General features: G+C 71.9%; 44 protein-coding genes and 1 tRNA gene (2 of these 45 running past the window's edge). 14 read left to right on the top strand and 31 right to left on the bottom strand.

Annotated elements, in window-relative coordinates; all coding sequences use genetic code 11:
• From WME95_RS17765 to WME95_RS17750, 4 genes are all read right to left on the bottom strand, one after another.
• Nucleotides 1-896, bottom strand: partial view of a radical SAM protein gene (locus WME95_RS17765; RefSeq protein WP_437909545.1) — the 5' portion only. Its footprint begins 292 nt before the window's first position; 896 of the gene's 1,188 nt are visible here — the first part of the coding sequence; it begins with the start codon at nt 894-896; its stop codon lies beyond the left edge, outside the window.
• Nucleotides 893-4,267, bottom strand: a complete 3,375-nt coding sequence (locus tag WME95_RS17760; RefSeq protein WP_437909544.1) for an AMP-binding protein — start codon at nt 4,265-4,267, stop codon at nt 893-895. Before WME95_RS17760 ends, WME95_RS17765 begins: the two co-directional genes overlap by 4 nt.
• 46 nt (nt 4,268-4,313) lie before the next feature.
• The gene (locus WME95_RS17755; protein WP_437909543.1) at nt 4,314-4,583 is read right to left on the bottom strand and encodes a hypothetical protein; all 270 of its coding nucleotides are present in this window, start codon (nt 4,581-4,583) and stop codon (nt 4,314-4,316) included.
• A gap of 1,953 nt (nt 4,584-6,536) precedes the next feature.
• Nucleotides 6,537-6,612, bottom strand: a tRNA-Lys gene (locus WME95_RS17750).
• Between the two features lie 229 nt (nt 6,613-6,841).
• On the opposite strand from WME95_RS17750, the gene WME95_RS17745 reads away from it, so the two are divergent.
• Together WME95_RS17745 and WME95_RS17740 are read left to right on the top strand one after the other, a co-directional pair.
• Nucleotides 6,842-7,597 (top strand): S1 RNA-binding domain-containing protein, encoded by a 756-nt coding sequence (locus WME95_RS17745; protein WP_437300168.1) that lies wholly within the window; start codon nt 6,842-6,844, stop codon nt 7,595-7,597.
• Between the two features lie 590 nt (nt 7,598-8,187).
• Nucleotides 8,188-9,786, top strand: coding sequence for a L,D-transpeptidase (locus WME95_RS17740; protein WP_437909542.1), 1,599 nt, complete (start codon nt 8,188-8,190; stop codon nt 9,784-9,786).
• 260 nt (nt 9,787-10,046) lie between these two features.
• Here the strand turns inward: WME95_RS17740 and WME95_RS17735 are convergent, their stop codons facing one another.
• A complete protein-coding gene (locus tag WME95_RS17735) occupies nt 10,047-10,496 on the bottom strand; it encodes an acyltransferase (RefSeq protein WP_437553094.1) in 450 nt (149 codons plus the stop codon).
• Nucleotides 10,497-10,961: 465 nt separating this feature from the next.
• On the opposite strand from WME95_RS17735, the gene WME95_RS17730 reads away from it, so the two are divergent.
• Nucleotides 10,962-11,756 (top strand): hypothetical protein, encoded by a 795-nt coding sequence (locus tag WME95_RS17730; RefSeq protein WP_437909541.1) that lies wholly within the window; start codon nt 10,962-10,964, stop codon nt 11,754-11,756.
• Between the two features lie 157 nt (nt 11,757-11,913).
• On the opposite strand, the gene WME95_RS17725 is transcribed toward WME95_RS17730, so the two are convergent.
• The gene (locus tag WME95_RS17725; RefSeq protein ID WP_437909540.1) at nt 11,914-12,306 is read right to left on the bottom strand and encodes a response regulator; all 393 of its coding nucleotides are present in this window, start codon (nt 12,304-12,306) and stop codon (nt 11,914-11,916) included.
• Between the two features lie 208 nt (nt 12,307-12,514).
• Nucleotides 12,515-12,949 carry a DUF309 domain-containing protein gene (locus tag WME95_RS17720; protein ID WP_437909539.1) on the bottom strand — a complete coding sequence of 145 codons (435 nt, stop codon included), beginning with the start codon at nt 12,947-12,949 and terminating at the stop codon, nt 12,515-12,517.
• Between the two features lie 82 nt (nt 12,950-13,031).
• Between WME95_RS17720 and WME95_RS17715 the strand changes: the two genes are divergently transcribed.
• Nucleotides 13,032-13,202 carry a hypothetical protein gene (locus WME95_RS17715; RefSeq protein ID WP_437553086.1) on the top strand — a complete coding sequence of 57 codons (171 nt, stop codon included), beginning with the start codon at nt 13,032-13,034 and terminating at the stop codon, nt 13,200-13,202.
• A gap of 47 nt (nt 13,203-13,249) precedes the next feature.
• Here the strand turns inward: WME95_RS17715 and hflX are convergent, their stop codons facing one another.
• The 6 genes from hflX to glgA form a co-directional block, all read right to left on the bottom strand.
• On the bottom strand, nt 13,250-14,680 hold the full coding sequence (hflX, locus tag WME95_RS17710; RefSeq protein WP_437909538.1) for a GTPase HflX: 1,431 nt from the start codon (nt 14,678-14,680) through the stop codon (nt 13,250-13,252).
• Between the two features lie 242 nt (nt 14,681-14,922).
• The gene (locus WME95_RS17705; RefSeq protein ID WP_437909537.1) at nt 14,923-16,842 is read right to left on the bottom strand and encodes a GAF domain-containing protein; all 1,920 of its coding nucleotides are present in this window, start codon (nt 16,840-16,842) and stop codon (nt 14,923-14,925) included.
• Nucleotides 16,843-17,118: 276 nt separating this feature from the next.
• Nucleotides 17,119-18,534 (bottom strand): WD40/YVTN/BNR-like repeat-containing protein, encoded by a 1,416-nt coding sequence (locus WME95_RS17700; RefSeq protein ID WP_437909536.1) that lies wholly within the window; start codon nt 18,532-18,534, stop codon nt 17,119-17,121.
• A gap of 35 nt (nt 18,535-18,569) precedes the next feature.
• A complete protein-coding gene (locus tag WME95_RS17695) occupies nt 18,570-19,031 on the bottom strand; it encodes a FixH family protein (RefSeq protein ID WP_437909535.1) in 462 nt (153 codons plus the stop codon).
• Nucleotides 19,024-20,028, bottom strand: coding sequence for a hypothetical protein (locus WME95_RS17690; protein WP_437909534.1), 1,005 nt, complete (start codon nt 20,026-20,028; stop codon nt 19,024-19,026). Before WME95_RS17690 ends, WME95_RS17695 begins: the two co-directional genes overlap by 8 nt.
• 168 nt (nt 20,029-20,196) lie before the next feature.
• Nucleotides 20,197-21,651 carry a glycogen synthase GlgA gene (gene glgA / locus WME95_RS17685; protein ID WP_437553074.1) on the bottom strand — a complete coding sequence of 485 codons (1,455 nt, stop codon included), beginning with the start codon at nt 21,649-21,651 and terminating at the stop codon, nt 20,197-20,199.
• A gap of 228 nt (nt 21,652-21,879) precedes the next feature.
• Between glgA and WME95_RS17680 the strand changes: the two genes are divergently transcribed.
• The 5 genes from WME95_RS17680 to WME95_RS17660 all read left to right on the top strand — a co-directional run bounded on the left by WME95_RS17680 (nt 21,880) and on the right by WME95_RS17660 (nt 29,421).
• Entirely contained in the window at nt 21,880-23,076 is a 1,197-nt protein-coding gene (locus WME95_RS17680) for a vWA domain-containing protein (RefSeq protein ID WP_437909533.1), read from the top strand.
• Nucleotides 23,077-23,163: 87 nt separating this feature from the next.
• The gene (locus WME95_RS17675; protein ID WP_437909532.1) at nt 23,164-24,216 is read left to right on the top strand and encodes an RluA family pseudouridine synthase; all 1,053 of its coding nucleotides are present in this window, start codon (nt 23,164-23,166) and stop codon (nt 24,214-24,216) included.
• A gap of 202 nt (nt 24,217-24,418) precedes the next feature.
• On the top strand, nt 24,419-25,357 hold the full coding sequence (locus tag WME95_RS17670; RefSeq protein WP_437909531.1) for a hypothetical protein: 939 nt from the start codon (nt 24,419-24,421) through the stop codon (nt 25,355-25,357).
• A 111-nt stretch (nt 25,358-25,468) separates the two neighbouring features.
• A complete protein-coding gene (locus WME95_RS17665; protein ID WP_437909530.1) occupies nt 25,469-27,418 on the top strand; it encodes a molybdopterin-dependent oxidoreductase in 1,950 nt (649 codons plus the stop codon).
• 77 nt (nt 27,419-27,495) lie between these two features.
• A complete protein-coding gene (locus WME95_RS17660) occupies nt 27,496-29,421 on the top strand; it encodes a hypothetical protein (protein WP_437909529.1) in 1,926 nt (641 codons plus the stop codon).
• 102 nt (nt 29,422-29,523) lie between these two features.
• Here WME95_RS17660 and WME95_RS17655 read toward each other — a convergent pair whose 3' ends face one another.
• Nucleotides 29,524-31,122 carry a hypothetical protein gene (locus WME95_RS17655; protein ID WP_437909528.1) on the bottom strand — a complete coding sequence of 533 codons (1,599 nt, stop codon included), beginning with the start codon at nt 31,120-31,122 and terminating at the stop codon, nt 29,524-29,526.
• A gap of 204 nt (nt 31,123-31,326) precedes the next feature.
• Between WME95_RS17655 and WME95_RS17650 the strand changes: the two genes are divergently transcribed.
• Complete coding sequence (locus WME95_RS17650) at nt 31,327-31,833, top strand: DUF4112 domain-containing protein (RefSeq protein ID WP_437909527.1); 507 nt, start codon at nt 31,327-31,329, stop codon at nt 31,831-31,833.
• Between the two features lie 238 nt (nt 31,834-32,071).
• Here WME95_RS17650 and WME95_RS17645 read toward each other — a convergent pair whose 3' ends face one another.
• The 9 genes from WME95_RS17645 to WME95_RS17605 all read right to left on the bottom strand — a co-directional run bounded on the left by WME95_RS17645 (nt 32,072) and on the right by WME95_RS17605 (nt 43,944).
• Complete coding sequence (locus WME95_RS17645) at nt 32,072-32,776, bottom strand: Bax inhibitor-1/YccA family protein (protein ID WP_437553059.1); 705 nt, start codon at nt 32,774-32,776, stop codon at nt 32,072-32,074.
• Between the two features lie 276 nt (nt 32,777-33,052).
• The gene (locus WME95_RS17640; protein WP_437909526.1) at nt 33,053-33,397 is read right to left on the bottom strand and encodes a hypothetical protein; all 345 of its coding nucleotides are present in this window, start codon (nt 33,395-33,397) and stop codon (nt 33,053-33,055) included.
• Nucleotides 33,398-33,611: 214 nt separating this feature from the next.
• Nucleotides 33,612-35,045, bottom strand: a complete 1,434-nt coding sequence (locus WME95_RS17635; RefSeq protein ID WP_437909525.1) for a ParA family protein — start codon at nt 35,043-35,045, stop codon at nt 33,612-33,614.
• Nucleotides 35,046-35,234: 189 nt separating this feature from the next.
• Nucleotides 35,235-36,803, bottom strand: a complete 1,569-nt coding sequence (purH, locus tag WME95_RS17630; protein WP_437909524.1) for a bifunctional phosphoribosylaminoimidazolecarboxamide formyltransferase/IMP cyclohydrolase — start codon at nt 36,801-36,803, stop codon at nt 35,235-35,237.
• A gap of 59 nt (nt 36,804-36,862) precedes the next feature.
• The gene (gene lon, locus WME95_RS17625; protein WP_437553053.1) at nt 36,863-39,355 is read right to left on the bottom strand and encodes an endopeptidase La; all 2,493 of its coding nucleotides are present in this window, start codon (nt 39,353-39,355) and stop codon (nt 36,863-36,865) included.
• 209 nt (nt 39,356-39,564) lie between these two features.
• Nucleotides 39,565-40,821: an ATP-dependent Clp protease ATP-binding subunit ClpX gene (clpX, locus tag WME95_RS17620; protein WP_012235779.1), complete on the bottom strand. Its 1,257-nt coding sequence runs from the start codon at nt 40,819-40,821 to the stop codon at nt 39,565-39,567.
• A 482-nt stretch (nt 40,822-41,303) separates the two neighbouring features.
• Nucleotides 41,304-41,948, bottom strand: a complete 645-nt coding sequence (locus WME95_RS17615) for an ATP-dependent Clp protease proteolytic subunit (protein ID WP_012235778.1) — start codon at nt 41,946-41,948, stop codon at nt 41,304-41,306.
• A 297-nt stretch (nt 41,949-42,245) separates the two neighbouring features.
• On the bottom strand, nt 42,246-43,514 hold the full coding sequence (gene tig, locus WME95_RS17610; RefSeq protein ID WP_437553051.1) for a trigger factor: 1,269 nt from the start codon (nt 43,512-43,514) through the stop codon (nt 42,246-42,248).
• Nucleotides 43,515-43,779: 265 nt separating this feature from the next.
• Entirely contained in the window at nt 43,780-43,944 is a 165-nt protein-coding gene (locus WME95_RS17605; RefSeq protein WP_437909523.1) for a transcriptional regulator, read from the bottom strand.
• A 682-nt stretch (nt 43,945-44,626) separates the two neighbouring features.
• Between WME95_RS17605 and WME95_RS17600 the strand changes: the two genes are divergently transcribed.
• Entirely contained in the window at nt 44,627-45,562 is a 936-nt protein-coding gene (locus tag WME95_RS17600; RefSeq protein WP_437909522.1) for a ParA family protein, read from the top strand.
• Nucleotides 45,559-46,464, top strand: coding sequence for a ParB/RepB/Spo0J family partition protein (locus WME95_RS17595; protein WP_437553047.1), 906 nt, complete (start codon nt 45,559-45,561; stop codon nt 46,462-46,464). Before WME95_RS17600 ends, WME95_RS17595 begins: the two co-directional genes overlap by 4 nt.
• Nucleotides 46,465-46,479: 15 nt before the next feature.
• Here the strand turns inward: WME95_RS17595 and WME95_RS17590 are convergent, their stop codons facing one another.
• The 4 genes from WME95_RS17590 to WME95_RS17575 are packed head-to-tail and all read right to left on the bottom strand — an operon-like array spanning nt 46,480 to nt 51,561.
• Nucleotides 46,480-47,547, bottom strand: coding sequence for a tetratricopeptide repeat protein (locus WME95_RS17590; RefSeq protein WP_437909521.1), 1,068 nt, complete (start codon nt 47,545-47,547; stop codon nt 46,480-46,482).
• Entirely contained in the window at nt 47,544-50,405 is a 2,862-nt protein-coding gene (gene glnD / locus WME95_RS17585) for a [protein-PII] uridylyltransferase (protein ID WP_437909520.1), read from the bottom strand. The genes WME95_RS17590 and glnD overlap by 4 nt, the downstream gene beginning before the upstream one ends.
• A 19-nt stretch (nt 50,406-50,424) precedes the next feature.
• Entirely contained in the window at nt 50,425-51,258 is an 834-nt protein-coding gene (locus WME95_RS17580) for a CheR family methyltransferase (protein ID WP_437872506.1), read from the bottom strand.
• Nucleotides 51,259-51,273: 15 nt separating this feature from the next.
• Complete coding sequence (locus WME95_RS17575; protein ID WP_044965043.1) at nt 51,274-51,561, bottom strand: hypothetical protein; 288 nt, start codon at nt 51,559-51,561, stop codon at nt 51,274-51,276.
• A gap of 186 nt (nt 51,562-51,747) precedes the next feature.
• Here WME95_RS17575 and WME95_RS17570 point away from each other — a divergent pair, with 186 nt between their 5' ends.
• Complete coding sequence (locus tag WME95_RS17570) at nt 51,748-52,593, top strand: ABC transporter ATP-binding protein (protein WP_437910995.1); 846 nt, start codon at nt 51,748-51,750, stop codon at nt 52,591-52,593.
• Nucleotides 52,594-52,657: 64 nt separating this feature from the next.
• On the opposite strand, the gene WME95_RS17565 is transcribed toward WME95_RS17570, so the two are convergent.
• Nucleotides 52,658-54,232 (bottom strand): ATP-binding protein, encoded by a 1,575-nt coding sequence (locus WME95_RS17565; protein ID WP_437909519.1) that lies wholly within the window; start codon nt 54,230-54,232, stop codon nt 52,658-52,660.
• Nucleotides 54,233-54,321: 89 nt separating this feature from the next.
• Between WME95_RS17565 and crcB the strand changes: the two genes are divergently transcribed.
• Nucleotides 54,322-54,705, top strand: a complete 384-nt coding sequence (gene crcB / locus WME95_RS17560) for a fluoride efflux transporter CrcB (RefSeq protein WP_437909518.1) — start codon at nt 54,322-54,324, stop codon at nt 54,703-54,705.
• 69 nt (nt 54,706-54,774) lie between these two features.
• On the opposite strand, the gene WME95_RS17555 is transcribed toward crcB, so the two are convergent.
• From WME95_RS17555 to tsf, 3 genes are all read right to left on the bottom strand, one after another.
• Entirely contained in the window at nt 54,775-55,779 is a 1,005-nt protein-coding gene (locus tag WME95_RS17555; RefSeq protein ID WP_437909517.1) for a hypothetical protein, read from the bottom strand.
• 477 nt (nt 55,780-56,256) lie between these two features.
• Nucleotides 56,257-57,201, bottom strand: a complete 945-nt coding sequence (locus WME95_RS17550) for a polysaccharide deacetylase family protein (protein ID WP_437909516.1) — start codon at nt 57,199-57,201, stop codon at nt 56,257-56,259.
• 9 nt (nt 57,202-57,210) lie between these two features.
• On the bottom strand, nt 57,211-57,671 hold the final stretch of the coding sequence (gene tsf / locus WME95_RS17545) for a translation elongation factor Ts (protein ID WP_437909515.1). Its footprint extends 490 nt past the window's final position; the window shows 461 of its 951 coding nt (coding positions 491-951); the start codon falls outside the window, past its right edge — the gene reads right to left on this strand; it ends in the stop codon at nt 57,211-57,213.

Below are 57,671 nucleotides of genomic sequence, written 5' to 3'. Positions count from 1 at the left end.
GTCCGGCTCCGCTCGACCACGGCGATCACCGACCAGAGCCGCGGAGGCTGGTAGAGGCCGTGCCGGTAGAGATCCTGGACCAGGGTGTGCGCCTCGACGGTGGCCATCTCGAGGTCCACCCGCGGCAGACCGAGGCCCTCCAGGAACTGCAGCGTGCTCACCACGTCCTCGATGGCCTGCGCCTCGGTCAAGAAAGGCGGTTTGACCATGACCAGCGGGACGAGTTGCGCACCGAGGCTCTTGACGAGTGCCGACTTCTGCTCGAACTGGCGCAGGCTGAAGCTCTTGTTCACGCACAGATCCCGCACGTCGGCGTTGGCGGACTCAAAGCCCACCGCGATCTCGATCTGCTTCGGCGCCGCAGCGTCGACCAGCTCGCGCACCAGATCCTCGCGCAGGTCGGACACCTTGGCCTCGATGACGACGCGCCGGACGGTGGGGAGCTCGGCGATGCGCCGCACGATCGTCGTCACAGCGCCCCTGCCGATCTCGGCCTCGTCAATCAAGCTCCCGTCGTTGTAGAGGCAGACGATGGGATAGCGGGCTATGCGCGCCCCCTCCGCGTCGACGGCGGCCTCCACCTGCTTTCGATACTGCTCGTCGGTCACCCGCTCGCCGAAGCGCGTGGCGTCCCAGAATCCGCAGAAGGTACACCCGCCGCCCTGGCTGACCCACGCGCACCCGGTGCCCCGCAGGAACAGCACCAGACGGTCCACGCACTCCCCGTCGAGGTGGCCCTTGCGCGGATCGGTGAAGAGGAGCCGGTCGAAGTCGTCCGGGCGCAGCTCCGCGGCCCGCGCGCGGCGGGCGTCGTCGCGCAGGCCCCGCATGTACTGCTGGATGCCGCGGCGAAGGCGCGCGCGGGAGGGCCGGGCGAGAGAGACCAGCTCCGTCACAGCCGAATCTCCAGCGAGGGCAGCGAGGAGAAGCTCTTCTCCTCGGGCAGCGTCAGGTCGCACGCGGAGAGGGGCCGCTCCGGATGGGCCGTCACCCCGGCCAGCGACAACAGATACTTCGCGTGCAGGATCCGGAGCGTCGTCACGTCGTAGAGCTCCGTGCTGCCCTCCAGATCACACCAGATCTCGCCGTCCGTCTCCATCATCGACAGGCACAGATCGGCCATGGAATAGCGCGTGACGTGCGGCAAAAGGGTGGTCCTCACCGCGGGCAGGGACAGCTCGTCCCCGGTGTGCCGTAGGAAGCTGAACATCACGCGGGAGCTGTCGTGGGAGGGTATATCGCGATCCGGTGGGGCGTCCTGCGAGTGTCGATGGGCGGCGAGGACCACGTCGCGGACGCGCTCGATCAGATCGAAGAAGGTGGGATCGCCCGTGACGTCGATGGCGAGGGAGAGCGTGCTCACCAGGACGCCCACCAGATCCTGAAGCTCGGGGCGGCCGCGATTGGAGAACGGACAGGCGATGGTGAACCGCGGCGATCCCGTGTAGCGATGAACGAACACGGCGAACGAGGCCAGGCCTGCGATCGCGGGTGTGGCGCGAGCCGCCCGCGCCGCGGCGCGGAGCGCGTTCGAGACGGACGGACGGAGCACGGCGGACTGGCTCGCGCCGACGAACGTTCGCGTGCGGGGGCGCGCGCGATCGGCAGGGAAGATCGGCGAAGGGGGGAGCGTGGCCGCGCTGGCCCGCACGGACCGCGCGCCCGCCCACACCTCTCGCTGCCATCGCGCGAAGTCGACGGGACCGAACGCAGGAGCGGGGAGATGCGGGGCCTCGCCGCGCGCGAGGGCGCGATAGAGGGCGGAGAGATCTCTCAACAGAACGCGCAGCGCCTCGTGATCGCAGATGATGTGGTGGAGGGCGAGCTGGAGCCTGTAGATACCTGCGGACAGCGCGGCGAGGGTGACCCGGAAGAGAGGGCCTCGCGACAGGTCGAAGGGACGTCGCGCCTCGGCGTCGAAAAGCGCCGAGCACGCAGCCTCAGCGTCGGGTCCGCGGCCGGTGAGATCCACCGTGTTCAGCGGAGAATAGGCCTCCTCCGCGATCACCTGGACGGCCTGGCCGCCCCGCTCGGGAAAGGCGGCGCGAAGGGCGGCGTGGCGCGCCACCAAGGCCTGCAAGGCGGCATCGAGAACATTTGCATCGACGGGACCTTCCAGGCGCGCAGCCACCGTCACGACGTATAGCCCGGTGCCCGGCGCGATCCGTTCGAGGAGCCACATGGCCTCCTGTCCGAACGCGAGAGGCCCGCTCTGGGCCGTGCCGCCGGACGCGATCGGCGCGGTGGGCGCGACCTCGCCCGCGGCGGGTTCACTGATTTTCGCGGCGAGCTCCGCGATGGTCGGATGCTCGAAGAGGTCCGTGGTGGATAGCTGGACGTGAGAGACGCCCTGGAGGCGCGCGACGATCCGGAGGGCGTGCACCGAGTCACCCCCGAGGTCGAAGAAGCTCTGTCGGACTCCGACGCTGTCCCTCCCGAGCACCTCGGCCCATATCACCGACAACAGCTCTTCCATCGAGGTGCGCGGTGGGGAGTCGCCGAGCCCCATTTCCGGGTCGGAGGCCCGCCAGGCATGGAGGGCGTCGAACGAGCCCGCGAGGTAGGTCTCGCGACAGAGCCTCCTCCGCACCTTGCCGCTGGTGGTGGTCGGGATGGCCCCGGGCCGGACCAGGAGCACGGCGCGGACGGGGATCTCGTGTACCTCGGCCACCCGGCGGCGGATGGCGAACGCGGCCGCCCGGAGATCGCCGGAAGCGTGGGAGCGAGCCTCCTGGACGATCACGAGGCCGCCGCCCTCGTCCGGCTCGGCGTCGAAGGCGGCGCTGCCGCGGCAGAGCGCAGGATGGCATGCGCTCGCCGTCTCCTCGATATCGGAGGGGTGGAGGTTTTTGCCATGGAGAATGATCAAGTCCTTGAGCCGGCCCGCGATGAAGATTTCCCCGTCGAGGGAGAACCCGAGATCGCCGGTGCGCAGGAAAGTATCGTCGGATCCGCCCGCGAGCCGGGCCTTAAAGGTCTCGCGGGTGTCGTCCTCGCGATTCCAGTACCCCGCGGACACGCTGGAGCCGCGGACCCATATCTCGCCCACGGCATCCGGCGGTGAAAGAGCACGAGTCTGTGGATCGACGAAGCACACCTGCTCTCCTGGGAGCGCGCGGCCCGACGCGATCAGGGTCCTCGCACCGGGCTGCGTGGGCGCACTCTCGATGATCCGGCCCTGGGCCAGCGCCTCCCGCTGGAAGGCACGAGGGGCGCCGGGGGCGCCACCGGAGACGATCAGGGTGGCCTCGGCGAGGCCAAAGCAGGGGCGAAACGCGTCGAAGCGGAAGCCCGCGGCGGCGAAGTGACGAGCGAACCGCGCCAGGGTGGCCGCGTGTACGGGCTCGGAGCCGTTGAACGCGACGCTCCAGGCGGAGAGGTCGAGCTCGCGTGGAGGACCGGCGGGGAAGGCCTCGACCGAGAGGTCGAACGCGAAGTTGGGCCCGCCGCTCGTGGTGGCCCGGAAGCGCGCGATGCCCTCGAGCCAGCGCTGGGGCCTCTGGACGAAGCGCACGGGATCCATGAAGACGCAGCGCGCCCCGAGATACAGCGGGTGGAGCAGGTTCCCGATGAGGCCCATGTCGTGATAGAGCGGCAGCCATCCGAACACCACGGGATGCTCCGGTGTGCCAAAGGCATGCTGGATCATGCGCTGGTTGTGGATCAGGTTCCCGTGAGTCAACCGCACGCCGCGCGGGTCTCCGGTGGAGCCCGAGGTGTACTGCAACAGGGCCAGCGCATCCGGATCGCTCGGAGGCTCCCGCCAGGAGGCGGGTGAATCGCCGCGCTCCTCCGGAGCGATCCAGGAGAAGGGCGTGGCCTGTCCTGTCTCAAGGAAGAGCTGCTCGACGCGGGCGCGCAGCGTCGCGGGCGCGATCGCGAACGCAGGCCGGGCATCCGATACAATGGCGAGCAACCGTGGGAGGGTGTTGCGGCCGCTCGGCGGACAGGCGGGCACCGCGACAGCCCCGGCGTAGAAGCAGGCGAACAACCCCCGCACGTAATCCAGGCCCGAGGGGCAGAGCAGGATCACGCGCTGTCCCGTCGCGCCGAGCGCCTGGAGCCTGGCGCCAAGGACGCGGGCCGCGCGATCGAGCTCCGCCCAGGTGCATGTGTCCTCGCCGGTCTCGCCGTCGAGGAGAAACGTGTACGCGGGGGCATCGGGGGCGAGGGCCGCGCGGGTGCGCAGCAGATCGACGACGGTGGCTCCCTCGGAGGCGCGCGCGGGCTCGGAAGGCGGCGGGGGGCGGCTTCGCGGGGCGGACATGATGGGCGTCAGGAGCGCGTATGTTGGAGGGTCCCGAGCCCGGGTGTCAACGGCTTGTAGGCGGCCGCCGAAATCCGAGGAAATCACCGCCCGGCTTCAACGGTCGACGCGCCCGAAAATCCTGCACGCCGCCGAAGACCTTTGCCGGGGGCACGCGCCGGCCCTTCGCCAGCACCGTCGATAGACACGAGGGGGCGCGCTCCCTCATTTCGACGGTGCGTACGTGGCTCGGCGTGAGCTCGGCCCGCTCGGCGAGCTGCTCGAGCGTGAGTTCAACGGCCTCGCGCCGCCGCCAGACATCCTTACCGAAGCGCATCCCGGCCGTTTCGGAGAAACCGTGTCGCCTTCCACGGATCCCCGCACCCAACCCAGCACGCCTCACCCCACGCCGACCTTCGGCGTCGTGCTCTTGGCGCTCGTCACCATGACAGCGCTTGGTCGCTCGAGCGAGCCGACGAGGATCGTCAAGGGCCGCTCGCCGCGTTCCAGGCGCAGCGCACGAGGAAGCTGGCGGGGCCGATCTTCTTTTACCTCCGCGGTTGTAGGCTTCGAGCTCGGCGGATCAGCGGAGCATCTCGCCGCAGAAGAACAACAAGCGCAACCCTCGGGAAGTTACGAGGCATCAACGCGTTGCCGTCCTCCGCGTCGTTCGCGGAGGCCACCGTGTACCGGAAGAATATCTCCTCGATCTTGGCCGGGGTTCTTCAGGAGAAGCGGGACATCCTGGCCACCGCCTTCGGAGGCGATCCACCGGCGGTCGTTGGAGAACAACTTCTCCGCGGACATGTTCGGTCCGACGCTGGTCGTGAATCAGGCACAGAGCACTCGCCCACATGAACTACATATAGAACTACACTCAACATAGGCTCCCAATAGAAACATTCCGAACCCCACGGCGACGATCCACCTCCTCGTCGATCGGCCATCTCCCCCAGCATCCGAGGAGCACGGCTTCCCTCCTATAAGGGCACTTACTTCGGATAAGGGCTCTTACTTCGGACATCCTGGCGTGGTACTTGTCGTGGCTCTCGCCGTCCGATCAGGCCCGCGGCGGTCCTTGAACTTCAAGGGACGGCCGTGAAGAACAAGAAGCCCAGCCACGACGCCGGCGATCTCCTGCCAGTGTGCAGGACGAGCTCGCCGCCCCCTACGCGAGGTTCAGCGACCTCGTACCAACGGCGGGGGCAACGAGTGCTGGTACCGGCTGGGTGCGGTGAACGATCGCGGCTACGGTGTCTTCCGGCTCGGAAGTCGCATCGTCATGGCCCACCGGCACATGTTCGCGATCGAGCACGGCCGCCCTCCCGCCAGGATGGTCCTGCATACGTGTGGCCAAGAAGACGCGCGTCAACCCGCGTCACTTGTACGAGGGCGCTCGGGCATGTACCGCACTCCGGGGGCAAAGAACAACGCCGCCCTCCGGCGCGTCCGGGCTAGAAGAGACGGGCCGCACCCATCCCATCCCCCCGATGTCGCTCGGGCGGCAGCCCCGTCGCCCGGTGGCGGGCACCCAGTCGACCGTGTACAGCGGGCTTGCGCCGGCGTCGGGAAACGCATGGCGACAGAGGCACGAGCCGCACGCCGTCGCCTCATCGTCCGCAGCGAGCGCAGCGCGGACCTGCCCCCCTTGCCAGAGCGCCACCGCTTCGGGCAGCGTCGCGAGCGCCCGCGGGTGAGCCGGGTCGCGACGCAGCCACGCCTTCAGCAGCGTCTCGCAGCAGCGTCTCGCTCGCTCCCAGCGTCGCGATGGTGCGCGTTGCCCTCGGACTCGGGGCGATCGCCATCCAGATTGAGTCCATCTCGAATCTCCTCACCGCCCGTCGTCGGCGCCGTCGTGGAGCTCCGTGCGGGTGGTGACGAGAGCGTCGGACAAGGCGCCAACTTCTCCGCCGCCTGGGTGCGTTGTTCTTCGGCGTCGCTCTCGGAAGCGGCCCTGCCGACGCGCGGCCGCACGGCCCTTGAAGCTCCTCGCGTACCGCGCAGCAGCTCCACGAGGAGAGCGGCTGCGCGCCCTGTCGCGGCGCCCCGAGCGGCAATAGCGGTCGCCGCGGTCGCACCGCGAGCAGAGGAAGAAGACCTGGCCGCAAGCCCACCCCCGCGCGGATGACGAAGCGAACGGCTCGTCAAGAGCGTCCGGCAGGTCGGCTGGCGCGCGCACCTGATGGCGCTCCTCGTCGCCGAGGCGGGGCTCCGCCAGGACGGTCCGTGGAGAAAACCTGAAACAGGCGGGCATGCTGGCTGAAAATCTCAGCAATTCCGCGTCGTTACGTGGTGGGTCGACAGGGACTCGAACCCTGGACCTACGGATTAAAAGTCCGCAGCTCTACCGACTGAGCTATCGACCCGATCCAGCGGCCGGCGAAGCTAGCAGAAGCTCCTCGCAGGTTCCACCTTTCCGTTCCCGCCGCCTGCCAGCTCTCCGCTCCCTCTCGCCGCCTTCCACCCCTACCCGGCGCTCCACCCCTACCCCGCCTTACGCACCCTCCCGCTCCTGCCACCCCTCCCGCCTTTCCCCTCGCTTCCCGCTCACCGCCGCCTTCCTCGCGCCCTCGCCTCGCGCTATGAGGTCGCGCCATGTCGTCGTCACGCCCTTCCGCCGCCTCCAAGGAATCGTTCGCTTCGCTCTTCGAGCAGTCCGAAGGAGCTGGCAAGCAGCGCCGCCGCCAGTACCACACGGGGGAGACCGTCGAGGTGACCGTGGTCGCGATCGCTCGCGAGGCGGTCTTCGCGGATCTTGGCGGCAAGCAGGAGGGCATGTTCGAGCGCGTCGCGCTCGCCGACGGCGACGGCAAGCTCCGCGTTGCGGTCGGCTCGCGCGTCTCGGCCGTGGTCGCCGGCGTCGACTCGGGCACCGGCCAGGTGCGCCTCACGCCGGTCGTCGTGCGCGCGAGCGACGACGGAGACGGCGGGACGTCGCTCGCGGTCTCCGCGCCTGCCGCGGGCGGCGCGCCGCTGCTCGTCGAGGGAGCGCGGGTCAAGGGCAAGGTGACGGGCATCGAGCGTTACGGCGTCTTCGTCCAGATCGCGGGCACCTCGGGCCGCTCGGGCCGCGGCCTCGTCCCGACGGCCGAGACGGCGACGCCTCGCTCCGCCGACCTGAAGAAGCACTTCACGGTGGGGCAGGACGTCGAGGCGAAGATCCTCAACGTGGACGAGTCCGGCAAGATCCGCCTCTCGATCTCCGCGCTCCGCGTCGACGAGGAGCGCGGCCAGTTCGAGTCGTACGCGAAGGGCGAGCGCTCCGGCGGCGGCAACGACAAGGGCGCGAAGCCTGCGCCTCGCAACTTCGGCACGCTGGGTGACCTGCTCGCGAAGAAGGTCAAGCGCTAGCGCTTCTTCCCCCTCGTCCCGTCTCCGGCTCTCCCTCCCGTCTCCCTCTCCCTACCCTCCCTCCCCGTCCCCAAGCCGCCGGCAGGAGATTGCATCTCCGCCTCGGTTCAGCATACACCTCGCCCGCTCAGCCCTTGCGGCTCCAGCTTCGGCTCCTCGTCGCTCGCTGGCTCGCTGGCCCCGCGCGCCTTCGCACCTCGGGCCTGGGTGTCCCTGCCTCCGCCTTCGCGTCGATGCCTTCTCTCGCTCGAGCCTCCGCCCCCGCGTCGCTGCCCGCACCGCAGCGCTCTCCGCGCACGCGCGCTCGCCCCCGCGTCGGCTCTCGCGCCACGGCGCCCTACCGCTCGCTCTCCGGCGCCCTGCTCCGCGCTGGCGCTCTCGCCGTCGCCTTCGCCGGCGCCTCCCCGCTCGTCCTTTCGGCCACGGCCTGCGCTCCGTCCCAGGATCCGCCCGGCAGGGCCACCGACGATCACCGCTCCGGCGCTGCTCGCGCGCCCGCCCCGTCCGCCACCGGTGCCGCCCTCGCGGCCCCGGGTCTCCCCTCGCCCGAAGCGCTGGCCCCCTCTCCTGGATCCACCGCGCCGGACGCCGTGTCCCCTGCGTCGCTCGCGTCGTCGGCCGCCGCATCACCCTCCTCGAAGGAGTCCACGCTCCCGGGCCGGGGCGCGAAGATCGCCAGCATCGCGATGCGCACCTGGATCTATGTCGCTCCCGACGAGCGCTCGACGAAGCTCGGTTACCTGCGCGCCGGCGCGGTCGTCGATCGGGCCGAGCTCCCTGCGGGCACCGATGGATGTGCCGGCGGCTGGTACCGGATCGCGCCGCGCGGTTACGTCTGCGTGGGCAAGGGCGCCTCGCTCGCGCTCGAGCACCAGGTGGTCGCCGCCGCCGTGCGCGGCCCGCGCCGTGGTGCGCCGGTGCCTTACTACTACGTCATGTCGGGCTCGCCCCCGCCGCACCTCTACTTCCGGCTCCCGACCGTCGAGGATCAGCGCCGCGTCGAGGGGTCCACGCTCGGCGTCCACCTCGCCCGCGCCGCTGTCGCGCCCTCGTCGTTGCCGCTCGATCCCGTGCCGGAGTTCCTCCTCGCCGGCCGGGATCTCCCCAAGCCGTACGGCGCCGAGGAGAAGCTCCACTACTCGGTGCATACGGGCCGCACCAAGGAGAGCTCCGCCTTCGGCCTGATCACGACCTTCGAGTGGACCAACCGCCGCTTCGGCCTCACGACCGAGCTCGATCTCATCCCGCTCGATCGTACCCGCCCCGCGCGCCTCAGCGCGATGCGCGGCGTGATCATCAAGGATCTCGACGCCGAGGGCGCCGAGGTCCCCGCGAGCGCCTCCGACACGGCATCGGCGGCCGTCGCGGCGTCGTCGGCATCCCCCACGTCCTCGGCCGCCCCGACGCCCGCCGCCGCTCCACCGGCCGACACCGCGAGCTTCTCCGTCGCCGAGCTGCCTGCCGACGAGCTGCCTCCCCCGCCGCCCGGCACCGATCCCCGCCCCGATCCCGCCTTGAAGGGCGCCCCTGCCTTCGTCCGCGTCCACGGCACCACGCGGCAGCGCCCGTCCGCGTCGGGCCGCGCGCTCGTCGACGCGGGCCTCGCGCCGCACCGCTCGGGCTGGGTGCTCACCGGCCGCACGCGTGGCGGCGTCAAGGGGTTGCTCGAGACCACCGAGGGCTCATGGCTCGCCGCCGACCACCTCGTCATCGCCGAGCTGCGCAAGGACCCTCAGGGGTTCGCGCGCGACGGCAAGAAGTGGATCGACATCTCGATCCGCCGCCAGATGCTCGTCGCTTACGAGGGCACGCGCCCCGTGTTCGCGGCGCTCATCTCCAGCGGTCGCAGCGGCATGGCCGATCCCGAGGAGACCGACGCCACCGTCCGTGGCTCGTTCTACATCCACGCGAAGCACGTCTCGACCACGATGGACGGCGATGACGAGGCGTCCGAGGCGGCGTTCGACCTGCGTGACGTGCCGTACACCCAGTACTTCCACGGGGGTTACGCGCTGCATGGCGCGTACTGGCACGACGAGTTCGGCAAGGCGCGCAGCCACGGCTGCATCAACCTGGCCCCTGCCGACGCGGCCTGGCTCTTCGAGTGGACCGAGCCCGCCGTCCCGCCCGAGTGGCACGGAGCGATGAACATCGAGGGCGGCGGTACGCTCGTCTATGTGCACGGCTGACGGCTCCGTGCACGGCTGACGGCTCCGTGCACGGCTGACGGCTCCGTGCACGGCTGACGGCTCCGTGCACGGCTGACGGCTCCGTGCACGGCTGACGGCTCCGTGCACGGCTGACGGCTCCGTGCACGGCTGACGGCTCCGGCTGCCCCGGCCCCCTCAGGACAGACGACCGGCCCAGCTCGCCAGGTGCATCCGGCAAGCTGGGCGGGAGGGCCGCTCACCCGAGCGCTGCCGGCCCTCCGGTCCGCCCCGTTACCCCGTTACTGGCAGGACGCCGGCATCTGCGCGCCGACCAGGAGGCCGCGCAGGGTCGAGAGCGCTTGCCGCCCCTGCGGCGAGTTCGCCAGGCCGTCGCACGCCGAGGCGGCCGCGAGGTAGCCGCCCTGCTGCTCGGGCGGGGCCGACTTCGCGTTCTGGCGCAGCGCCGCGCAGCACTTGCGGATCCCGCTGGAATCGCCCGTGCCGACCACCTTCTTTCCGGCGTCCGCGTCCGCCGTGTCGGCGTCCGCCGCATCCGCCCCGGCGTCCTCTTCGGGCACGATCTGCGTCGTGGGGGTCGGCGTCGGGGCCGGCGTCGGCACGACGGGCGGAGCCGAGGGCACCGGCGGCACGTCGTCCTCTTCCTTCTTGGGGCACCCGCTGGTGACCAGAGCCACTGCAAGGGGGAACATCAGCGCCCCCAGAACCGTGAAGAGCCGTGTAGGTTTCATCTCACCTCAAGTATCCGATTCGCGTTTGCGTGGGAACTTCTGTTCGACGAGGAACGCCCCGATCGCAACCAACTTCCCCGAGCGCACGCGGTCATGAGGCCCGCCGGCTGCACGCCCTCGGCGATCCGAGCGGTCGAAGTATGGGCGTCACGAGCCCGCTCGCAAGATCGTGAACGCCGCCGACGGGCGCGCTTCAGGTGCTCCCCGACCTCGGTAGCAGGCGCGTGCGTCGCGGCGAACACGGCGAGCGCGACGGACGCGAGGCACGCGGCGAACGCCGGCGCGCGCGCGGGGCGGAATCGCTCGCAACGCTGAGCGACCGCCGCCGATCAGCGTGGGCCTGGGCGCACGGCGGGCCCAAGCACGCGCGCGTGTGCATGTCCAAATCTCGAAAGGACACGCCGACCGGCCGGCGCTGGCGCGCGACTCCAGCGCTCGACCGATACGGCTGAAGCGGGAGCAACCATGAAGTACACGCAGCACGAGGAGTGGACGAACGAACCGCGAGCCGCCGCCGCCAGCCCCGGAGAAGACACCTCGGTCTCGTTCTCGGTGGACGCGCCCTCGCTGGACGCGCCCTCGCTGGATACGCCGGCGATCGCGGAGGATGCCGCCGTCACGACGCCGCCCGCGGCGCGCGCCGCGAGCGAGGAGCGCGACGCGTCCTCGGGGCAGATCGACCTCACCGCGCTGAAGGCCGGCGAGGAGGGCGCCCGCCCCCAGGTCCTCGACCTCTTGCCGATCTTCCCGTTCGGCGAGCCGCCCGCGTCCGCACCCGTGCCTGAGGCGCCGGCGCTCGACGTGCCGGCGCGCGCGTGGCGCGCCCGCTCGATCGCCGTCCTGCTCGCCGGCGCCACCGCGATCGCGGCCCTCACGGCGGGCATCTCTGCCCCGGATGCCGCCGCCACCGGCCCTCGCGCGGCGGCCGGCCTCGCCACCGCGGCCCGCGCGGTCGAGGCGCGGCTCCCGCGCGTCGAGGCGCGGCTCCCGCGCGTCGAGGCGCGGCTCCCGCGCGTCGAGGCGCCCGCCGAGCGCGCGCTGGTCGCGCCTCCTGCCGAGCGCGACAGCTCTGGCGACGCGCCCGACGGCGTCGCCGCCTCGCCGCGCGCACCCGAGAACCGCGTACGGGCCCCGGGCGCAGCCGCGCCGACACGCGCCAAGCCGGGCCCTGCGGCGCCGAACACGACCGACCGCCGCGCTCCCACCGACCCGTGCCGCGGCGACCTCCTCTGCGCGATGCGCCGCGCCACGGGCGGCTGATCCACCGCCGAGCCCCTCGGCAGACCGCCGCGGCCTCGGTCGGGCTCGCTCCCGGCAGGACCCCGCTCAGATAACTCGTTCAGGCAGCGCGCCGGGCTCGCGCCCGGCAAAGCCCCGCTCAGACGGCGCGCGGGGCTCGCGCCCGGCGTGAACCTCGTCAGGCGGAGGCCGGGCTCGGGCCGGACGGGCACCCCGTGTGCGCCGCGATCGAATCGAGCAAGCGGTTCAGATCGAACGGCTTTGCGACCGACGCGCACGCGCCCACCTCGCGGGCCCAGGTGCCGGCGTCCACCGCCGCCGTCATCACGAGGATGGGCGCGCGCGGACCAGGACACGACGCGTACGCGCGGGCGAACCCCCAACCGTCCATCACCGGCATGCGCATGTCGAGCAGGATGAGATTCGGCCGGTTGCGCTCCAGCAGCGCGAGCGCGGCCTCGCCGTCGCTCGCCGAGAGGACGTCATAGCCCTCCTCCTCCAGCGTGATCTCGAGCATTTCCCGGATCTCCTGGTCGTCGTCCACGATCAGGATCTGCTTGCGCCGTGTCACGCGGCTCCTTTCGGTTTGCAGCTTGGCCCGAGGCTCGGCGCTCGCCGTCCCCTCCGCTCCGATTCCACAGTACCCGTCTGCCACGATATCCCCCCACACGGGCGCTTCCCATGCGCGACCACCACTCAGGCAAACGATGTCACGCCCGCGTCCCATGTCGCACGCGACGAGCGCAATATCGACTGCGGAGCCCGTTCGGGTCAGACGCTCAGGGCCGCGAACGCGCCCCGGACGGCGGGGGCGGCGCGACATCGCCCGCGATCTCCATCCTGGGCAGAAGCGAGGCGTCGATCTCGGTTCTCTCTCCGCGCATGAGCTGTTCGATCGCGGCGGCTGCGCGGGTGATGTCGTCGACGAGCAGCGGGATCGCCAGCCCGCCCATGCCATCCGGCGTGCCCGCGAGCCGAGCGCGCGCCTTGTCGAGCAGGCGCAACGCCCCCGGTGGGCTCTGCATCCTCGTGAGCTTGTGCAGGGCCGCGGCGACGAGGATGAGCCCCTGGAGAAACGTCTTCCTCACGGGGTCCCGCTCGTCTCGCCACCCGGACTCCCACAGCTCGTGCGCCTCGAAGAACCGCCCCGCGCGGTAAGCCTCCAGCCCGCGTTGGACGATCGCTTCGAGCGCGGCGTCGGTGGAGGAGCTCATGGCGCGGAGCGACAGCGGACAGCGGAGCGTACCACGCGCCCCGGACGCCCGCGCTCCGGCGCTCCGGTGCTACGCTCGGCGCGTGCAGCGGTGGATCCTCGTCGCGGTGATTGCTGGGCTCCACCTCCTGGCGTTCGCGATCGGCATCCTCCTGCGCCGCCGCAGGCGACGGCGGCGCCTGCAGGCCGACGAGGCGCGCGCCATCGCCGCGCACGCCGACGCAGCGCGCGCCCGAGCCTCCCGCCCGGGCTGACCCCGCTCGCCCGCGCCGAGGCCGCGCGCGCCCGCGCCGCCCGCCCCTCAGCGCGCGAGCAGGCTGCGCAGCCGATCGAGCGCCGCCGCGTGCGCCCGCACCGAGAGCCGGCCGCCGACGTCGTCGTACTCCTCCGAGAGCACGCGCGCGTTCTCGTAGATCTCCCCGATGAGGCCCTGCTTCGCGTACGGCAAGAGCAGCTCGGCCTCCACCATCGACTGCTCGAAGAAGGCGATGATCGCCTCCCGCAGCGCCGCCACGTCGTCCGGGATCTTCGCCGACAGCTGCGTCGCCTCGGGGAACTCGAGGCGCAGCGCCTCCCGCTCCTCCTCGGAGAGCCGGTCCACCTTGTTCAGCAGGAGCCGGCTCGGCACCTCGCTCGCGCCGATCTCGGAGAGCACGCCGCGCGTCACCGCGAGCTGATCGCGGAACGTCGGATCCGACGCGTCGGCCACGTAGAGCAGGAGCGACGCCTCGAGCGCCTCGTCCAGCGTCGAGCGGAAGCTCGCCACGAGATCGTGCGGCAGCTTCTTGATGAAGCCGACCGTGTCCGAGACGAGGATCCGCGGGCGCACCTCCGGGTGGAGCGCGCGCACCGTCGTGTCGAGCGTCGCGAAGAGCTTGTCGGCGACGAGCACCTCGCTGCCCGTCAGCGCCCGCATCAGCGACGACTTCCCCGCGTTCGTGTAGCCGACCAGCGCGACGCGGCGCTGCCCTTGCCGGAGCGCGCGGCGCGTCGACTGCTCGCGCTGGACCGCGACGAGCTCCTCCTTCAGCTCCGCGATGCGATCGCGGATCTTGCGCCGATCGAGCTCGAGCGCGCTCTCGCCGGCGCCCTTGCCGCCGATCCCGCCGCGCTGCCGATCCCCGCCGCCGCCCGTCTCCCGGAGCCGCGGCGCGACGTAGTTGAGCCGCGCGATCTCGACCTCGAGCTTCGCCTCCCGGCTCCGCGCGTGGCGGTGGAAGATCTCGATGATCACGCCCGCCCGGTCGAGCACCTGCGCGCCCGTCGCCCGCTCCAGGTTGCGCGCCTGGCTCGGCGAGATGTCGTGGTCGACCGCCACGACCGTCGCCAGGCGCGCCGCCTGCCCGGCGCCGCCCGCGCGCGGCTCCACGCCGTCGTCGTCGCCCGCGTCGTCGCCGTCGTCTTCGCCGAGCTCGACGTCGTCCTCACCGCTTTCACCGCTCTCTGCGGCCCGGCGCGCGCGCGCCTTGTTCTTTCGCTCCGGCGCGCCCGAGGGCACGACGCCGCTGCCGCCCGTGAGCTCCGCGAGCTCCCTGAGCTTGCCCTCCCCGAGCACCGCGGCCGCCGCGAGCGCGCTTCGCCGCTGCGACACGGTCGCGATCACGTTGAAGCCGAGCGTGTGCACGAGGCGGCCGAGCTCGGCCAGATCGGCGGCGTGCTCTACATCGTCGACGCCGGGGAGCTGCACCCCGACGAGCACAGCGAGGGGACGTTCTTGGTTGGTGGTGGTCATACGGTCGTGTGCGAGGGCGGGAGCTTCGCCTCATCCACCCCCGCGACGCAAGCCGCCGCGCGCTCGCCCGCGCATCGCTGCGTCGCCTCGGACGAACCCGCCGGGCTCGCTCCGGCGAACCGCCGAGCTCGCCCCGCCATGGACCACGAGGGCGGGCAGGGACAGCCCGACGCCGGCGGCGGGCGTGGCCTTCCGGGCACGCCCGGGGCACGCGCGTCACATCCCGAGGCGCACGAGCGGCGTCACCTCGCTCGCGCCGCCTCGCCGTGCAGCCGCGCGCTCTCGATGGCCAGCGACGCGAAGCGCCCGAGCTCCGCGGCCACGCCCGTGTCGTCTTGCCGGAGCTCGCGCTCGACGGTCCAGAGGCTCAGCAGGCCGAGCTTGCGGCCGCGCGCCGCGAGCGGCACGAGGATCGCCGAGCGGGCGCCGAGCTCTCGCAGCGCCGAGAGGTGCTCCGGCCCGCGGGCGATCCGCTGCAGCCACGGATCGGTGACCAGCGGGATCAGCGTGGCCTCCCTGCGGGCCGTCGCCTCGGCCAGCGAGGCGGCGTCGCCGAGCAGCAGCGGCGGGTGCTTGAGCAGCCTCGGCAGGAGCGCCCGCGCCTCGGGCAGGCGCGCCGACGCGACGAGCCGCGGGGCGCCGCCGTCGTCGAGATCGAGCGCGCAGAGGTCCGCGAAGCGCTCGCCGCCGAGGCGCACCACCTGCTCGATCGTCCCGTCGTGATCGAGCGACTCCGCCATCAGCGCGCTCGCGTCGATCAGGATCTGCCGCGCGCGCTCGGCTTTCCTGAGCTCGGTCACGTCCTCGACCGTCATCACGGCCGCGGTGATGCGCCCGTCGGCGTCGCGCACGGGGGCCACGCTGAAGCTCCCGAGGCGGCGCTCTCCGTCCGCGCGGACGAACTCCATCTCGTCGCGGGAGACCGTCTCGCCGCCGTGCAGCGCCCGGTGGAGCAGCCAGCGCGCGCGCTGGTCGTCGTCGGTCTCGCTGAGCAGCGTCCGCAGCGGCGCGTTGCTCGGGGTCTCCTCGGGGCCGCGGACGATCTCCGCGAACCGCCGGTTGTTGAGCGCGACGGCGCCCGACGTCCCCTCCGCGACGACCACGCCGACCGGGAGCCGCTGGATCGTCGCCTCGAACCGGCCGCGCTCCGCGGCGAGCTGCTCGCGCAGCTGGGCCTGGGTCGCGAGCGCGGCCGCGCGCTCGGCCGCCTTCTTGAAGAGCAGCCGGTCTCCCTCGGAGAACTCCGGCACGCGGCGGGAGCTCACGACCGTGACGCCGACGAGGCGGCCCTCCGAGAGCATCGGCACGCCGTAGAGCGCGTGGAGCGCGTCGCTCGGGCGCTCGCTCTGCGCCCCCGACTCGGGCCCCGCCGCGCCGCCCCCGGCGTCGGTGGCCAGCGGATCCGGCGCCGCCGAGCGCAGCGCCACCGGGCGCCGCTCGCGGACCACGCGCCCCACGAAGCCCTCCGCCAGCCTGTAGGCGCGCAGGCCCCACAGCGCCTCATCGACGCCGATGCCGGCGCGGATCCGCAGCACCTCGCCCTCGAGCAGCAGCATCACCGCCCAGTCGACCGACCGCGCCGACTCGACGAGCACCTCGACGAGCCGCCGCAGCAGCCGATCGATGTGGACGTTGCCCATGCCCTCGGCCGACACGCGATCGAGCGCGCCGAGCGCGCGCTCGCGCAGCGCGGCGCTCCGCGTCGCCGGATCGATGATCACCTGATCGAGCACCTCGTGCAGGATCGTCATCTCGACCCACGACGGCTGCGTGCCTGTCCGCTCGAGCATCCGGAGCACGCAGCGGCGCAGCACCGAGTACTGGGCGGCCACGTCCTCCAGCTCGAACCCGTCGCGGAGCTTGTCGAGCACGCGGAAGCCGAGCAGCGGCTCGGGGAACTCGACCGACACGGACTCGACGCCGCTCCACGCGTCCTGCTCCTGGTCGCCCGGCGGCGCAGCCGCGGCCGACACGGCCGCCTCGAGGCGCTCGGCGAGGCGCGCGAAGATGGAGGGCAGCTCCTCGCGCAGCGCGATGTAGCCGGGGGACTGCTCGCCCGGCGCGCGGCGACGCTCGGCGCGCTCCCAAGCCTCCAGGATCTCCGCGCTGTGGGCGCGCAGGAAGACGGCGAGCGGCGATCTGGGAAGGTCTCTAGGGGCCATTCACGCGCTGGCCGGAGCCGCGGCGCCCTCAGTCTACGCCAGCCCACGAGGACGTAGATCCAGAAACGAACCGGCGGCGGCTCGCCCGTCCGGCTCTCCCGCGGACGGCGCCGAGTCGGTCCGCCCTCTCCGTCCGTACCCTTCTGCCTGCGCCACGCGAGCGCTCTTCCATAAGCGGTTATGTTGCGCTCGTCTGCGCGCCTGCGCCGTCGCGCTCGCTCGTGTGCCGTGGCGCCCGTGCTCCCTGCCGCCGGCGCGCTCGCGCGTGTCGCCGCGCTAGCGTGCGCGCCGGCGGCGCCGCGCGCTCGCGAGGCCCGCCGCGAGCGCGAGCCAGACCGCGCCGCCGGCGGACGGCGCGGCGTCCTCGCCCCGCGCCGCGCCTGCCGCGCCGATCTTGCACCCGCACCCGTCCGAGGCCTCCTCTTGTGGCGGCTCGGATCCCCCGCCGCCGCTGCCGGCCGCTGCGGCGCCGCCGTCGCACTGCTGCGAGCCGATGGTGAGCGCCGTCGCACCCCACAGCGGAGCGCAGGTCGAGGTCGCCCCGCTCTCCGGCGCGCACTCGATCGGCCCGCAGAGCCCGTCGAGGTGCAACAGCGCGGAGAAGCTCTCGCCGTCGTCGATCGATCGGCCCACCGTGAAGCCGTCGGCGAACTCGTCGCCGCAGGCGAAGAGCGCCGCGGCGGTCCAGGTCAAGCACCGCGCGCCGACGTCCGAGATCTTCTCGAACTCGAGCGACGCGGCCGGCGCGCGCCAGATTCCGTCCTGGGGCCCGCCCACGATCACGGTCGCGCCGTCCGGCGAGAGCGCGAACCCGAGGAGGTCGCCGGCGCTCTCGAAGGCGGTGGTGAAGCTGCGCCCTCCGTCCTTCGAGACGAGCAGCGCGTCGGTCGGATCGCCGTCGAGCCGCACGTAGACGATGTCGGGGTCGACGGGATCGATCGCGCCCAGGAACGGCAGGCGCATGTCGTCGCTCCCCGGGATGTCGAGCCGCTCCCAGGTCGCGCCGCGATCGTCGGTGCGCTGGAGGGCCCCGGCGTAGTCGGGCGCGCCGTAGCGGCCGCTCACGTAGACGCGCGCGCGGTCGGAGGGCGCAGCGTCGACCGTGTGGGCGAGGAAGTCCCCGGGCAGATCGACGCTGGCCTTCGTCCAGCTGTCCGCGTTGTCGCTCGTCTCCCAGAGCTGGGTCAGGAACTGGCCCGCCCCGAGCCCCATGCTGACGACGAGCACGGCACGGGAAGGGTCCTCACGATCGGCCGAGAGGTCGATGACGTAGCGGTTCATCAGATCGCCCTGAGCGAACGACCAGTCGCAGCCGCCGTTCTTCGACGCGCTGAGGCCGTCGAAGACCCCGGCGATGATCGTCCCGTCGGCGAGGAAGGCGAGCATCGGATCCTCGTTCCCGCCGAAGCCGACGACCGGCTCGCAGATCCAGCGCCAGCGCTCGCCGTCGTCGTGCGTGGCGAGCAGGCCGTAGGTCGCGCGGACCATGAGGCGCGACGGGTCGCTCGGGTGCGACGCGATCAAGCCTGCGGCCGGGAAGCGGCCGTTGGCCGAGGCTGGCGCGGCGAGCGCCGCGACCGAGAGCAGCGCCGCGACCGAGAGCAGCGGCGCCGCGCAGGACGAGAGGGGGCCACGCCGCCGCGCGCCTGGCCCGCTGCGGGAGTGACGCGTCAGCGCTGGGAGGGCTCGCACGGAGCGTTCTGTAGGGACTCGCACGAGGGGTGAGCCTAGTGGACGTCGAACTCGAATGCCGCCTCGTCGATGAGCGACGAGGTCAGGGCCCGGCATTGCACGTCCCAGAGCCCCCCCATCCCGAAGGGCACGTCGGCGACCTCGTACAGGCCGGGCTCGATCTCCGTGCCCTCGTGCACGGACCCGTGCCCCATGCTCGTCATGCTGGCGTAGCAGCGGAGCTTCATCCGCTGCGCCGGGTCCCGCGAGTCGGTCCAGGTGAGCCGCACGTGGAAGGTGTTGAAGCCTCGCTTGATCGGCGCGGTCGACTCCACCGCGAACTCGATGCGCCCGTTCGCACCGACGTCCAGCCGGTGGCCGTCGTCCGGCGCCACGTCCTGGGATCCGCAGCCCACCGGCGAGAGGACGGCGAGCGCCGCGATGAAGGCGGCGCGGGCGCGCGCCCAGCGGCGCCTGGGAGGTGACTTCGGCGAAGGCTGTTCACGAGGTTCAATCACGTCTTCCCCACACGTAGCGGAGGCCTGCGGACAGGGCGGCGAACGCGCCCTCGTTGCGGCCGATCCCGGAGATCGGCACGTCCACCTGGAGGTTGCCGACGGCGGTCCAGCGCGCGCCGACGTCGTGGGCCAGCACGGCGAGCAGCGCCGTCCGCACGCGCTCCTTTCCCATGGGATCGCGCGGGCCCGGGCCAGGCTCATCCTCGCGCGGCTCGCCCTCGCGCTCGTGGAGCGCGCCCACGGTGAGCGAGGCGCCGGAGGGCCACGAGGGCCCCGCCGCGGCGAGGATCTGCAGGCGGGGCGCGGACCGCGCCGCGTCGCCGTCGGGGAGACGGTAGCTGGTGCGGACGCTGGTCGAGGCGGAGAGCAGCGCGTGGAACGAGCCCCACGACTTCTCGAAGACCATCCCCGGCCGGATCTCGGCCACCCCGAGGCCGGTCGTGTCGGCGCCGGTGATGTCGACGCCGTCGACGCCCATCGCGCGGGCGCCGCTCGCGCCGCTCACGCCGGCGTCGAACGGCGCCGTCGCGGTGCTCGGGCCGCGCCCGGTCGGGAGCGTCACGCCGAGCGTGAACGCGGCGGACGGGATCCACGGCGACGCCGCGCCGTCGATAAGGTCGATCCTGGCTGCCGCGCCCAGGTCACCCTGCCCGCCGCCGGACGACGTGGCGCCGAGCCCCACCCCGCTCCAGGTGACCATCATCGGAACGGAGACGGCGAGCTGAAGGTGATCCCCGGCCCGCACCAGCCACCCGGCCTCGGCCCTCAGCTCGCGGTGGTAGACGCCCTCGCCGGACGCGTCGAAGCCTCCGTCCACCGCCCACGCCCCGAGCTGCTCGGAGAGCCGGACGGAGAAGCTCGCCGCGGCGCGCTCCGAGGGAGCGAGCCACTGGGCCATGCCGTGGCCCGCACCGCAGCAGGCCGACGCGCGCGCGGCCCTCGGGTGCACCGCGACCGACAGCAGGAGCACCACAGCGGCGACGGCTCTGGCCAGCACGGCCGCTCCTATAGGCGAGGCTCCTGCCCCGCGCCAATGCGACACGTTGTCGCGCGGAGGGCGCCTGATCTCGGTCGGGCCGCACCTTCAGGCGGTGTCCCGAGCCGTTTCCGTTCCGCGCGCAGCGCCTCGCGACCGCGCGCGCGGGGCTCGGCGACGGCGCGGCGCTCAGCTGGCGAGGGCCTGGCGGTAGACCTGGACGTAGCGGCGCGCGGGACGATCCCAGCCGAGGTCGAGGCGCATGATGCGGCGCTGGACCGCGGGCCAGCGGGGCGACGTGAGGGCCGCGAGGGCGCGCTGCACGCCGCCGAGCAGCGACGTGGCCGTCGGCTTGTCGAACAGGAACCCCGTGCCGGTCTCCAGGGCGGCGTCGATGTCGACGATCGTGTCGACGAGGCCTCCGGTCCTGCACGCCACCGGGGCAGCGCCGTAGCGTTGCGCGTACAGCTGCACGAGGCCGCACGGCTCGAAGCGCGACGGCACGACCACGAGGTCGGCCGCGGCCATGAGCCGGTGCACGACGGCCTCGCTCACCCCGCCGAGGAACTTCGCCCGCTCGGGCGCCTTGGCCGCGGCGGCGGAGAGCTTCTCCATGAGCTCGGCGTCGCCCTCGCCGGCCACGACGACGCTGACGTCGCCCTTCAGGATCTTCGGCATGGCGTTCGCGAGCAGGTCGCTGCCCTTCTGCGCGACCACCCTGCCGATGGACACGAGGAGCGGGCGATCCGGCCGGATCTCGAGCCCGAGCTCCTGGAGGAGCGCGCTCTTGCAGCGGCCCTTGTTGCTCACGTCCTCCGCGTCGTAGCGGGCGATGATGGCCGGATCGGTCATCGGGTTCCAGACGGCGTAGTCGATGCCGTTGACGATGCCGGACAGCTGGTTCGCCCGGGTGCGGAGCACGCCGTCGAGGCGCTCGCCTTGCTTCGGCGTGAGGATCTCGTTCGCGTAGGTGGTCGAGACGGTGGTGAGCGCGTCCGCGGCCAGGATGCCGCCCTTGAGGAAATTGAGCTGGCCGTAGAACTCGAGCCGCTCGGGCCGGAAGTGGTCGTCGTCGAGGCCGAGGTACGGGAGCGCGTCCTTCGGGAAGAGGCCCTGGTGCGCGGCGTTGTGGAGGGTCAGCACGGTCCGGCCAGGCGCAGACTGCTGGTGGCGGAGCAGGTACGGCACCATGGCGGTGGGCCAGTCGTGGGCGTGGACGATATCGAACGGCGCGCCCGACCGGGCGCGCTGGCGGACGAGCTCCACGACGGCGCGGGAGAACAGGGAGAACCGGCGCGCGTTGTCCTCGTAGTCGCGCCCCTCCTCGCCGTAGATGCCGGGCCGATCGTGGAAGCCTGGTACGTCGAGGACGACGAGCTCCACGCCCGTGCTGAGCCGCCCGTCGAAGAGCGTCACCTGGATCGGCCCGCCCGGCGACACCTTCGCGTCGACCTCGAGCGGCATCGGGGTGAGGCGGCGCGCCATCATCAGCCCGCTCGAGTCGAGCGCCTGGTAGCGCGGCAGCGCGATCGTCACCTTGTGCCCGAGCAGCCGGAGCGCCTTCGAGAGCGACGAAACGACGTCGGCCAGGCCGCCGACCTTGACGATGGGCGCGATCTCGGACGCAGCGAAGAGGATGTCCATGCGGGCGCCGTGTGTAGCACGAACCGGGGTGCGTACAGCGCGGCTTCCGAACCCACAGCTGCGCTGAACGCTGGCCAGCGCCCGGGTGTCGCCGCAGAGGCAGCGCCGCGCGCGCCGTTTTGGAGCAACTTTCCATCCGCGCCACACCCCCTTCCAGGGCCCTACATGGCGGATTCCAGGGCCCTACATGGCGGAGACGGGCCGTCCTGCCCTGTGTATCGTTTCTCCATGAGCAGTACGCTTACCTTTCCCAGGCTTTCCTTGGTCCTCGCCCTCCTCGCCACCGGCGTCGCCGTGAGCTGCAGCGCCACGAACGACGGCGGCGGTTCGTCCCAGGGCTCCGGCGGCATCGGCGGCAATGGCGGCAGCGGCGGCAGCGGCGGCAGCGGCGGCGCCGACCCCGGCACCGGTTCGGGCTTCGGCGAAGGCGGCGCGGGGCTCGACTTCGCCGGCTCGCACGGCTCGAGCGGCACGGACGGCGGCGGCGGCGGCGCCTGCCAGCAGCTCGACATCACGTTCGAGCCGCAGACGCCGACCGTGATGATCGTCGTCGATCGCTCGGGCAGCATGTACGGCAGCGGCTTCTGGGATCCGCTCAAGACCGCCGTGCTCAACGTCGTCGACAGGCTGCAGGACAGGGTGCGCTTCGGCTTCGTGACGTTCACCGGGATCGAGAACATGCAGTGCCCGCTGCTCGCGAGGGCCGACGGCATCGCCCTCAACCACCACGCCGCCATCTCGGCCGCCTACGAAGAGGCCTCCACGGTGCCGCCCGGCAAGCTCGAGACGCCCACCGCCATGACGTTCAACGAGACGGTCGTCCCGGAGCTCCTCGCGTTCCCGGAGCCCGGCCCCAGGTACATCCTGTTCGTCACCGACGGCGAGCCCGATCGCTGCGACGACGTGCTGGCCGTGTGCGCGCGCGACGACGTCGTCGGCGCGGTGCAGGACGCCTACGAGCAGGGCATCGGCACGTTCGTCTTCGGCCTCGGGTCGGGCGCGCTCGCGCAGCACCTGCAGGACGTGGCGAACGCGGGCGCAGGCCAGCCCGTCCAGCGGCCCCGGAGCGGCACGAACGAGGATTGCTTCGCCGGCGCGGGCACTTACGCCGACGCCGGCGGCACCGCCACCTACTACACGCCGGACCCCACCGACGCGTCCTCCCTGGAGGACGAGCTCGACGCGGCCATCGCCGGCGTCAAGAGCTGCACCTTCGACCTCCAGGGCTCGATCGAGGTCGACCTCCGCAACGCGTCGCTCGGCCAGGTGCTCCTCGACGGCGCGCCCGTGCCCTACGACGCGCAGAACGGCTGGACGATGGAGAGCGCCACCCAGCTCACCCTCGTCGGCGACGCCTGCGAGCAGCTCAAGGGCGCGCAGGAGATCTCGTTCGACTTCCCCTGCGAGATCCTCGTCCCCCAGTGAACCCAGGGAGCAGCGCGCCGGCGCGCGCCGCCCCTTTTCCGCGCCGCGGGCCGGCGCTTTTGCTAAAGGCCAAGGCCGGCTCGGCCCATGACCAGGATCAGCGCGCGAGAGCTCGCCGGCACGAGCGGCCCCTTCGGCCGCGGCACGCCGGTGGTGCGCCCCGCGGAGGTGCCGGAGGGGTCGGTCGTCACCGTGCTGCGCGTGCCGCCTGAGTCGGCAGGCATGCGGCTCGACCGGTTCGTCCAGACCCAGCTCAAGCGGACGAGCCGCACGCGCGCCGCCGAGATCGTCGCCCGCGGCGCCTACTCGCCCGAGGCGCGGCGCCTGCGCGGCAGCGATCGCGTCCGGCCGGAGCAGTGCATCCTCCTCTGGCGCGAGCCGTGGGACGAGCAGGCGCCCGACACCCCGATCCCGGTCCTCCACGAGGACGACGCGCTGCTCGCCATCAACAAGCCGGCGGGCCTGCCGGTGCACCCCACGGCGCGGTACCACAAGAGCACCGTGATCAAGATGATGGAGGCCGCGCGCCCCGACGAGCGGCTGTTCCTGGCCCACCGGCTCGACCGGGAGACGAGCGGCGTGCTGCTGCTCTGCCGCACGCCCGAGGCCGACCGGACCGTGAAGGCGCAGTTCGAGGAGCGCACCGGCGTCGTCAAGCGCTACGCCGCGATCGCCTGGGGCTGGCCCGAGCACGATACGTTCCGGGTCGAGCTGCCGCTCGAGCTCGACGACGCGAGCCGCTACAAGGTCAAGATGCGGGTCGCGCCGCCGGGCCGCGGCCTCGCGTCGGCCACCGCGTGCGAGGTGCTGGGCCGCCGCGCCGATCCCCTCACCGGCCGGCGCTACACGCTCGTCCGCTGCACGCTCGAGACCGGCCGGCAGCACCAGATCCGGGTCCACCTCGCGGCGAGCGGCCTCCCGCTCGTCGGCGACAAGCTCTACGGCCCGGACGAGGGCATGTTCGCGCGCGGCGCCGACGGCGAGCTCACCGACGACGACCGCCGCGCGCTCGAGCTCGACCGTCACGCCCTCCACGCCGGGCTCCTGGAGCTCACGCACCCGATGACAGGCGAACGCGTGCGCATCGAGGCGCCGCTCTCGGACGATCTGCGCACCTTCTGGGACGCGCTCGACGCGTGATCCACGCGGAAGGCGGAGGATCCAGCGCGGGCCACCCCTCCGCTCGTGTGTGTGCGGGGTGACGCTTGCGGGACGCGATGACACCGGTGGGCGAGGCGGCGCCTGCGGCGCGCCATGGACGCTGCAACCGGAGCCCCGCGCGAGCGCGCTCGAGCGCCTGCGGATCTTGTGCCGAAGTACCGACTTACGTACGATGGCCGAGATGACGCGTGCGCGAGACGACCTCGAGGCGCTGCGGGATCCAGCGCTCCGGTCCACACCGCTCGAGGCCGAGAGCACCGCCCAGAGCACGACATCCGGGCCGGTGCCTGGTCCGGGAGAGACGAGGCAGGACGCGGCGGCGCCCTCTCCAGGAGAGCCTGCCGGCGCCGGAGAACCGCGGCAGGCAGGCCCGGAGCGGGCCGCAGCGGCCTCATCGGCCGGCGCCGCGCCGCTGCAGGCCGCCCCGCGGGACCGGGGCGACGAGAGCCTGGATCGGGAGCGCTACGAGCGGTACGCGATGCCGGCGAGCGACCTGCCCGCGGCCAACGTGCAGGCCTTTCGCGGCGACGCGAGCGGGGTGCTCGCGATCGTCCGGCGCGCCGTGCAGTCCGTCACGCGCGATCCGGCGCGCCACCGGCGCCGGCTGCCCAAGTCCCGCTTCGACGCGATCCGCAGCTTGCCGGAGCTCGCGATGGCGCTCGACTACGCGGTGACGCGCATGCAGCCCGAGAGCGCGCCGCCGCCCGAGGTCGTCGAGAAGCTCGATCTGCTCTACGGGGTGCTGCGCCCGACGCTCGCCACGGCCGAGGTGTACTTCCCGCGCAGCATCGTCCCCGAGACCTTCGGCATCGTCCGGCGCGCGCTCGTCGCCGGCGATCCCGCGAGCGCGACGGCCGCCATCACCAACCTCATCCTGGACCGGTGGAGCCACGTGCAGAGCCGCATCCCGATCACCAGGGAGGAGCTGACCCAGCTGAACAGCACAGCGAAGTGGCTGGTCAGCAACACGCGCCCGCCGGAGCGGCTCGACTCGAGGGACATCCGCGATCGGCTGTGGTCGCTCCTGCGCGAGCGCTACGAGCAGCTGCGGGCGATCGCTCAGGAGGTCTCGGGCGACGACTCGCGGGAGTACGCGCCCGAGCGGCTCGCGGCCGATTGATCCGGCGCGCGGGGCCGCCCCGGCGCGGCGTGGAAGCCCGGCCAGGTCCGGACGGACTTCCGGGGGGCGGGGCGGGTGTACCGCACCGCGGGCCCGATCTACGCTGCCGCCATGCAGGAGCTCCGCAAGACGACCTGTAACCGCGACTGCCCCGACGCCTGCAGCATCGTGGCCACCGTGGAGGACGGTCGCGTCATGCGCCTCGGCGGCGACCCGGACCACCCGATCACGCGGGGCTTCCTCTGCTACCGCACGTCGCGCTTCCTCGAGACCCAGTACTCGCCCGAGCGGCTGACGACGCCGCTGCTCCGCAAGGGCGGTGAGCTGACGCCCGTCTCCTGGGAGGAAGCGCTCGACACCGCGGCCGAGCAGCTCCTCACGATCCGGCGCGAGTCGGGCCCGGCCGCGATCTTCCATTACCGGAGCGGCGGCTCGCTCGGGATGCTCACGGGGATCGCCGACGCGTTCTTCGCGCGGTTCGGGCCGGTCACGGTCAAGCGCGGCGACATCTGCTCCGGCGCGGGCGACGCCGCGCAGCTCACAGATTTCGGCGAGGAGGACAGCCATGATCTCGCCGATCTCCGGAGCGCCCGGCACATCCTCCTCTGGGGCAAGAACGTCTTCACCTCGAGCCCTCACACGCTCCCGGTGCTGCGCGAGGCGAAGGCGCGCGGCGCGGAGCTCGTGCTCATCGATCCTGTGCACCACAGGACGGCGTCGCTCTGCGGGGCGTTCTACCAGCCGCGCCCCGGCGGCGACTTCGCGCTCGCGATGGCCGTCGCCCGCGTGCTCTTCGACGAGGGGTGGACCGACCCGCGCGCCGCGGACTACTGCGATCACCTCGACGCCTTCCGCGCGCTCGCGCGCCGGAGCTCGGTCGCCGCGTGGTGCCGCGAGGCCGACGTGCCCGAGCGCGCGGCCCTGGACCTCGCGCGCCGCCTCGCCGAGAGGCCCACGGCGATCCTCGTGGGCTGGGGCATGGGCCGGCGCACCACGGGCGGTGCGATCGTGCGCGCCCTCGACGCTCTGGGGGCGGTGAGCGGGAACCTCGGCATCCCGGGCGGCGGCGTCTCGTTCTATTTCAAGCGGCGCCGCGCGTTCGACCTCTCGCCGTTCGAGGGTGAGCGCCCGGCGCCCCGCACCGTCTGCGAGCCCCTGCTCGGGCGCGAGGTGCTCGGGATGAGCGACCCGCCGATCCGAGCCGTCTGGGTGACCGCCGGCAACCCGGTCGCCATGCTGCCCGAGTCCGACACCGTCGCGGAGGCGCTCCGGACGCGTGAGTTCGTCGTCGTGGTCGACTCCTTCCTCACGGACACGGCGCGGGTCGCCCACCTCGTGCTGCCCACGACGACGCTCCTCGAGGCGGACGACGTGGTCGGCGCCTACGGCCACCATTACCTCGGCGTCGCCACGCCCGTGGTCCCACCCCCGGCCGGGGTGAAGAGCGATCTCGAGATCATGCAGGCGCTCGCGCGGCGCGTGGGCCTCGGCGGCGCGCTCGACGGCAGCGCCCGCGACTGGAAGCGGCGGGTCACCGAGCCCAGGCTCGCGCCGCTCGGCGTGACGCTCGAGACGCTGGAGCGCGGGCCGGTGCGCAACCCGCTGGCGCCGAAGGTGCTGTTCGAGGACCGCAAGTTCCCGACCCCGAGCGGCCGGGTCAACCTCATCACCGAGGCGCCCGATGAGCGCGTGGATCCCGACGCGAGCGAATTCCCGCTGCTGCTCATGGCGCTCTCCACCGAGAAGTCCCAGTCGTCGCAGTGGGCGCGACCCCAGCGCGGTCCGGCCGTCGTCACGGTCCACCCGGACGCGGCCGGCGGCGTGCCCGACGGCGGCGCCTGCCGGATCACGTCGCGCGTCGGCGCCATGACGGCGCTGCTCCGCCACGATCCTGCCCAGCGCCGCGACGTCGCGCTCCTCCCGAAGGGAGGTCACCTCCGGGACGGCCGCTGCGCCAACGCGCTGATCACCGCGCGCACCACCGACATCGGCGAGGGCGGCGCGCTCTACGAGGAGCGGGTGCGCGTCGAGCCGATCGACCCGCCGGCGCCCCTGCCCTAGCGCGCGGCCCGCGCGGCGGACGCGGCGCACGCGAGATCCCCTGGCCCGCGCGGCCGGCGGTCTCTTACGCTCGCGCGATGGCGAAAGAGCTGCCTGCACGGTTCGGTATCACACCGCACGCGGCGCGCCGCCTCGCGAACCGGCAGATCGCGATCGGCGCGTCGATGGCGCTGGTGGGCGCGGGAGTGAGCGTGACGGGGCTCGGCAGCGTCGCGGCCGGAGTGCCCTTCGGGATGGCCGGCGCGCTCCTGATCGCGATCGGGCTACGCGCCCGATCGATCGGCGTCGCCGTGCAGGTCGTCAACAAGGCGTACAACCTCGCGGCTTCCGGCCAGCGCGAGGACGCCGCCCAGCTGCTCGACTACGCGGAGGCGACGTGCCGCTCGCGCTACGTCCTGCGCGTCATCGACGTCCAGCGCGCGCTCGCCGCCATGCAGCGCGGCGATCTCGCGGGCGCGCTCGCCCGCGCCGACGCCGCGGTGACCCGCCGCACCGACCCGCTCTCCTTTCACCTGGAGCACGCGACGATCGCCGCGGCGCGCTCGCTGAGGGCCCTGCTCCGCGCCTCGACGAGCGATCGCGACGGCGCCGCGGCGGACATCGAGTTCGTGCGGACGAGCGCCCTGGCGTCGCCCGAGGTGCGCGCCCGCGCGGAGCTCGCGGCCGCGGTGCTCCTGGAGCGCTCGGGCGACAGAGAGGCGCTGCGGGCGCACCTGCTCCGCGAGCGGGGCCTCCTCGTCGAGCACACGCGCCCGCGCGAGCGCGCCCTCGTCCGCGCCTACCAGCGCATGCTGAAGGCGAAGGCGAGCTCGGTCTACCGCACCGGCGCGAAGCGGGAGCCGGAGGCGGGAGGCGAGCTCTCGGCGGCGGACTGGGCGGCGCGCATCTCGCCCGACGCGGCGCCGTTCATGCGCGCCCCCGCGCTGGCGGCGGGCGGTGTGGAGGAGCTGTCGCGCGCGGAGGTGGACCGCGCCGACGCCTCCACGCGCGCCGCGGCGGAGGGGCGCGCCGGGAGCAACCGCCAGCCGGCGACGAAGGCGGCGCGCCGCGCGGTGCTCCTGTGGGTGACCCTGGTGATGCTGTTCCTGGGGGTGTGGCAGTTCTTGAGCCCCGATCAACCGCCGGTGGCGCCCGGGCTCGAGCGTTTGCCAGCGAGGCTGATCGTCCGACCGCTCTCGATCGTCGTGGCGTTGCCGATCTTCTTCATCGTGATGCTCGTCGGGGCCGTGCTCGTGAACATGGCGCGCGCGCGCAAGCTCTCGCAGCGCTTCATGGCCGCCCAGATCGCCGTCGCGAAGGGCGAGGAGCAGCGGGGGAAGGGTGAGCTCGAGGCCCTCACGCGAAGCAAGGTGCCCGCGGCCGCGGCGCAGGCGCACCTCGCGCTCGCCGAGCTTTCGGAGCGACAGGGAGAGCTCTCCGCGGCGCTCGCGGCGTGCGAGGCGGGGCTCGCGCGGCTTGGCACCGAGGCGGCGCGCGCGACGGCGGCGGACATCCTGTTGCCTGCGCTCCTGGCCGAGCGCGCGTTCCTGTTCGCGGCGATGGACCGGCGCGCCGACGCGCGCGCCGAGATGGCGCTGCTCGCGGAGCGGTACGCGTCGTACCCGTTCCTGGAGAGGGCCAGGATGCGGGTGGCGCTCGCGCTGCGGGCGCGGGAGGGCGACATCGCCGGGGCTGCGCGCCTCACCGAGCGAGACGCGGACCTGCCGCTGAACGCGCGCGACGAGCTGCTCGCCGACATGTGCCGCGCGGCGGCGAGCCCGGGCGCCGCGGGCGCTGGCGAGGTGGAGCGGCTCCGCGAGGAGCTCCGGCTCGACGCCGCGAGCCGGCGCTGGCTCTCGGCGGTCGCGCCGGCGGCGCTCGCGGCGTTCGAGCGCCTGAGGGAGCAAGGCGACGCGGACGAGCTCGCCGGGGCCGAGGCCCTCGCGGAGAGGGAGGCGCTCGCCGAGGCCGAGGCGCTCGCGGAGCGCGCCGGGGTGCGCCCGCGGGACGCCGGGGCGGCGTGAGCGCCGCGGCGCCGCGGCGTGGGAGCGGCCTCAGGCGCAGCCGCGCAGATCCTCGCGCCGGACGAGCGCGGCGCCCGATCGATCCACGGCGCGCGTCGCCGCTCAGTCTTCTCGAGCAGGCGTCCGCATCGGCTCCCTCGGCCTGGTCCGCTCGGGGGGCGCGGCGGCCGAGCCCTCCACGGCGTCGCCGATCTCGCGCGCCACGTCCTCCACGGTGCGCAGGCTGATCCTCCCGGCGAGCACCAGGGTCGCGCCGATCTCGCTGCAGTCGATGGGATCCAGCCGCACCGGCGACGCGAACGCGTTGACGGCGGCCATCTGCCCGGCGGCGTAATCGAGGCGCGCGCCGAACACGAGGTCGCCGTACCGGGTATAGGAGACCAACCCGAGCGACGCGTGGGCGCCGCTCATCCGCTCGAAGAAGAGCTTCGACTCGGCGGACATGGGGCCTCGCAGGCTCGACAGCGCGTTGAAATCGGAGGCGACGCCGCCCACGAGGCTGAGGTCGCGCGTGAGGAACACCTCGGCGCCGAGCCCGACGTTGACGAGGGGCGCCGCCGCCTCGACGATGTCGAGGCGGCCTTGCGCCCGGCTCGTCACCGCGCCCCCGGCGATCGCGATCTCCTCGCGATCGGCGGTGATCCGCGCGAACTCGCGCTGGCCCATGTAGAAGAAGCCGTCGAGCTCCAGCCGCAACCTGCTCCACTCCGCGCTCGCGCCGACCGCGACGCGGGCTGGAGAGGGGGCCACGAACGCCCCTTCACCGGCCCAGTAGCGCGCCGCCGCCGTCCCATCGGCGCGCGTGTCGACGTAGCTCGCGTCCAGGGAGTCGACGGCGTGAACGCTGGGCGTCCGCAGGCTGATCCCGGCCGAGAACACCCGGCTCAGCCGGTACGTGACGCCGAGGTGGGCGAGGAGGTCCCATGAATCGCCCGAGAGCGCGGCCTGGTAGGTCGCGTTGCTCGCCGAGCCCGCGCTGGTGTCCTCCACGAGGCTGGCGACGCCGAGCGAGCTCGTGTAGCGGGTGCGCACGAGCGAGAGCGAGGCGCCCACGGCGAGGCGCGAGGTGGCGCTGTAGCTCCAGGAAGGGCCGGCGCTGAAGCGACCCCACGCGTAGCGGAGCGTCTGGGCCTGGCTCACGCGCCGCGAGGCGGACTCCCCCGAGAATCGCAGCGCGTCGAACCCGAACTCGTTCTCCTCCGTCTTGCCGAGGCAGGCGGCGACGACCTGGCGCCCGACCGGCACCCGCGTCGAATCCGCGCCTCGTGCGCCGCTCTTCCAGTTGAAGAAATAGCATGTCGCGTCGGGGAGGCTGTCCACCCCATGATCGCTCACCGACGTGCGATCGAGCCGGAGATCGCCGTAGAGGCCGGGGTCGACCGGCCCTGGCTGGTGCCACCGTTGCAGTGTGCGGTGCGCGTAGCGGAAGAACGCCGACGAGAACGCGATGTTCCGGTCCTCGATGCGGACGATCGTGGCCGGGTTCAGGAAGGGCGCGGCGCCGTCGACGCCCAGCACGACCCCCGTGCCCCCCAGGAGCGCCGATCGCCCGCCGAGGAGCGCGGATTCGTACCTTCCCTGCGCGCGCGCCTCGCCTCCGTCGATCGTCCCGAGCAGCGCGCTGGCGAGGCCGAGCAGCGCTCGGCGCGCTCCGGAGCAGCGAACCAGGGCGCGCGGGCTCGGCATGGCAGGCGCCAGCATGGATCACAGCGCCGTCGCCGCAATGGCGGCAGCGCCCGCCCGTCCACGGCCCCCTCCCGAGGCGACGTGCTCCTGCCCGATCCTCGCCCGCCGCGCCGCGTGTCCCTGCGACGCCGCCCCGCGGTCTCTCTTGAGTCGCCGCTGGAGGGTGCGAGAAGTAAACTGCGAGGGATGTCTGATCCGCTTCGCAGAGATGGGTCCGCCATGCCCGCGCCGCCCCTTGCCCCGCTGAAGGCCGTTGATCTCGAGGACGAGCGGCTGAAACGCTTGAACGCCCTCGGGCATTTTCTGGACAACTCCATCCGTATCCCTGGAGTCGGCTACCGGGTCGGCTACGACGCCGTGATCGGGTTGATCCCTGGGGTCGGCGATCTCATCGGTTTCGCGCTCTCGATTTACATCGTGCTCGCGGCGACGCGTTACCGTCTCCCCGCCTCCGCGGTGCTGCGCATGGTGCTCAACGTGGGCCTCGAGACGCTGCTCGGCACGGTCCCACTCGTAGGCGATCTCTTCGATGCGACCTACAAGGCGAACGCGCGCAACCTCGACCTGCTGCGCGCCCACCTCGCGGCGCGAACGCAGGGCGGCGCGCCGCCCTCCAATCTTCGTTTCTACGCCGGCCTGTTCCTGGCGCTGGCAGGCATCCTCGCCCTGGCGGCTCTCATGCTCTTCTCGCTGACAAGAGCGCTACAAGCCCTCTTCGCTCCCTGAGGCCCCATCTCGGCCCCACGCCACCCCACCCGCGCCCCCCGCGGCGCGCCCAGCTCAACCCGCCTCCCCTCTTTCTCCACCACGGCCGCCCCCCGATCTGCCACGGCCGCCGCCCGAGCGGGGCGCACCCGCACAGGAGACGGGCCCAGATCGGCGTTTTCGGCGCGCAAGCGCACTCCCGTGCGCTGAGCACCGAAAACGTCGAGGTGGGCCCGTATCCGCCGCGGGTGCGCCCAGCTCAGTTGCGGGAGCTGATGAAGAGGCGGAGCACATGCCAGAACAGCATGGCGACCGACGCGAAGAGCTCGAGGGCGGCGCCGACGTACCGGTCCTCGGGGAAGTGGTGCAGGATGTTCGACGTGTCGTACAGGATGGCGGCCCCAGCGAACGCGACCATGGCGACGCTGAAGAAGGTGCCCAGCTGGAAGCCGAACAGCGCGCCTGCCGCGATGAGGACGAGCGCGCAGATGGCGCCCCAGCGCAGGAGCGCCCCAAGGAACGAGAAATCCTTGCGGGTCACGAACGCGATCGCGGTGAGCCCGGCGAAGCCGGCCATCGTGGCGAGCCCAGCGCTCTGGATCGCGCCGGGAGCGACCATGTCCGCGATGTAAAGGAGCGGCACGAAGACGATCGCCTGGGCGAGCACGAAGCCGCCGAGCGCGGCGTACTGCGCAGGCTTCGATACCGACGTGTGCGCCGCGCGGCTGGCCAGCCAGCTCACGAGCATGAACGCCCCGAGAACCAGCAGCCAGCTCGTGCCCATCATCGCCCTGGCGATGACCGAGGCGACGCCGGTCTTGAACAGCGCGACCTCGATCGCAGCGAAGAGGACGATCGCACCGAACAGGTGGTTATAAGTTCGCACGATGAAGCGCTCGCGCGACTCGGCACCGGCGCGGAGCACCGACGAGCGTGTCCCGTATCCTACGTAGTTCTGGTCCATGTTCCCTCTCTGGTAGGCCTCGACTCTAGCACGTGAAGCACGCTGCATGCCCGCGGCGAGGCGGCCGGGGGACGAGGCGCAGCGCCACGACGTCGCGAGCGCCGGCGCCTGTGCAGGGGCCCTCCGCCGCTCGCCGGCTCCCGGGAAAGCCGGCCGGCCCGCAGGTCCCCCACGGCACCGCTCAGGGCCCCCCGGAGCCCGCGGCGCCCGCCGCACGATGATGGAAATGCGGACGTCGCGCCCTGCGTCCTGTCGAAGTCTCCCTGGAAGAAGGGATTAAATCCCCTTCGGGATCTTGTCGAGGTCCACCTGGGAGAGCGCATGCCGGATCAGCGCGCTCCTGTTGGCCTTGGTCATCCCGCGCGCCTTGAGCGAGCTGACCATCTCGTCCAGCCGCTCGAGATCCTCGGTGTACATCGAGATACAGATGACCTTGTAGTGCTGCGGTCTCTCCGGCGCCGGCGCAGCACCGGGCTCGGATGCGGCGCCGCTCGTCCGGGCCTTCGCGCGCACGCGAGGCGCTTCCGTGGGCGTATAGAACGCCCCGGACAAAACACCTTCCACTTCATCGCGATCGAGCAGCGCCCGCGCGGCGCCCCCGAGATCGCCTTCGCTTTTCATTGCTTCCTCCAGCTCCCCTGCCCGGTCGAGGCTCCGCGACTGCGGGCCCTTCATTCAGCGAAACCCCGCGTCCGCGGGTCCTTCATCCAGCGGGACTCCGCGTCCGCGGGTCCCTTCATCCAGCGGGACTCCGCGTCCGCGGGTCCCTTCATCCAGCGGGACTCCGCGTCCGCGGGTCCCTTCATCCAGCGGGACTCCGCGTCCGCGGGTCCCTTCACGCCCCCGCCGCCGCAGCGCCCGGCCGCTCGGCGGCCGCATCCCCCCGGTCGACGCTCCACGCTGTCCCGTCGCGCGCCGCCCCTGCCTCGGAGCCCGCCGTGCCGCGCTCGCGGCTCTCGATGATGCGATCGACCACCGCGAGGTAGTCGTCCGCGGCAGGGGTTCCCGACGCGTACTCGAAGATCGTCTGCCCTTGCGCGGGCGCCTCCTTGACCTTGATCGCCTGCCGGATCGGCGCGAGGCAGCGCTCACCGAAGTGCTGCTTCATCGTGCTCACCGCCTCGCGCGCGATCTTCGCGCGGCCGTCGTAGAAGGTCGGCAGCACGCCCCAGATCTGCACCGGGTGATGCAGCAGCGCGTTCACGTTCTTCACCGTCTTGATCACCTGCCGGACGCCGACGAGCGACAGATAGTCGCACGCGACCGGGACGAGCACGCTGTCGGCGAACACCAGCGCGTTCTGGTTCATCAACGACAGGCTCGGCGAGCAGTCGAGCACCACGTAATCGTACTCGGCCGCCGCAGCGGAGAGGCGATCCGAGAGCACGCGGTCGCGGTTCTGGCGCCCTGCCAGGTAGAGCTCCGCCGCGGCGAGCGTCTCGTTGGACGGCAGGAGATCCAGGTTCGGTCGCACCGTCTTGGTCGCGTCCGCGACCCGGAGCCCCATCACGAGCACGTGATAGAGCGACCGCTCCGCGCCCGCGCCGAGCGAGACAGAGACGTTCCCCTGCGCGTCGGTGTCGACGAGGAGCACCCGCTTGTCGCGCGCCGCGAGCCCGGCCGCCACGCTCACGGCCGTCGTCGTCTTGCCCGTACCGCCCTTGTGGTTGAACACGGCCAGGCAGCGGGGCACCCCGGCCGGGCGCTGCGGCGGCTGCGCCGGCCGCTTCGCGCCCCCTGCCGGTGACAGGGGCACCGCGACCGCGCCCTGCCCTTTGAGCTCCGCCGGGCGAGCGGCAGACGCGGCCGGCGCAGCCCGCCCCGTCGCCTCGCCCTGGGCGCTCGCCCGAGCCGCCGGCTGCGCCGGCTCACCTGCCGCCACGGCGGAGCGCGACCCGCCTCCTGCCAGCGGCGCTTCGTCCACGGTCGGCGTTGCTCCCTCGGCCGGCGCCGCGGCCGCCGCCGCGATGTCGCCGAGCCGCACCCCCTTCGCCTCACGGACCAGCTGCGTCCGGCACCCCAGCGAGCACGCGTAGTGCCGGCGCCCGGCGACGTAGAGCACCTGGGACACGAGATCCGGTGGAAACCGCTTCGCGCACGCGTCGCACGTGGCGAGCGCGGCGCCATCCTCCCCGCCGAGCTGGCTCTTTTCCAGGCATTTCTGCGAGCAGAAGAAGGAGAAGCCGCCGTCCTTCTCCTCCATCTGGTACCGGAACTGGACCTCGAATCCGGTCCCGCACACGCTGCACGTCTCGCTGATTCCGCCCACAGCTCGCTCCTTCGCGCCGCGCACAGCGCTTTGCCCAGGCGCAGCGTTGACCATCATCACAGTCAAGGCGCAAAGGTCAACTTTTCTGCGAGCGTGACCCACCCTTCCGGCGCAAGGGCGTGGGAGCGCACGCATCCCGGGACAGAGGCGCGAGGCGGTTCAGTCACGGGACCTCGGCGCCAGACCAGCTCAGTGACGGAAGTGCCGGGCCCCGGTGAACACCATCGCGATCCCCGCCGCGTCGGCCGCAGCGATGACCTCCGCGTCCTTCACGCTGCCGCCTGGCTGCGCGACCGCCGTGATCCCGTGCTCCGCGGCGAGCACCACGTTGTCCGGGAACGGGAAGAACGCGTCCGACGCAAGGACGCTCCCACGAGCCCGCTCGCCCGCCTTGCTGCAGGCGATGCGCACGCTCTCGACCCGCGACATCTGTCCGGCGCCGATCCCGACCGTCCGCCCCGGCATCGCGAGCACAATCGCGTTGGATTTCACGTGCTTGCAGACGCGCCAACCGAGATCGAGCGCCTCGATCTCCTTCTCTGTCGGCGCGCGCTTCGTCACGACCCGACCGCCGCGCACCTCGCCGGCCGCCGAGGCATCCCGCTCCTGGACCACCAGGCCGCCGCCGACGCGCTTGAACGTCAGCTCCCGGTGATCCGCGGGCAGGAGCGCGCCGGTGGCGAGCACCCGGAGGTTCTTCTTGGTGCGGAGCACCTCCAGCGCCTCGGGCGTATAGGCGGGCGCGACAACGCACTCCAGGAACGTCTCGACGAGCACCTCGGCAGCAGCGCGGTCGACCTCGCGGTTCAGGGCGACGATCCCACCGAAGGCGCTCACGGCGTCCGCGTCGCGCGCCGTCCGGTAGGCGGCCGCGAGGCTGTCGCCGGTCGCGACGCCGCACGGGTTCGTGTGCTTCACGATGACCGCGGCGGGCTGCGCGAGCTCGCGCACCGCCTCGAACGCGGCGTCCACGTCGACGAGGTTGTTGAACGAGAGCTCCTTGCCGCCCGCGCCCAGCGACTCCGCCAGCGCGAGCGACCCCGCGGCCGCGCCCCGCTCACGATAGAAGGCGCCGGACTGGTGCGGGTTCTCGCCGTACCGGAGCGGATAAGCCCGCTCGAGGGCGAGCGTGAGGAAGCGCGGATAGGCCTCGCGCTCCGCCGCGTTCGGCTCACCTTCCTCGGGGAGCGAGGAGAGGTAACCGGACACCATCCCGTCGTAGGCCGCCGTGTGCGCAAACGCCTTGGTGGCGAGCCGGCGGCGGGTGGCGCTCGACACCTCACCTTGCCTGTCGATCTCGGCGAGCACAGCATCGTAGTCGGCCGGATCGACCACCACCGCGACGCGCGCGTGGTTCTTGGCCGCGCTCCGCACCATCGACGGCCCGCCGATATCGATGTTCTCGATGATCTCGGGGTGCGTGACCCCCGGTTTCCTGACGGTCGCCTCGAAGGGATAGAGATTGCACACAACGAGATCGATCGGCGCCCCGCCGAGCCGCGCGAGGTCCTCGTCGTCGATCGCGCCGCGCATCAGGATGCCGCCGTGCACCCGCGGATGGAGCGTCTTCACCCGGCCATCCATGACCTCGGGAGAGCCGGTATAGGCCTCCACCCCGATGACAGGCACGCCGGCGTCGGCGAGCGCCCGCTGCGTCCCCCCGGTCGAGAGGATCTCCACGCCCTTCTCCGCGAGCCGCCTGGCCAGCGGGAGCAATCCCGTCTTGTCGGATACCGAAATCAGTGCGCGTCGAATCATTGCGACGCACAGCTAGTGCGTCTCTGCGGCGACCGCCAGCCCATCCGACGACGCCGCGCTCACGCGCCGGGCGGCGCGGCCGGCGTCGGCTCGCCCGCCGCGGCCGGCGGCGCCTTGACCGGCGCCGCCTCGGCGACGAGCTCGCCGTCCCGGTACTCCAGGACGCCCTTGGGCGGCCCGAAGATCGCATAGGCGTCCGGCAGGATGAGCGCCTCACGGAGCACGTCGTCGACGTGCTCGACGAGCACGAGCCGCAGCGCCTTCAGCACCCGCCGCGGCACGTCCCGGAGGTCCTTCCGGTTCTCCTTCGGCAGGATGACGGTCGCGATTCCGCCGCGGTGGGCCGCGAGCAGCTTCTCCTTGAGCCCGCCGATCGGCATCACGCGCCCGCGCAGGGTGATCTCGCCCGTCATCGCGAGATCCCTCCGGACAGGCACCTTCATGAGCGAGCTGACGAGCGCGGTCACCATCGTGACGCCGGCGCTGGGCCCGTCCTTGCGGACGAAATCCGGGAAGTGAATGTGGATGTCGACCTTCTGATAGACGTCCGCCTCGAGCCCGAGGCGGTCGAGGCGCGAGCGGACATAGCTCATCGCCGCGTGCCCGCTCTCCTCCATCCCCTTCTCGAGCAGCCCGGTGATCACGAGCTTGCCCTTGCCCGGCACCACCGTCGCCTCGGCCGGGAGCAGATCGCCCCCGACATTGGTCACGGCGAGGCCGTTCACGAGGCCCACCTCGTCGCGCTCCTCGCGCCGGCCGAGCCGGTACTTGGGGACGCCGAGGTACTTCGGGATGCTCTTCGCGACGACCTCGATCGGCTTCTCCTTGCCGTCGGACACCACCCGCCTGGCCACCTTGCGGCAGACGCTCGCGATCTCGCGCTCCAGCGAGCGAACGCCGCTCTCCTTCGTGTAGTGGTGGATGATCGTCCGGAGCGCGCCCTCCGTGAAGTCGAGCGACACGTCCTCGAGGCCGCACTCCTTCCGCTGCCGGGGCACGAGGTACTTCACGGCGATGTTCAGCTTCTCGAACTCCGTGTAGCCCGAGAGCTGGATGACCTCCATGCGGTCCTGGAGCGGCACCGGGATGCCAGAGAGCGTGTTCGCCGTCGTGATGAACATCACGTCGGAGAGGTCGTAATCGAGATCCAGGTAGTGGTCGTTGAACGTGTGGTTCTGCTCAGGATCGAGCACCTCGAGCAGCGCAGCCGCCGGATCCCCGCGGAAGTCGGTCGACATCTTGTCGACCTCGTCGAGCAGGAACACGGGGTTGTTCGTCCCGACCTTCTTGAGCGACTGGATCAGCTTGCCGGGCAGCGCGCCGATGTACGTCCGCCGGTGGCCGCGGATCTCCGCCTCGTCGCGCACGCCGCCGAGCGACAGCCTCACGAACTTGCGCCCCGTCGCGCGCGCGATCGACTTCGCCAGGCTCGTCTTGCCGACGCCGGGCGGCCCCACGAAGCAGAGCACCGGGCCCTTGAGCTTCTTCGTGAGCGCCTGGACCGCCAGGTACTCGAGGATCCGCTCCTTGATCTTCTTGAGGCCGTAATGGTCCTCATCGAGGATCCGCTCGGCCTCGACGAGGTCATAACGCTCCTCGCTTTTGTCGTACCAGGGGAGCTCCAGGATCCAATCGATGTAGTTGCGCACCACGGTCGCCTCGGCGCTCGTGGGGTGCATCATCTTCAGCTTCTTGAGCTCCTTCTTGACCTTCGCGGCGGCTTCCTTGCTCATCCGCTTGGTCTTGAGGGCCTCTTCGATCTCCTGGATCTCGTTCTTGAACTCGTCGCGCTCGCCGCCGCCCAGCTCCTTCTGGATGGCCTGCATCTGCTCGTTGAGATAGTATTCCTTCTGCGTCTTCTCCATCTGCTTCTTGACGCGACTCCGGATCTTCTTCTCCACCTGGAGAATCTCGATCTCGGCCTGCATCAACTCGATGAGACGCTCGAGCCGCTTCTGCGGCTCCTCCATCTCGAGCAGCGCCTGCCGGTCGGTCAGCTTGATGGTCGGCAGGTTGGCGATGATGGTGTCGGCCAGCCGCGAAGCCTCGTCGATGGCCTGCACCGCCATCAGGACCTCGGGCTGGATCTTCTTGTTGAGCTTGACGTACATCTCGAACGTCGACTGGACCGAGCGCATCAGCGCCTCGACCTCGACGCTCGCGACCGAGCTCTCGACGATCTCGTCGTACTCGATCAGGAAGTACGCATCGCTCTGGACGTAGCGGCGGATGCGCGCCCGGCGCTTGCCCTCGATGAGGACCTTGACGGTGCCGTCCGGGAGGCGGAGCAGCTGCATGATCGCGCCGACCGATCCGACGCCGAAGATGTCGTCCGGCGTCGGATCGTTCGTCTTGGCGTTGCGCTGCGCGGCGAGGAAGATCTCCTTGCCGCGGTTCATCGCCTCGTCGAGCGCGGCGATGCTGCGCTCGCGCCCGACGAACAGCTGCGAGACCATGTGTGGAAAGACGATGATGTCGCGAAGCGGGAGCAACGGGACGATCCCGCGCTCGGGTGCGTTCTTGCCGCGATCACTGTCGTTCTTGAAGAACATCCGCCGTCTTTCCGGGAGTATCGGGAGGTCGGGGCACCCCCGCCTCGGTTGTCACAAATGCCTTGATCTGATGCTGAACTTCCGCCGGGTCGTCCCGCTGCCCCTCCAGGGACACGCGGCGCCGGCATGCTCGGAGGCGCCTCCGGGGGGTGAGGGCGCACAGCTCGGGCCGCGCCTGCGCCTCGCCCGCCGCCCCCCGGGGGCGAGCGCTACGCGAGCTCCGCCTCCTTCGTGTACACGATGAGCGGAGGCTCGTGCTTCACGATCACGTCCTCGCTGACGACGACCTCCTTGATCCCCGTGCGGGACGGGACGTCGTACATGATGTCGAGCATCGCCGACTCGAGGATGGCGCGAAGACCGCGGGCGCCGCTGTTCCTCTCGAGGGCCTGGCGAGCCACCGCCACGAGCGCGCCGCGGGTGAACTTGACCTTCACCCCGTCCATCTCGAAGAGCTTCTGGTACTGCTTGACCAGGCTGTTCTTCGGCTTCGTGAGGATGTCGATGAGCGCCTCCTCGTTCAGCTCGTGGAGCGTCGCCACGACCGGCAGGCGCCCGATGAACTCCGGGATGAGCCCGAACTTGAGGAGGTCCTCCGGCTGGACGACGCTGAGCAGGTCGCCCAGCTTGAAGTCCTTCTTCGCCTTGATGTCCGCGCCGAAGCCGAGGGTGTTCTGGCCGATGCGCCGCTGGATGATCTGATCGAGCCCGACGAACGCGCCGCCGCAGATGAACAGGATGTTCGTCGTGTCGACCTGCAGGAAATCCTGCTGCGGGTGCTTGCGCCCGCCCTTCGGGGGGACATTGGCGATCGTCCCCTCGATGATCTTGAGCAGCGCCTGCTGCACGCCCTCTCCCGAGACGTCGCGGGTGATGCTCGGGTTGTCGCTCTTGCGGCTGATTTTGTCGATCTCGTCGATGTAGACGATGCCGCGCTGCGCGCGCTCGACGTCGTGATCCGCGTTCTGCAGGAGCTGGACGATGATGTTCTCGACGTCCTCGCCGACGTACCCGGCCTCGGTCAGCGTCGTCGCGTCCGCGATGGCGAAGGGGACGTTGATGATCTTGGCGAGCGTCTGCGCGAGCAGGGTCTTGCCGGACCCCGTCGGCCCCAGCAGGAGGATGTTCGACTTGGACAGCTCCACGTCGTCCGAGGACACCCGGCTGTCGATGCGCTTGTAGTGGTTGTGCACCGCTACAGCGAGGATCTTCTTGGCGCGGTTCTGGCCGACGACGTACTCGTCCAAGGTCGCTTTGATGTCGGCGGGCTTGGGCACCGGGGTCGACCCCGCGTACGGCTCGTCCTTCTCGACCTCCTCCGCGATGATGTCATTGCACAGCCCGATGCACTCATCGCAGATGTACACCGTGGGGCCCGCGATGAGCTTCTTCACCTCTTTCTGCGACTTGCCGCAGAAAGAGCAGCTTAGATTGCCATTCGAGTGATCGTCCCGCCTTCGCTCCACTTCGACCCTCAGTGCGGTCTGCCGACGCTACCGCTTCAATGAGAGGTGGGGTCCCGCCGCGGCGGCGGCCCCTCCAACTTGCGGCGGGAACGGCTTCCACCGTCCCCTGTATTTTCAGCGATGCGCAGCCAAACGCCGCGCTCGGATTCTAGTGCGGTGCCCGTACCGTCGCAAGCTAACGGGGGTGGTCTCCAGCCTGTGGCCGAAGTCAGGGAATCACCCGATGGCGCCCCGCAGTCGGCCACCGACACGCCCGCGCATCGCGCGAAAAACGCGAAAAGCAGCGGATCGAGCGAGCGCAGCGCGGCGCGTGAGGCGCCGGGCCCGCGTGCTCCGCTGCTGCGCGCCCGCGCGCAATGCCCCGCCCGCCACAGCGGCGGGGCGTGGAGCGGCATCGCCACGCCGCGCCGCGGCGCGGCCCAGGGCGACGCCGCGCCGGCCTTCACCCCGAGCACGCCCGCCGGACGCGGCGGCGCGGCCACCTACTTGTTCCGCTTCGGGAAGACCTCGTCGATCAGGCCATACTCCTTGGCCTGCGTCGCGCTCAGGTAGAAGTCGCGCTCGATGTCCTTCGCCAGCTCGTCCCGGTTCTTGCCGGTCGCGTCGACGAGGATGTCGATCAGCGTCTCCTTGATCTTCTTGATCTCGCGCGCCTGGATCTCGATGTCCGTCGCCTGGCCGCGCGCGCCGCCGAGCGGCTGGTGGATCATCATCCGCGCGTGCGGCAGCGCGAAGCGCCGACCCTTGCGACCGGCGCCGAGCAGCACGGCGCCCATCGACGCGGCCTGGCCGATGCACATCGTCGACACCGGGCAACGCACGTACTGCATCGTGTCGTACATCGCGAGCCCCGACGTCACCACGCCGCCCGGGCTGTTGATGTAGACCTGGATCTCCTTCTCGGGATCCTCGCTCTCCAGGAAGAGGAACTGCGCGATCACGGCGTTCGCGACGAAGTCGTCGATCTCCGTGCCGATGAAGACGATGCGATCCTTGAGGAGACGGCTGAAGATGTTCCACTCCCGCTCGCCGCGGTGGGTCACCTCGGTGACCGTCGGGAGGATGTAGGCCTTCTCGCGTTCGAGAAACTCGATGGCTTGGGTGCGGGTTTCGACTCGTCGGGTCATCCGGTGCTCCGGGGGGTTCGCTGCCGCGCGGCAGGGGCTCTACTCCTGGGCCAGACTGCGTCCGATCGCAAGACCGAACGCGCCCGAGGTTACCGGAAATATCGGCCGCTCGCCGCGCGGCGCACGGAACACGCGGCGCGCCGCGGCCCGCTCGATCCAGCCGCGCGCGCCCGACGTCGCTCGAGAGCGCGAGAGGCGCGACCTGGACAAACGGCGCACGCCGGCGCAGCAGAGCTGAGGCGCCGGCGTGCGGGGCAGGAGTCCGGCCATTCCGCGCCGGACCGCTGCTGGACGAAGCTAGCTCGCGTCGGCGACCTTCGCCGCAGCCTCGATGATGTCGAGGATCTTGTCCTCGAGGATCATCCCGGCGAAGAGCTCGCGCTTCTGGGGCTCGCGGTACTCCGCCTTGATCTTCGCCACGTTCTTGCCGGTCTGCTCGGCGAGCTCCTCGTAGCCCTTCTCGAGGTCGGCCTCGGTGATCCTGACCGCCTTCGCCTTCGCGATCTCGGCCATGACCAGGCCCGCGCGCACCTTCATCTCGGCGTCGAGCCGCACGCGGGCGCGGAACTCCGGCGTCGGATCGACGCGCTGCCCCTGCCTCCGCGCCGTCGCGAGCAGCTCGCGCTCGGCGAGCTGCGCCTGCTGATCGACGAGCGACGGCGGGACCGGGATCGGGTTCGCCTTGCAGAGCTCCACGACGAGCTGCTCGGCGACGGCGTCGCTCGCCCGCTGCGTCAGCTCCTTCTCGAGCTTCTTGCGGAGCGACTCGCGGAGCGCGGACAGGCTCTCGTCGCCGCAGTCCTTCGCGAACTCATCGTCCACCTCGGGGAAGATGCGCTCCCGCAGATCCTTCAACGTGATGTGGAAGGTCGCCTGCTTGCCGCGCAGATCCGCGTTGGAGTGCTGCTCGGAGAACGTGACCGAGACGTCCTTCGACTGGCCGGGCGTCATCCCGGCGAGGGCGTCCTCGATCTCCTTGAAGACCTGGCCGCTGCCGAGCTCGGTCTCGATCTCCTGCTCCTTCGTGTCGCGCAGCGCGCCGCCGACCTCGAGGGTGAACGCGATCGTCGCGACATCCCCCTTCGCCGCGGGGCGCTCCGGCTCGGGCGCCTGCAGCGTCGAGTGCTCGCGCCGGAGGGCGGTGATCTCGGCGTCGATCATCTCGTCGCTCGGCGTGGTCGAGGGGCGCTTCACCTCGAAGCCCTCCCACTTCACCTCGGCGATGTCGGGGCGGACCTCGAAGCGGGCCTTGTAGGAGAACGCGTCGTCAGGGCGGAGCTCGGTGGGCGCGATCGCCGGCTGGGACAGGGGCTGCACCTGCTTGTCGGCGAGCGCCTGGTTCAGCGTGGCGTCGACGAGCCGCTGGGCGACATCGGCGTGGATGCGGCCGCCGTAGAGGTGCGCGAGCACCTGGCGCGGCGCCTTGCCAGGCCGGTAGCCCCGGACCCGGGCCGTCCGCTGGAGCGCCGTATAGGCCTTGTCGACCTCGCTCCGGACCCGGTCCGCGGGGACCTCCACCTGAAACTCCATCAGCACGGGAGAAAGCTTTTCGACGTTGACTTGCATGGCGGTTTTTTCGAAGGGCGGCACTCGTGCCACGCGTCGCTGGGGGGGTCAAGACGAGCGACAGGACGCTGCTTTAAAAAAAAGGAGCCCCGGCGGAGAGGCGGCCGCCGGGGCTCGGATCCCGGGAGGGATCGTGCAAGCTGATGTTCAGCGCCGCGCAGCGCCGGCGCTGGTGATGCGACGGAGCAGCAGCGCCGAGCGCGACCGCGAGGACGTGCGAGGACGTTGAAGCCATGCCGCACACCACGCCGCCGCGCCGCCGCGCTCAGTCGTCGTCCGCGACGTCGAAGGGGTCCTTGTCGAAGTCGAGCTCGGCGTCGAAGGACCCTTCCTCCTCGACGATGTCCTCGAGCGAGAAGCCGACACGGCTCGGGCGGAGAATCTCCCGCTCGAACTCTGAGAAGCTCTGATACGACCTGGGAAGCGGCATCTGTCCTCCTCACATGTGCCGAGGCGACGTCGGTGCGTCGGTCTGCTCGGCGAAGCTGGGCACCACGTCCGTGATCAAGGGGCGGTCGACGTCGTCCCGCGACTCGAGGTCGAGGGCGGACGACGGCGCGAGCCGATCGCCGACCTGCGTTGAAGCGAAGGCGAAAGCACGAGGACCTGGGCAGGGGCGAGCGGCGCAGGGCCGCGCCCGTCGCCCCAGAAGGCGCGAGCAAGGACCCGGTCGACGGGCCCCGGGTCGCAGCAGGCGAGCAGCGCCCCGCCGAGGCCGAAGCAGCGGCCTCGCCTCGAGGCTCGACCGCGCGCCCATGCCTTCGCCGTTCGGCTACCTTTGCCTACATCAAGCGACATGTGGGCACTGTAGATATCCCTGCCGTTCAGGCCAACAATCCGGCAAGCGATCGATGGGAGGGCGACGAGCGGGTGACGACGCCCCGCGCGGGTCACGCCCCCGAGGGCGCTCCAGCCCGGCGTCCAGGGCGAGTCCTCGGCGCCGCAGCCCAGCGTCCAGGGCGGCCCGCGGCGGCAGCGCGCCGGGTCCGCGCGCTGGGCCGACCGCAGGACAGACCCGCACGCTCGGTCGAACGTTTGTGTCGAGGCGCCCGCTTCTCTCGACGTGCCGATGGGGGTCGTGTAAGCAGCCTGGTCGGACGCGACACAGCACGATGCCATCGCCCAACGAGGGGGGCGCGCCCGGCAAGCCCGGCTCCGCCCCCAAGCCTTCGCCTGTCATCTTCGCCGTCGCCAACCAGAAGGGGGGCGTCGGCAAGACCACGACCTCGGTCAACCTGGCCGCGAGCTTCGCCGCGGCAGAGTGCCGTACGCTGCTCGTCGACTGCGATCCGCAGGGGAACGCTTCGAGCGGCGTCGGCGTGCGGCGCGGGAGCTTCGAGCTGTCCCTCTACGACGTCCTGATCGGGCGCGCGTCGCTGAAGGACGCGATCGTCGCGACCGAGGTGCCGCTCCTCGGCGTGGTGCCCGCGACCCAGGACCTCGTCGCGGCGGAGCTCGAGCTGGTCGACGCGGACGACCGCGCGGTGCGGCTGCGCAACGCCCTGCGCCCGCAGCTCGCGGGTTACGACTACGTCGTGCTCGACTGCCCGCCGTCGCTCGGGCTCCTGACGCTGAACGCGCTCACCGCGGCGCACCGGGTGCTCGTGCCGCTCCAGTGCGAGTACTACGCGCTCGAGGGGCTGACGCACCTGATGGCGACCATCGACCGGGTGCGGAGCGCCTTCAACCCGGAGCTCACGGTCGAGGGCGTCGTCCTCACGATGTACGACGGGCGCAACTCGCTCACCCACCAGGTGGCCGACGAGGTGAAGGCGCACTTCCGCGTCTTCGACGCGATCATCCCGCGCAACGTGAAGCTCAGCGAGGCGCCGTCGCACGGCAAGCCGGCGCTGCTCTACGACGCGCAGTCGAAGGGGGCGCAGGGCTACCTGAGCCTCGCGCGCGAGATCCTGGACGGCCCGCCCGCCGCCGCGGCAGACACGAAGAAGCGGCCGCGCGGGGACGCCGCCGAGGCGGAGCCGCCGGCTGAGCCTTCGCCCCCGCAGAACCCCGGAGAGCGCGCGAGGGACGCACGACCCAGATCATGAATGCCGATCAGAAAGGGGCGCGGCGCGCGCTCGGACGGGGGCTCGACGCCCTGCTCCCCGCGGCGCCGCCGGCGACAGCGACTGCGGCCGAGGGGCGCAGCGTGTTCGTGTGCGCGATCGAGAAGATCGTCCCGCAGAAAGGGCAGCCGCGGCAGCACTTCGACGAGACCGAGCTCGAGGAGCTCACCGGCAGCATCCGCGAGCACGGGCTCATCGAGCCGCTCATCGTGCGCAGGACGCAGGCGGGGAACGACGCCTTCGAGCTCATCGCGGGCGAGCGGCGGTGGCGCGCCGCGCAGCGCGCGGGGCTCAGGGAGGTGCTCGTCGTCGTCAAGGACGTCTCCCCCAAGGAGGCGTTCGAGCTCGCGCTCGTCGAGAACGTACAGCGGGCCGACCTCAACCCGATCGAGATCGCCGAGGCGTTCGATCGGCTGCTGCGCGAGCACAGCTACACGCACCAGACCCTCGCCGAGCGCGTCGGCAAGGACCGCACGACGATCGTCAACTCGCTCCGGCTGCTCCGGCTGCCGCCGCGGATCCGCACCATGGTCATCTCGCGCGAGCTCAGCGAGGGCCACGCGCGCGCGCTGCTCGGCGCGCCCAGCGACAAGGTGATGGCCGACGTCGCGGAGCGGACTGTCCACGGCAAGCTCCCCGTCCGCAAGGTCGAGGCGCTGATCAAGGCGGCGAAGGAGAAGGAGCTCCGGGCCGCCGAGGGCGAGGAGCCGGGCGAGAAGAAGCGCGGCGGGAAGTCGCCCGCGATCAAGGACCTGGAGGCGCGGCTCGCGCGCCGGCTCGGGACCCGCGTCGAGGTGCGCGACCAGGGCGGCCACGGCGAGCTCGGCATCACCTACGGCTCGCTCGACGAGCTCGACAGGCTCATCGCGCTGCTCGGCGCGTGAGCCGGCGGCCGGGCGCTACTTCAGCCTGGCGCTGAGCTCCTTCACCTTGGCGCGGGCGCGCTTGCCGATCTCGGTGTCGCCGCCGTGCTTCCCGGCCTCGGTGAGCGCGGCGATCGCGCTCTGCGGCTTGCGCTCGGCCAGGAACGACAGGCCGAGGTAGTAGTGCGCGGCCGCGAACCGCGGGTCCACCTTGATCGCCGCCTGGTAGTCGGCGCGCGCCCCCGGCTCGTCGCCGAGTTCGTGGCGGCACGTCCCGCGGCGCACGTGGAACTCGGCCTCCGGCTTCAGCTTGATGGCGCGGTCGAACGCCGCCACGCAGTCGGCGTAGGCCTTCGCCGGCCCGAGCATCCGCCCGATCGTCGCGATCGTCGCCACGTCGTCGCCTGTCGCAGCGAGCGCCTTCCTGAGCTCGGCCGCGGCCCGGTCGAGCACCTTCGCCTCGAACAGCATCGCGCCGTAGGCGAAGCGCGTGGCGGCCGAGTCCTCGGCCTTGAGCGCCGCCTCGTAGTGCTTGCTCGCGTTCGCGACGTCGCCCTTCAGCCCGTACGCGTAGCCCAGGTTCTGGTGGAGCGCCGCCCGGTCCGGCGCCTGCTCGATCGCCTTCGAGAGCACCGCGATCGCCTCGTCCGGCCGAGGCGGCTCGTCCAGGTAGAGCGCGGCCAGGTTCAGCGCGGCGGCCTCGAGCTTGGGATCGCTCGCGAGCGCCTTCTTGTACGACGCCTCGGCGCCGGCGCGATCGTTCGTCTTCTCGTTCGCGAGGCCGAGGTAGTAGTGCGCCTCGGCGCTGCCCGGCTCGTGCTCGATCGCCTGGAGGAGGTGCTGCTTCGCCTCCTCGTACTTCTCGTTCTTGATGTACGCGATGCCCCGGTCCAGCGCCGTGGACGACGCGCCCTTCGAGGCCGCCGCGTCGCTGCCTTCGGGCGGATCGGCCAGGAGCGGGTCGCGCTGGGGCTCCTGCGCGCCACCACACGAAAGGGCGCACGCCGCGACGCACGCGGCGAGCGCCATAGCCGAAAGGACCCGCTGCGCGGCGGGCCTCGCCGTCGTCGTCCACACCGCGCGCGTAAACCACCTCTCGTTCATCCGACACTCCCTTCGCCGTCCAGGCCCTGGAGGACCGCGTGCAGCCGCTCCTCCACCTCTTGCGTCCGCTTGCCGTTCGGGATCTTCGTCCCGTCCGCGTCGCTCACGTAGAACACGTCGGCCACGCGCGTCCCCTCCGTGTTGATCTTGGCGACCGAGATCGAGAGGCCGAGCTGGTAGAGCGCGTCCGAGATCGCGAACAGGAGGCCGGGGCGATCGCGCGTGAGGACCTCGATCACCGTGTGGTGCGAGGCGCGATCGTCGATGGATATCTGCGTCCGGACCTTCGGCGTCGGGCGCTCGCGCAGCGCGCCGCCCCGGCGCTTCTTGGCGAGCTCGGCGCCGGAGAGCTGCCCCGAGAGCACCGCCTGGATGTCGGTCACGAGCTTCGGGATGGCGCGCGCCACCCCCCCTACCCCTTCGCCGCGGTCGCGCACCCAGAACAGGTCGACGGCCTGCAGGCGCACGCCCGCCGGCGGGGACGAGCCCGCCCTCGCGCGGATCACGCCGCCGTCGTCCATCCCTTCGTCGTCGCACGCGCGCGAGTGGATCTGCGCCGCGTGGACCTCGAGGCGCGAGGCCGCGAGCGCGGCCGTGATCGCCGCGAGCAAGCCGGGGCGATCCGGCGCCACCACGCAGACCTCCGCGGCCTCCGGGTGGCGCGACGGGACGAGCGCGACCGAGACGGTGTTGGCGCCGGACTGCTGCTGCCGCGCGAGCTCCGAGTGCGCGGCGATCGCGGCCGGGCTGTTCGCGAGCAGGTAGCGCTCGGGCATCGACGCGAGGTAGCGGGCCAGGAAGTCCCGCTGCGCGCGCCGCTCGGCCTCGCTCGCGGCCGGGAGGTCCTCGAGGGCGCCGACCGTGCCGCTGATCGCGCGGGCCATGCGCTGGTCGTCGATGTCGAACGACCCCGCGTCCTCGCGCGCGCCGCGCAGGGCCCTGTCCGCGGAGAGGTACAGCTCGTCGAGCATGCGCGCCTTCCACGACGTCATCGACGTGGGGCTCGTGGTCGAGATGTCGGCGACCGTGAGCAGGTAGAGATCGCGCAGCCCCTCGCGGCCGTGCACCTCCTGGCAGAACTCGGAGATCGTCGCGGGATCATCGAGATCGCGCCGGGTCGCGATGAGGTACATCACGAGGTGCTTCAGCACGAGGTGGCACGCCTCGTCGATGTCCTCCTGAGGGAAGCCGAGCCGCGCCAGGATCTTCCGGGCCATCTCGGCGCCGCGCCCGCTGTGATCGGTGCCCCCGATCGCCTTGCCCACGTCGTGCAGGAGCGTGGCGAAGAACAGCATCGTCGGCCGGGTCGCCTCGGCGGCGAGCCGGCACGCGAGCCCGAACTCGCCCGCGAGCTCGCCCCGCACGAGCGCCGCCAGCCGATCGACCGCGGCGACCGAGTGAACGTCGACCGTGTACACGTGGTAGACGTCGTGGTGGACGCGCCCGACGACCGGCAAGAACTCCGGGATCATCGCGAGCAGGAGGCCGAGGTCGTGCAGCTCGCGGACGACCGAGCCGCTCTGCAGCTCCGTCTCCTTGCACGTGGCGACGAGGGTCCGGAACCGCTCGGCGGCCTCGGGGCTCTCGCGGAGCGCCGCGCAGAACGCCGGATCGCCGGCGGCGCGGACGATCGCGCCGCGCGCGTACGGCAAGAGCGGCACGCCGCGCTCGACGGCCTCGGAGACGAGCCGCAGCGCGATCGCCGGATCGGTCCTCAGCAGATCCGGATCGCTCATCGTGATGCAGCCGTCGAAGAGGCGGACCCCGGCGCCGAGGTCCTCGTCGCGGCGGCGGCGCCGCGTCAGCGTCGGCGTGGCGCGCGAGACGATCATGTCGAGGGAGCGCGAGATGGTCCGGGCGCTCCGGTAGTAGTCGCTCATCATCCGCTCGATCGCCTCGGGCGACACGGCGCCCTCGCCGGGGGGCGGCGCGCCCTTCCGGCCGGCGTCGGCCGGACCGGCGCCCTTGCTGTAGCCGAGCGCGCCCGCGCAGAGCTCCTGCTCGTCGAACGTCAGCCGGTCGGTCCTCCGCCCGGAGTGCGCGTGGAGCAGGTTGCGGATGCGCCAGAGCATCTCCGCGGCGCTCCGGATCTCCTCTGCCTCGCGGGCGACGAGCGCGCCGAAGCGGACGAGCGCGTCGAACTCGCCGACGCCGTAGCGCGCCTTCGCGGCCCATCGGGCGACGTCGAGATCGCGCAGCCCGCCCGCGCCGTTCTTCACGTCCGGCTCCAGGAGGTAGACCGAGCCGCCGAAGCGCTCGTGCCGCTGCGAGATCTCCTTCCCGAGCCGCTCGATGAAGCGGGGCAGCTCCGAGTGCGCGAAGATGCCCGACGAGGCGCGCTGCCAGAGCGACTCCGACAGCGACGCGTCGCCGACGACGTGCCGCCAGTCGAGCAGGCTCGTCGCGGTGGGCAAGTCCTCGCGCGCGCCGTCGATGAGGTCGTCGATGGTGACGACCTGGTGCCCCACGGCGACCCCCATGTCCCAGAGCGGGTAGAGCAGCGCGTCCGCGATGGCGCTGGCGCGCTGGGCGTTGTGGGCGAGGATGCGCAGATCGAGGTCGCTCCGCAGCGCGACAGCGCCGCGGCCGTAGCCGCCAACGCCGGCGATCGCGACCGAGTCCCACTCCTTGCGGCTGGGCCCGCCGGACTCGCGCAGCAGGTGGAAGAGGCGCGCCAGGAGATCGTCGAGCAGGCGCGCGTGGCGCCGCCCAAGGGCGACCCCGACGGCGGCCGGGTCCGCGGCCGGCGTGGGGCCGCTCGGCGCCGTGCGATCGAGCTCGGCGCGCTCGCGCGCATAGGCGGCGCGGAGCTCGACGAGCCCGCTGGGCCTGGACGTGGGGGAGAGGTCGACGCTCATGCGGTGTCGTTCTGCTTTCTCAGGCGCCCGGGGCGCGGAAGGCGGTGACGTGCGCGTTCACCTTGACCGGCGTGAGGCCGGCGCCGCAGAGGCGCGGCGCCTCGCTCGCGGCGGAGAACAGGAGCCCGCCCGGGCCGAGCTCGGCCGCGAGGCGGCGCGCCACCGCGTCGCCGGCGGGCTCTGCGAGATACAGGAGCACGTTCTTGAAGAAGATGATCTGGAACCCGCCGCTCGGCACGGCGTGCACCAGATCGCAGACCTCGAAGGACACGACGTCGCGGAGCTGCTGGCCGACGTGCAACGCTCCGCCCTTCTCTTCACAGTACCGCTGAACGAAGGACGGGGGGAGCTGGTCGACGGCCTCGGCGGAGTAGACGGCCTCGCGCGCCGCCTCGATCGCCGGAGCGGCGCGGTCGACCCCGAGCACGCTGAAGCGGCGGCCCGCGCTCGCGAGCACCATCGCCAGGGTATAGGCCTCCTCGCCGGTGCTGCACCCGGCCGAGAGGCCGGCGATGGGCAGGTCGGGCGGGAGCCTGGGCAGCACCGAGGTGGCGATGGCCTCCCAGATGATCGGGTCGCGGTAGAAGCGCGTCTCGCCGACGCGGAGCGCGCTGACGATCTCCTCGATGGCCTCCCTGTCGTCCCGCAGCCGCTCGGCGGCCGCGAGCGGCGACACGCCGTGGCGCGCGGCCACGGCGCTGAGCACGGCGAGGACCCGCTCGCGCACCCAGCCCGGGGCGGCGAGGCTGCGGCCCAGGCCGAACCGGCGCTGCAGCTCGGCGAGCGCGAGGTCGACGGCCCGCTGGGCGGACCGCGCCGCAGGACCTCCTCCCGCTCTCGACGATCGGGCCATCGAAGGTCGTCGCTATCAGCCGAGGAAGCCGGCTTTCCTGGCCTGGGCTCCCTTGCCGCCGCCGTCGAGGGCGATGGCGAACACGTCCTTCAGCGCGAGCACGAACGTCTCGCCCTTGGTGCTGCGCGCCTTGAGGAGCCCGCCCGCGCTCGACACGGCCTCGATCTTGGTCACCGGGAGCGACACGCCGTCGTGCGCGGCGTAGATCGTGAGCACGCGCCCTTCAGGGAGCTCGGCCCAGCCGTCTTTGTCGGTCTTCGCCTCTGCCGTCTCGAGGGCTGCCTTGAGTAGGTCGTCGGTCATGAGCAACGTTTCCGTCCCGCGCCCTGCCGCGTCAAGCACGTGCTCGCCCTTACCGTGATGCAAGGCGATCGGCGTCCTGCGGGGCCCCCTCCGTGGTACCGTACTGTGCGGATGTCGAGAAGGCCGCCCAGCCAGGTCTCTCCCCCCCCGCGCGCGACCCCCTCGGAGGCGCAGCAGGTGGGCAACATGCCGCCGGGGTGGCAGCCGGAGGATCACCTCTTCGTCGACGACATCAAGAAATCGTTCGGGGCGACGAAGGTGCTGCACGGCATCACGATGCACCTCCGGCGGACCGAGACGGCGGTGATCATCGGCGGATCGGGCGCCGGCAAGACCACGCTGCTCCGGCTGCTCATCGGGCTGGAGCGGCCGACCACCGGCCACATCTGGGTCGACGGCGTGGACATGGGCGCGCTCGACGATTTCGAGATGAACCGGATGCGCCAGCGGTTCGGCATGGTGTTCCAGTACGCGGCGCTGCTCGACTCGCTGACGATCTTCGACAACGTGGCGTTCCCGCTGCGCGAGCACCGGAAGCACATGTCGAAGCGGGACATCCGCGACAAGGTCGTGGGCATGCTGAACTCGCTCGGCCTCGAGAACAAGGAGGACCGGATGCCGTCGGAGCTGTCCGGCGGGCAGCGCAAGCGCGTGGGCCTGGCGCGCGCGCTGATGCTCGAGCCCGAGATCCTCATCTACGACGAGCCGACCAGCGGGCTCGATCCGCTGACGAGCCGGATGGTCGACGACCTGATCGAGGAGACGCGGGCGCGCTTCAAGGTGACGAGCGTGGTGATCTCGCACGACATGGCGAGCACGTTCCGCATCGCGCACCAGGCGTTCCTCGTGATCCAGGGGCGGGTCGTCGCGTCGGGGACGCCGGACGAGCTGGCGCACGGCGACAACGAGCAGGCGCGCCAGTTCATCGCGGCGTCGGGGGTGGCGACGGACGAGGTGTCGCGGGTGAACCGGCCTGCGCTGGCGGACAGCACGGGCGGGCGGGTGATCGAGTTCAGGAAGGCGGCGGAGTAGCTGCCGGGTCGAGCGCCGCGCGACGAGCACGGTCTCCTCGGGCCTACCCTCGCTCGGGGGATGCTTACAGGCGGAGCACCGCGACGCGGCGGCCGCGGGGTGTCGTGGCCTCGCTGAACCGGGGCGCGGTTCGGGCGAGGCGCCCGCGCGCGTCGAAGATCACGAGCGTCCCCCGCTTCTGGCGCAGGCGTGCGAGGTAGTCGTCGAGCTGGGCGAGGCCTTCGAGGAGCGGGTCCTTCTGGCCCTTGCGCCACACCTTGAGCTCGATCGCGCGCCGCTGAAGGGCCCGGGAGCCATCCGGCTTCTCGTACGGGAAGCGGACGAGCAGGTCGATGCGCCCACGGCCGACGCCGTACTCGCGATCGATGAAGCCGCCGCCGTTGACTGCGCGCTGGAGGAAAGCCATCAGGACGAGCTGCGGGGCGACCTCGGGGTACGGCATCCCGGAGGCGAGCACCTCGCCGTGCTCGTGCCAGAAGGCCGCGAACGCGCGGAGCAGTCGCCGGAACGCGAGGCGGCCGTCGGGCAGGCGGAAGCGCTCGGGCGGGGCGTCGATCCGCTCCTCGGCCGACGAGGACAGGACACGGGCGATCACCTCGCGGTAGATGGGGTTCGCGACGCGCAGCGGCTTGTCCTGGGCCACGAGGCCGAGATCGCGGACATAGGAGGCGTCATCGTCGTACGTGTCGCCGCCGCCCTCGTACGTCCCCGCGATCAAGGGCTCGAGCACGCGGCGCACGCGGGGCTCGGCGAGCTTGCTGACGAGCGAGTCGAGATGGGTAGCGCGGGCCAGGATGAGGCGCTCCTTGGCCTGCTCGACGTGCGCGCGGGTGATGGGCTCGCTGGGCGGGACGGCCATCTCCTCGACGATCTCGCTACCGAGCGCGTTGGCGAGCCAGGGCTGGCCGGCGGTGAGCTCGAACGCTCGCGTGAGCGCTGCATCGAGGAAGACCTGACCGGTGTCCTCGGTGTGCTGGGCGTAGAGCGCGCGGAGCTCCTCCTCGGAGAAATCTCCGAGCCGGAGCGACTTGAGCTTGATGTTGAACGGGCTCGCGGTGCCGAGGCGCCCGGGATCGCCGCCGCTCGCGGCCTTGTAGTCGCGCACGTCGCGCAGCCCGCAGAGGATGATCGAGGCGGGGAAGTGCTCGGGACGGCTGGGGAAGCCGGCACGGAGCTGGCGCAGGACGCTCAGGAGGCCCTGTCCGCGCAGGGCGTCGATCTCATCGAAGATGAGGGCGAGCGGGCGCGGACAGGTACGCGCCCAGGCGGTAAGCGCGGCGGAGAGGAGACCCTCGTCGCCCTCGAGGGAGAACGGAGGCGGCTGGAGCGCGGGGGGCAGCGCGATCTGGGCCGCACGCGTGAGCTCTCGCAGGACGGCTCGCTGGGCGGAGCCGTAGTCGTCGCCGGCGGCGCTGCCCTCTTCGCAGGAGAAGAGGACGGCGGCGTGTCGCCCCGAAGCCGTGAGCCGCTCGGCGACGGCGCGCAGGGCGGTGGTCTTGCCCGTCTGCCTGGGGGCGTGGACTACGAAGTAGCCCATCTGCTCGACGAGCCCTGGGGCCTCGGGCAGGCGGCTCTCGGCCGGGATCATGTAGTGCAGATCGGGGCGGCACGGCCCGGTCGTGTTGAAGCGGCGCTTCACCCGCGCGAGCGTTGGGCCAGCGGCGGCGAGAACGCAAGGACGCGGTCGCCGAACACGGTGAGCGCGACTCGAGCGAGAAGGTGAAACCAATGGATCGGTGGTTCTGGATCGGCCTCGGCGGTGCAGCGGGGACCCTCGCCCGCTACGGGCTCTCGACGTGGTGCCAGCAGCGCTTCGGCGCCGAGTTTCCGTATGGGACGCTCGCGGTCAACGTGATCGGGTCGTTCTTGCTCGGCGCCATCGGAGAGATCGCCGCGACGACGGAGCTCCTGTCACCGACGCTCCGCCTCAGCCTGAGCACCGGCGTCATGGGCGGCTTCACCACGTACTCGAGCTTCAACAACGAGACGATCCGCCTCATCGAGCACAAGTCGTGGGCGGCGGGGCTCGCCAACATCGCGATCACGCTGGTCGCTTGCCTGCTCGCCGGCGTCCTCGGGATGGTCGTCACGAGGCGGCTCATCGCGAGCTGAAGGCGTGGATACGGGCCGTGGAAAGCGCCGGCGACAGGCGGCGCCGCCCGTGATCCTGGGGGATGAGGCTCAGCCGTCGGCGCCGAGGATCGGTGTCGTCTCGCCCTGCGCCGGCAGTACGGCGCCCGGCGCTCCGCCGGCGGCGGGCGGGGGCGTCTCTGCGCCGGACGAGGGCTTCTCTCCGGCGGGCGGGGGCTTCTTGCCGGAGCTGCCGGAGCGGGCCTCGAACATCCATGCGGCCTTGTTCAGCTCGGGGACCAGGATCGTTCCATCGACCCGGCGCGCCGCGCGGAAGGCGCGGAGGATCTTCTCGATCACGATCGCGACCCGTCCGTCCTGCAGATCGAGCGCGCGCTGCGTCACCCGTCGCCCCGCGGCGATCTGGACGCTGGCGACGCCGCGCACCCGCTGCGCCGTGGCCCGGAGCGCGGCCGCGCACTCGGCGCCGACGCCGTAGTCCTCGAGGACCTTCGCGTCCTGCGCCGGATCGGCCCTTCGGGTCTCGTCGATGAAGCTCGCGAGCGCCTCGAGTCCCTTGGCGAGGCTCTCGGGGGAGTCGGCGCGCCCCACGACGGCGTCGACCCGCGCCATGCGGCGAGCGCCGAGCGCGTTGCGCAGGCCGTCGTAGCAGAGATCGCGCTCGCCGATGCCGTCGCGCATCGCGCTCCGCCCCTGCACCTCGAGCGCGGCCCTCGCGCCGGCCGCCTCGGTCTCCGCCGCGTCGTGCGACCGCTTCATCGCCTGGAGCCTGCCCGCCTCGGCGACGAGCAGCGGCAAGAGCGCCGCAGGCATGCGCACCTTGCCGCGCTGCGCCTCGGACAGCGAGCCCAGGATCCGCCGCGCCGAGGCGACGAAGTGCGGGGCGTCATCGATGAGGCTCTGCGAGTCGATGCGCGTCCCTTCGGCGACGAGGTCCTCCTCGGGGACGCCCGCGTAGGTGCGCGCGGCGAACGCGCCATCCGCGGGGCCGAGCTCCCTCGCGAGCGCGTCGAGGGTGACGGTGGTGGGTGAGCTGATCGGTACCTCGGCCGGCGATGCCGCCGGCGCGGGCTTCTTGGTCTTGGAAATAGCCATGAGAAGAGAGGCTACGGGAGAGGGTAAAGGAAGGGAAAGCGGGCACATCGGCGACGCAAGATCACGTCGCGACGATCCGGTTCGAACGAATGCATGGGGGCCGGGAAAGCGGCGCAGGGTCGGCCGCTGCGGCGCGCTTGGCGGGATGCGACGTGCGCACCAGGCGAGATCAACGGCGCCACGACGGCGGGCGGCGCGCGCGAGACCGGGGGGCAACACGCGCAACCCCGGTCGCGCCGGCGCACCACGGGCGCGGGGCGCGCGCACGGCGCCGGGCGACGCACGGACAGGCGCCTGGAACGCGCGCACGACACGGAGGCAGCATGCGGCAAGCCCGTCGCCCCCGCGCGCCAGAGATCCCGAGCACGCGCACGACGCGCCGGGAAGGCGCAGACGACGCACTGCATCAACCATCTCCCCTACCCTCCGTCGCCCGCGATCACCGCGCCGCAGGCTCGCCGCGTCCCGCTCCCCGGGTCACTCCACGAGCCCGCGCTCCCGGCTCGCCTCGTCCAGCCGCACGAAGCTCGCCCCCCCACGCGCGAGCTCCTCCACGAACGCCCCCAGCGCCTCGATCCGCCTGCCCAGCGCGATCCGGAGCTCCGGCTGGTACGGCGCGAGCGCCTCGAGGCCGTCGCTCCGGTCGAGGAAGTCCATCCCGTGCAGCTCCAGGTTGACGAGCGCCTCCCCGGCGCACGCGCGCGCCAGGAGCCGCGCGCCCGCCGCGCCCGCGAGCGCCACGCTGCCGCCAATGACCGGCAGCCGGAGCCCCGGTGTCACCTGGATCGGCAGCTCGACGAAGCGCCGGCCGCCGCGCCGGTACCACGGTCGCCCCGGCCGGTACGGCCGGCGCGGCGCGGCGAGCACTCGCGGGGTGTCCAGGATCGCCGACGACCCCCGCCCCTTCACCCGCTGCACGCCCATCGCGAGCGCCTTCGCGGCGTAGTACGGCGGGCACGGGAACACCGAGGAGTCGAACGCGACCCCGACGGCGTCGAGCGCGTCGAACAGCGCGTCGCTCACCGTGTACCCCGGCGCGCGGAAGCCCGTCGGACGCCGGCCGACGGCCTCCGCGATGGCCTCGGCGCCCAGCAGGACCTCCCGCGCGATCGCGGCGCGCGGGAGCCGCGAGAGGTCGTAGCGGTGCCCATACGAGTGGTTCTCGACCGCGTGACCGGCGTCGCTCAGCGCGCGCAGGGCCGCCGCGCTCTCGGGGCGCGCGAGGTCGCGGCCGATCGCGAACAGCGTGACGGGGATGCCGTGGGAGGCAGCGAAATCAGCGATGCGCGGCAGCGCCGTGTCGTAGACGGCGCTCAGCGCGGCCGCCGCCCCGGAGCGATCCGGGACGGCGAGCCCGTGGATGGCGAAGTAGTTCGGGACCTCGTCGAGGTCGATCGAGACGGCGGCGAGGCGCCCCCGCATCGGACCGCGTCAGCTCGCGGCCATCTTCGCCACCTCGGCGGCGAAGTCGTCCTCTTTCTTGGCGATGCCCTCGCCGCGCTCGTACCGCACGAAGCGCGTGAGCTTGAGCTCGCCGCCGGCCGCCTTCGACGCCGCCTGGAGGAGCTTCTCGATGGTCTGGCCGCTCTCGCCGCGCGAGGCCGCCTCCACCGACTCCTGCTCGAGGAGCGCGACCTCCGAGTACCACTTGTTGAACTTGCCCTCGATGATCTTCGGCCACGCCGCCTCGGGCTTCGGCTTCGGATCCTCGCGCAGCTGCGCCTCGAAGATCTCCTTCTGCTTGGCCTTCAGCTCCTCCGTGACCTCCTCGCGACGGAGGACGAGCGGGCTCATCGCGGCGGCCTGCATCGCCGTCTCCTCGACGAACTTCTGCACCGCAGGGTGCTCCGCCACCGCCTGGCTCGACGTCTCGACCGCCACGAGCACGCCGA

The sequence above is a fragment of the Sorangium sp. So ce327 genome, assembly GCF_051530205.1.
Lineage (GTDB): Bacteria > Myxococcota_A > Polyangia > Polyangiales > Polyangiaceae > Sorangium > Sorangium cellulosum_B.
This window is presented reverse-complemented; position numbering and strand designations above follow the sequence as displayed.

What these genes read in the sequence shown, in the direction of transcription:
- WME95_RS17760 (WP_437909544.1), bottom strand. Translation starts at nt 4,267, where the DNA reads ATGTCCGCCCCGCGAAGCCGCCCCCCGCCGCCTTCCGAGCCCGCGCGC.
- WME95_RS17755 (WP_437909543.1), bottom strand. Translation starts at nt 4,583, where the DNA reads ATGCGCTTCGGTAAGGATGTCTGGCGGCGGCGCGAGGCCGTTGAACTC.
- WME95_RS17745 (WP_437300168.1), top strand. Translation starts at nt 6,842, where the DNA reads ATGTCGTCGTCACGCCCTTCCGCCGCCTCCAAGGAATCGTTCGCTTCG.
- WME95_RS17735 (WP_437553094.1), bottom strand. Translation starts at nt 10,496, where the DNA reads ATGAAACCTACACGGCTCTTCACGGTTCTGGGGGCGCTGATGTTCCCC.
- WME95_RS17730 (WP_437909541.1), top strand. Translation starts at nt 10,962, where the DNA reads ATGAAGTACACGCAGCACGAGGAGTGGACGAACGAACCGCGAGCCGCC.
- WME95_RS17720 (WP_437909539.1), bottom strand. Translation starts at nt 12,949, where the DNA reads ATGAGCTCCTCCACCGACGCCGCGCTCGAAGCGATCGTCCAACGCGGG.
- hflX (WP_437909538.1), bottom strand. Translation starts at nt 14,680, where the DNA reads ATGACCACCACCAACCAAGAACGTCCCCTCGCTGTGCTCGTCGGGGTG.
- WME95_RS17705 (WP_437909537.1), bottom strand. Translation starts at nt 16,842, where the DNA reads ATGGCCCCTAGAGACCTTCCCAGATCGCCGCTCGCCGTCTTCCTGCGC.
- glgA (WP_437553074.1), bottom strand. Translation starts at nt 21,651, where the DNA reads ATGGACATCCTCTTCGCTGCGTCCGAGATCGCGCCCATCGTCAAGGTC.
- WME95_RS17680 (WP_437909533.1), top strand. Translation starts at nt 21,880, where the DNA reads ATGAGCAGTACGCTTACCTTTCCCAGGCTTTCCTTGGTCCTCGCCCTC.
- WME95_RS17675 (WP_437909532.1), top strand. Translation starts at nt 23,164, where the DNA reads ATGACCAGGATCAGCGCGCGAGAGCTCGCCGGCACGAGCGGCCCCTTC.
- WME95_RS17670 (WP_437909531.1), top strand. Translation starts at nt 24,419, where the DNA reads ATGACGCGTGCGCGAGACGACCTCGAGGCGCTGCGGGATCCAGCGCTC.
- WME95_RS17665 (WP_437909530.1), top strand. Translation starts at nt 25,469, where the DNA reads ATGCAGGAGCTCCGCAAGACGACCTGTAACCGCGACTGCCCCGACGCC.
- WME95_RS17660 (WP_437909529.1), top strand. Translation starts at nt 27,496, where the DNA reads ATGGCGAAAGAGCTGCCTGCACGGTTCGGTATCACACCGCACGCGGCG.
- WME95_RS17655 (WP_437909528.1), bottom strand. Translation starts at nt 31,122, where the DNA reads ATGCTGGCGCCTGCCATGCCGAGCCCGCGCGCCCTGGTTCGCTGCTCC.
- WME95_RS17650 (WP_437909527.1), top strand. Translation starts at nt 31,327, where the DNA reads ATGCCCGCGCCGCCCCTTGCCCCGCTGAAGGCCGTTGATCTCGAGGAC.
- WME95_RS17645 (WP_437553059.1), bottom strand. Translation starts at nt 32,776, where the DNA reads ATGGACCAGAACTACGTAGGATACGGGACACGCTCGTCGGTGCTCCGC.
- WME95_RS17640 (WP_437909526.1), bottom strand. Translation starts at nt 33,397, where the DNA reads ATGAAAAGCGAAGGCGATCTCGGGGGCGCCGCGCGGGCGCTGCTCGAT.
- purH (WP_437909524.1), bottom strand. Translation starts at nt 36,803, where the DNA reads ATGATTCGACGCGCACTGATTTCGGTATCCGACAAGACGGGATTGCTC.
- lon (WP_437553053.1), bottom strand. Translation starts at nt 39,355, where the DNA reads ATGTTCTTCAAGAACGACAGTGATCGCGGCAAGAACGCACCCGAGCGC.
- WME95_RS17615 (WP_012235778.1), bottom strand. Translation starts at nt 41,948, where the DNA reads ATGACCCGACGAGTCGAAACCCGCACCCAAGCCATCGAGTTTCTCGAA.
- tig (WP_437553051.1), bottom strand. Translation starts at nt 43,514, where the DNA reads ATGCAAGTCAACGTCGAAAAGCTTTCTCCCGTGCTGATGGAGTTTCAG.
- WME95_RS17605 (WP_437909523.1), bottom strand. Translation starts at nt 43,944, where the DNA reads ATGCCGCTTCCCAGGTCGTATCAGAGCTTCTCAGAGTTCGAGCGGGAG.
- WME95_RS17600 (WP_437909522.1), top strand. Translation starts at nt 44,627, where the DNA reads ATGCCATCGCCCAACGAGGGGGGCGCGCCCGGCAAGCCCGGCTCCGCC.
- WME95_RS17595 (WP_437553047.1), top strand. Translation starts at nt 45,559, where the DNA reads ATGAATGCCGATCAGAAAGGGGCGCGGCGCGCGCTCGGACGGGGGCTC.
- WME95_RS17590 (WP_437909521.1), bottom strand. Translation starts at nt 47,547, where the DNA reads ATGAACGAGAGGTGGTTTACGCGCGCGGTGTGGACGACGACGGCGAGG.
- glnD (WP_437909520.1), bottom strand. Translation starts at nt 50,405, where the DNA reads ATGAGCGTCGACCTCTCCCCCACGTCCAGGCCCAGCGGGCTCGTCGAG.
- WME95_RS17580 (WP_437872506.1), bottom strand. Translation starts at nt 51,258, where the DNA reads ATGGCCCGATCGTCGAGAGCGGGAGGAGGTCCTGCGGCGCGGTCCGCC.
- WME95_RS17575 (WP_044965043.1), bottom strand. Translation starts at nt 51,561, where the DNA reads ATGACCGACGACCTACTCAAGGCAGCCCTCGAGACGGCAGAGGCGAAG.
- WME95_RS17570 (WP_437910995.1), top strand. Translation starts at nt 51,748, where the DNA reads ATGCCGCCGGGGTGGCAGCCGGAGGATCACCTCTTCGTCGACGACATC.
- crcB (WP_437909518.1), top strand. Translation starts at nt 54,322, where the DNA reads ATGGATCGGTGGTTCTGGATCGGCCTCGGCGGTGCAGCGGGGACCCTC.
- WME95_RS17555 (WP_437909517.1), bottom strand. Translation starts at nt 55,779, where the DNA reads ATGGCTATTTCCAAGACCAAGAAGCCCGCGCCGGCGGCATCGCCGGCC.
- WME95_RS17550 (WP_437909516.1), bottom strand. Translation starts at nt 57,201, where the DNA reads ATGCGGGGGCGCCTCGCCGCCGTCTCGATCGACCTCGACGAGGTCCCG.